General features: G+C 66.1%; 55 protein-coding genes (2 of these 55 cut by a window edge). 36 read left to right on the top strand and 19 right to left on the bottom strand.

The genetic code is table 11. The annotated features are described in order from the left end of the window. The 3 genes in view from KVT32_RS01830 to KVT32_RS01820 are tightly spaced (at most 57 nt apart) and all read left to right on the top strand, a layout consistent with a single transcriptional unit that may run on beyond the window. A protein-coding gene (locus KVT32_RS01830) for an SAM-dependent methyltransferase (RefSeq protein WP_128828897.1) crosses the window boundary here: on the top strand, positions 1-154 show its final stretch. 695 nt of this gene lie to the left of the window's left edge; only the last 154 of its 849 coding nucleotides appear in the window; its start codon lies beyond the left edge, outside the window; the stop codon is at positions 152-154. A 24-nt stretch (positions 155-178) separates the two neighbouring features. After that, positions 179-733 carry an SMI1/KNR4 family protein gene (locus KVT32_RS01825; RefSeq protein WP_217617583.1) on the top strand — a complete coding sequence of 185 codons (555 nt, stop codon included), beginning with the start codon at positions 179-181 and terminating at the stop codon, positions 731-733. A 57-nt stretch (positions 734-790) separates the two neighbouring features. Then, positions 791-1846 (top strand): RNA methyltransferase, encoded by a 1056-nt coding sequence (locus KVT32_RS01820; RefSeq protein WP_217617582.1) that lies wholly within the window; start codon positions 791-793, stop codon positions 1844-1846. A gap of 21 nt (positions 1847-1867) precedes the next feature. On the opposite strand, the gene KVT32_RS01815 is transcribed toward KVT32_RS01820, so the two are convergent. After that, entirely contained in the window at positions 1868-2659 is a 792-nt protein-coding gene (locus KVT32_RS01815) for an IclR family transcriptional regulator (protein ID WP_217617581.1), read from the bottom strand. After that, entirely contained in the window at positions 2656-3288 is a 633-nt protein-coding gene (locus KVT32_RS01810) for a flavin reductase family protein (protein WP_152384680.1), read from the bottom strand. The genes KVT32_RS01815 and KVT32_RS01810 overlap by 4 nt, the downstream gene beginning before the upstream one ends. A gap of 242 nt (positions 3289-3530) precedes the next feature. Between KVT32_RS01810 and KVT32_RS01805 the strand changes: the two genes are divergently transcribed. The 6 genes from KVT32_RS01805 (at position 3531) to KVT32_RS01780 (ending at position 8326) form a co-directional block, all read left to right on the top strand. Beyond that, the gene (locus KVT32_RS01805) at positions 3531-4499 is read left to right on the top strand and encodes a tripartite tricarboxylate transporter substrate binding protein (protein WP_062841059.1); all 969 of its coding nucleotides are present in this window, start codon (positions 3531-3533) and stop codon (positions 4497-4499) included. A 121-nt stretch (positions 4500-4620) separates the two neighbouring features. Next, the gene (locus tag KVT32_RS01800) at positions 4621-5001 is read left to right on the top strand and encodes a RidA family protein (RefSeq protein WP_217617580.1); all 381 of its coding nucleotides are present in this window, start codon (positions 4621-4623) and stop codon (positions 4999-5001) included. A gap of 12 nt (positions 5002-5013) precedes the next feature. After that, on the top strand, positions 5014-5886 hold the full coding sequence (locus KVT32_RS01795) for an amidohydrolase (protein ID WP_217617579.1): 873 nt from the start codon (positions 5014-5016) through the stop codon (positions 5884-5886). Beyond that, entirely contained in the window at positions 5883-6749 is an 867-nt protein-coding gene (locus tag KVT32_RS01790; protein ID WP_175155702.1) for a fumarylacetoacetate hydrolase family protein, read from the top strand. The genes KVT32_RS01795 and KVT32_RS01790 overlap by 4 nt, the downstream gene beginning before the upstream one ends. Before the next feature lie 9 nt (positions 6750-6758). After that, the gene (gene hpaH, locus KVT32_RS01785; RefSeq protein WP_056319129.1) at positions 6759-7541 is read left to right on the top strand and encodes a 2-oxo-hept-4-ene-1,7-dioate hydratase; all 783 of its coding nucleotides are present in this window, start codon (positions 6759-6761) and stop codon (positions 7539-7541) included. Positions 7542-7549: 8 nt separating this feature from the next. Next, on the top strand, positions 7550-8326 hold the full coding sequence (locus KVT32_RS01780) for an aldolase/citrate lyase family protein (protein ID WP_217617578.1): 777 nt from the start codon (positions 7550-7552) through the stop codon (positions 8324-8326). Positions 8327-8426: 100 nt separating this feature from the next. On the opposite strand, the gene KVT32_RS01775 is transcribed toward KVT32_RS01780, so the two are convergent. The 3 genes from KVT32_RS01775 to KVT32_RS01765 form a co-directional block, all read right to left on the bottom strand. Then, complete coding sequence (locus KVT32_RS01775) at positions 8427-8642, bottom strand: hypothetical protein (RefSeq protein ID WP_056319125.1); 216 nt, start codon at positions 8640-8642, stop codon at positions 8427-8429. A 160-nt stretch (positions 8643-8802) separates the two neighbouring features. Further along, entirely contained in the window at positions 8803-9408 is a 606-nt protein-coding gene (locus tag KVT32_RS01770; RefSeq protein WP_217617577.1) for a hypothetical protein, read from the bottom strand. 116 nt (positions 9409-9524) lie between these two features. Continuing rightward, on the bottom strand, positions 9525-10274 hold the full coding sequence (locus tag KVT32_RS01765; protein ID WP_217617576.1) for an SDR family oxidoreductase: 750 nt from the start codon (positions 10272-10274) through the stop codon (positions 9525-9527). A 217-nt stretch (positions 10275-10491) separates the two neighbouring features. Between KVT32_RS01765 and KVT32_RS01760 the strand changes: the two genes are divergently transcribed. Both KVT32_RS01760 and KVT32_RS01755 read left to right on the top strand, forming a co-directional pair. Further along, positions 10492-12249: a DUF4157 domain-containing protein gene (locus KVT32_RS01760; RefSeq protein ID WP_254636716.1), complete on the top strand. Its 1758-nt coding sequence runs from the start codon at positions 10492-10494 to the stop codon at positions 12247-12249. A gap of 45 nt (positions 12250-12294) precedes the next feature. Then, positions 12295-12717 carry a hypothetical protein gene (locus KVT32_RS01755; RefSeq protein ID WP_062841107.1) on the top strand — a complete coding sequence of 141 codons (423 nt, stop codon included), beginning with the start codon at positions 12295-12297 and terminating at the stop codon, positions 12715-12717. A 34-nt stretch (positions 12718-12751) separates the two neighbouring features. On the opposite strand, the gene KVT32_RS01750 is transcribed toward KVT32_RS01755, so the two are convergent. Next, the gene (locus tag KVT32_RS01750) at positions 12752-13780 is read right to left on the bottom strand and encodes an NADP-dependent oxidoreductase (RefSeq protein ID WP_217617575.1); all 1029 of its coding nucleotides are present in this window, start codon (positions 13778-13780) and stop codon (positions 12752-12754) included. Between the two features lie 109 nt (positions 13781-13889). On the opposite strand from KVT32_RS01750, the gene KVT32_RS01745 reads away from it, so the two are divergent. The 3 genes from KVT32_RS01745 to KVT32_RS01735 all read left to right on the top strand — a co-directional run bounded on the left by KVT32_RS01745 (position 13890) and on the right by KVT32_RS01735 (position 16392). Beyond that, positions 13890-14789, top strand: coding sequence for a LysR family transcriptional regulator (locus KVT32_RS01745; RefSeq protein WP_217617574.1), 900 nt, complete (start codon positions 13890-13892; stop codon positions 14787-14789). Between the two features lie 165 nt (positions 14790-14954). Continuing rightward, positions 14955-15698, top strand: coding sequence for a DUF899 domain-containing protein (locus tag KVT32_RS01740; RefSeq protein WP_217617671.1), 744 nt, complete (start codon positions 14955-14957; stop codon positions 15696-15698). A 115-nt stretch (positions 15699-15813) separates the two neighbouring features. Further along, complete coding sequence (locus tag KVT32_RS01735) at positions 15814-16392, top strand: hypothetical protein (RefSeq protein WP_217617573.1); 579 nt, start codon at positions 15814-15816, stop codon at positions 16390-16392. A gap of 3 nt (positions 16393-16395) precedes the next feature. On the opposite strand, the gene KVT32_RS01730 is transcribed toward KVT32_RS01735, so the two are convergent. Then, entirely contained in the window at positions 16396-17442 is a 1047-nt protein-coding gene (locus KVT32_RS01730) for a hypothetical protein (protein WP_254636715.1), read from the bottom strand. A gap of 253 nt (positions 17443-17695) precedes the next feature. Between KVT32_RS01730 and KVT32_RS01725 the strand changes: the two genes are divergently transcribed. The 6 genes from KVT32_RS01725 to KVT32_RS01700 all read left to right on the top strand — a co-directional run bounded on the left by KVT32_RS01725 (position 17696) and on the right by KVT32_RS01700 (position 22121). Next, on the top strand, positions 17696-18088 hold the full coding sequence (locus KVT32_RS01725) for a hypothetical protein (protein WP_217617572.1): 393 nt from the start codon (positions 17696-17698) through the stop codon (positions 18086-18088). Positions 18089-18238: 150 nt separating this feature from the next. Further along, complete coding sequence (locus KVT32_RS01720; protein WP_217617571.1) at positions 18239-18832, top strand: YSC84-related protein; 594 nt, start codon at positions 18239-18241, stop codon at positions 18830-18832. A 58-nt stretch (positions 18833-18890) separates the two neighbouring features. Next, positions 18891-19373: a nucleoside deaminase gene (locus KVT32_RS01715; protein WP_217617570.1), complete on the top strand. Its 483-nt coding sequence runs from the start codon at positions 18891-18893 to the stop codon at positions 19371-19373. Positions 19374-19543: 170 nt separating this feature from the next. After that, entirely contained in the window at positions 19544-20179 is a 636-nt protein-coding gene (locus KVT32_RS01710) for a hypothetical protein (RefSeq protein WP_056319098.1), read from the top strand. Positions 20180-20205: 26 nt separating this feature from the next. Further along, positions 20206-20685: a hypothetical protein gene (locus KVT32_RS01705; protein WP_217617569.1), complete on the top strand. Its 480-nt coding sequence runs from the start codon at positions 20206-20208 to the stop codon at positions 20683-20685. Positions 20686-20819: 134 nt separating this feature from the next. After that, the gene (locus KVT32_RS01700) at positions 20820-22121 is read left to right on the top strand and encodes a UDP-N-acetylglucosamine 1-carboxyvinyltransferase (protein ID WP_217617568.1); all 1302 of its coding nucleotides are present in this window, start codon (positions 20820-20822) and stop codon (positions 22119-22121) included. A gap of 13 nt (positions 22122-22134) precedes the next feature. On the opposite strand, the gene KVT32_RS01695 is transcribed toward KVT32_RS01700, so the two are convergent. Continuing rightward, on the bottom strand, positions 22135-22605 hold the full coding sequence (locus KVT32_RS01695) for a cupin domain-containing protein (RefSeq protein WP_217617567.1): 471 nt from the start codon (positions 22603-22605) through the stop codon (positions 22135-22137). Positions 22606-22658: 53 nt separating this feature from the next. Here KVT32_RS01695 and KVT32_RS01690 point away from each other — a divergent pair, with 53 nt between their 5' ends. Beyond that, the gene (locus KVT32_RS01690) at positions 22659-23123 is read left to right on the top strand and encodes a MarR family winged helix-turn-helix transcriptional regulator (RefSeq protein WP_217617566.1); all 465 of its coding nucleotides are present in this window, start codon (positions 22659-22661) and stop codon (positions 23121-23123) included. Between the two features lie 147 nt (positions 23124-23270). Further along, positions 23271-23855 carry a YceI family protein gene (locus tag KVT32_RS01685; RefSeq protein ID WP_152384699.1) on the top strand — a complete coding sequence of 195 codons (585 nt, stop codon included), beginning with the start codon at positions 23271-23273 and terminating at the stop codon, positions 23853-23855. 12 nt (positions 23856-23867) lie between these two features. On the opposite strand, the gene KVT32_RS01680 is transcribed toward KVT32_RS01685, so the two are convergent. From KVT32_RS01680 to KVT32_RS01660, 5 genes are all read right to left on the bottom strand, one after another. Next, a complete protein-coding gene (locus tag KVT32_RS01680; RefSeq protein ID WP_217617565.1) occupies positions 23868-25163 on the bottom strand; it encodes an acyl-CoA thioesterase/bile acid-CoA:amino acid N-acyltransferase family protein in 1296 nt (431 codons plus the stop codon). Positions 25164-25188: 25 nt separating this feature from the next. Next, positions 25189-26178 carry a tripartite tricarboxylate transporter substrate binding protein gene (locus KVT32_RS01675; protein ID WP_175155721.1) on the bottom strand — a complete coding sequence of 330 codons (990 nt, stop codon included), beginning with the start codon at positions 26176-26178 and terminating at the stop codon, positions 25189-25191. 189 nt (positions 26179-26367) lie between these two features. Beyond that, a complete protein-coding gene (locus KVT32_RS01670) occupies positions 26368-26925 on the bottom strand; it encodes a DUF1415 domain-containing protein (protein ID WP_152384701.1) in 558 nt (185 codons plus the stop codon). A gap of 69 nt (positions 26926-26994) precedes the next feature. Continuing rightward, the gene (locus tag KVT32_RS01665; RefSeq protein WP_062841085.1) at positions 26995-28467 is read right to left on the bottom strand and encodes a M20 family metallopeptidase; all 1473 of its coding nucleotides are present in this window, start codon (positions 28465-28467) and stop codon (positions 26995-26997) included. 82 nt (positions 28468-28549) lie between these two features. Beyond that, positions 28550-29467: a LysR family transcriptional regulator gene (locus tag KVT32_RS01660; protein WP_152384702.1), complete on the bottom strand. Its 918-nt coding sequence runs from the start codon at positions 29465-29467 to the stop codon at positions 28550-28552. Positions 29468-29629: 162 nt separating this feature from the next. On the opposite strand from KVT32_RS01660, the gene KVT32_RS01655 reads away from it, so the two are divergent. Both KVT32_RS01655 and KVT32_RS01650 read left to right on the top strand, forming a co-directional pair. After that, on the top strand, positions 29630-30586 hold the full coding sequence (locus tag KVT32_RS01655) for an alpha/beta fold hydrolase (RefSeq protein WP_142054820.1): 957 nt from the start codon (positions 29630-29632) through the stop codon (positions 30584-30586). 19 nt (positions 30587-30605) lie between these two features. After that, positions 30606-31589, top strand: coding sequence for a tripartite tricarboxylate transporter substrate binding protein (locus tag KVT32_RS01650; RefSeq protein WP_056319064.1), 984 nt, complete (start codon positions 30606-30608; stop codon positions 31587-31589). Positions 31590-31698: 109 nt separating this feature from the next. Here the strand turns inward: KVT32_RS01650 and KVT32_RS01645 are convergent, their stop codons facing one another. Then, a complete protein-coding gene (locus KVT32_RS01645) occupies positions 31699-33330 on the bottom strand; it encodes a methyl-accepting chemotaxis protein (protein WP_056319062.1) in 1632 nt (543 codons plus the stop codon). Positions 33331-33522: 192 nt separating this feature from the next. Further along, the gene (gene purL, locus KVT32_RS01640; RefSeq protein ID WP_217617564.1) at positions 33523-37572 is read right to left on the bottom strand and encodes a phosphoribosylformylglycinamidine synthase; all 4050 of its coding nucleotides are present in this window, start codon (positions 37570-37572) and stop codon (positions 33523-33525) included. A gap of 361 nt (positions 37573-37933) precedes the next feature. On the opposite strand from purL, the gene KVT32_RS01635 reads away from it, so the two are divergent. From KVT32_RS01635 to KVT32_RS01625, 3 genes are all read left to right on the top strand, one after another. Next, positions 37934-38476 (top strand): TRAP transporter small permease, encoded by a 543-nt coding sequence (locus KVT32_RS01635; RefSeq protein WP_175155725.1) that lies wholly within the window; start codon positions 37934-37936, stop codon positions 38474-38476. Next, a complete protein-coding gene (locus tag KVT32_RS01630; protein ID WP_056319056.1) occupies positions 38473-39771 on the top strand; it encodes a TRAP transporter large permease in 1299 nt (432 codons plus the stop codon). The genes KVT32_RS01635 and KVT32_RS01630 overlap by 4 nt, the downstream gene beginning before the upstream one ends. Positions 39772-39855: 84 nt before the next feature. Continuing rightward, entirely contained in the window at positions 39856-40884 is a 1029-nt protein-coding gene (locus tag KVT32_RS01625; RefSeq protein ID WP_217617563.1) for a DctP family TRAP transporter solute-binding subunit, read from the top strand. 143 nt (positions 40885-41027) lie between these two features. On the opposite strand, the gene greB is transcribed toward KVT32_RS01625, so the two are convergent. The 3 genes from greB to KVT32_RS01610 all read right to left on the bottom strand — a co-directional run bounded on the left by greB (position 41028) and on the right by KVT32_RS01610 (position 43429). Then, positions 41028-41579: a transcription elongation factor GreB gene (gene greB / locus KVT32_RS01620; RefSeq protein WP_056319052.1), complete on the bottom strand. Its 552-nt coding sequence runs from the start codon at positions 41577-41579 to the stop codon at positions 41028-41030. Positions 41580-41647: 68 nt separating this feature from the next. Continuing rightward, the gene (locus KVT32_RS01615) at positions 41648-42493 is read right to left on the bottom strand and encodes a 3',5'-nucleoside bisphosphate phosphatase (RefSeq protein WP_062841093.1); all 846 of its coding nucleotides are present in this window, start codon (positions 42491-42493) and stop codon (positions 41648-41650) included. 69 nt (positions 42494-42562) lie between these two features. Next, positions 42563-43429, bottom strand: coding sequence for an alpha/beta fold hydrolase (locus KVT32_RS01610; protein ID WP_254636738.1), 867 nt, complete (start codon positions 43427-43429; stop codon positions 42563-42565). 353 nt (positions 43430-43782) lie between these two features. On the opposite strand from KVT32_RS01610, the gene cfa reads away from it, so the two are divergent. Next, positions 43783-44976, top strand: coding sequence for a cyclopropane fatty acyl phospholipid synthase (cfa, locus tag KVT32_RS01605; protein ID WP_217617561.1), 1194 nt, complete (start codon positions 43783-43785; stop codon positions 44974-44976). A 69-nt stretch (positions 44977-45045) separates the two neighbouring features. On the opposite strand, the gene KVT32_RS01600 is transcribed toward cfa, so the two are convergent. After that, the gene (locus tag KVT32_RS01600; protein WP_217617560.1) at positions 45046-46662 is read right to left on the bottom strand and encodes a GMC family oxidoreductase; all 1617 of its coding nucleotides are present in this window, start codon (positions 46660-46662) and stop codon (positions 45046-45048) included. A gap of 221 nt (positions 46663-46883) precedes the next feature. Between KVT32_RS01600 and KVT32_RS01595 the strand changes: the two genes are divergently transcribed. From KVT32_RS01595 to KVT32_RS01565, 8 genes are all read left to right on the top strand, one after another. After that, on the top strand, positions 46884-47759 hold the full coding sequence (locus tag KVT32_RS01595; RefSeq protein WP_152384713.1) for a LysR family transcriptional regulator: 876 nt from the start codon (positions 46884-46886) through the stop codon (positions 47757-47759). 103 nt (positions 47760-47862) lie between these two features. Continuing rightward, on the top strand, positions 47863-47994 hold the full coding sequence (locus KVT32_RS32470; protein ID WP_256450061.1) for a hypothetical protein: 132 nt from the start codon (positions 47863-47865) through the stop codon (positions 47992-47994). Positions 47995-48119: 125 nt separating this feature from the next. Continuing rightward, a complete protein-coding gene (gene nirB / locus KVT32_RS01590; RefSeq protein ID WP_217617559.1) occupies positions 48120-50681 on the top strand; it encodes a nitrite reductase large subunit NirB in 2562 nt (853 codons plus the stop codon). After that, complete coding sequence (gene nirD / locus KVT32_RS01585; protein WP_152384715.1) at positions 50681-51031, top strand: nitrite reductase small subunit NirD; 351 nt, start codon at positions 50681-50683, stop codon at positions 51029-51031. The genes nirB and nirD overlap by 1 nt, the downstream gene beginning before the upstream one ends. 50 nt (positions 51032-51081) lie before the next feature. Continuing rightward, entirely contained in the window at positions 51082-51894 is an 813-nt protein-coding gene (locus tag KVT32_RS01580) for a formate/nitrite transporter family protein (protein WP_056319032.1), read from the top strand. Between the two features lie 12 nt (positions 51895-51906). Next, entirely contained in the window at positions 51907-53652 is a 1746-nt protein-coding gene (locus KVT32_RS01575; protein ID WP_152384716.1) for a bifunctional protein-serine/threonine kinase/phosphatase, read from the top strand. A gap of 12 nt (positions 53653-53664) precedes the next feature. Beyond that, positions 53665-54441 (top strand): uroporphyrinogen-III C-methyltransferase, encoded by a 777-nt coding sequence (gene cobA, locus KVT32_RS01570; RefSeq protein ID WP_152384717.1) that lies wholly within the window; start codon positions 53665-53667, stop codon positions 54439-54441. 44 nt (positions 54442-54485) lie between these two features. Continuing rightward, positions 54486-55596, top strand: the 5' portion of a protein-coding gene (locus KVT32_RS01565) for a nitrate- and nitrite sensing domain-containing protein (RefSeq protein WP_152384718.1). 152 nt of this gene lie beyond the right edge of the window; the window shows 1111 of its 1263 coding nt (coding positions 1-1111); it begins with the start codon at positions 54486-54488; its stop codon lies off the right edge, out of view.

The following is a 55596-nucleotide window of genomic DNA, read 5'->3' as shown; positions in this document are numbered from 1 at the left end:
GGTCGGCTGGGAGCATTCGATGAAGAATGAGCTGATCATCGCGCAATATAAAAACCTGCCGACGCGTAAGCCCGCGCAGCGCTTGACCGAGATGTTGGAGCGGATCGGATTGCAGGAATTGAAGGATCGGTTTTTCTTGCCGCAAGCTGCGTAATACTGAAAAGGACCGCCTGCGGCGATGGATTTTTCCCATTATCTTGATCGGGTTCGTGCGGTATGCGACGCACATGGCCACGCGCTACACCTCAACCCGGGTGCGGCGGCATCAGGGCTTGAAGCGGTCGAGGCGGAACTTGGTTTCCCCATCTCTGCGCACGCCAGGCAGGCTTGGCTTCTGGCCAATGGGGCCGAACGCGATGTGCCGGTATTCATGCGGCCAGGCTATCTGACGGCCTATGATTTTCTGCCGCTGGAAAAGGCGATTGCGGGACGAGCACGGATGGCGGACCGCGCGCCGCGATATGCCGGATATATGGAGCCAGAACCGCGCGATGCGCGCATCAGGGACGGCTGGTTTCACCCGGGCTGGCTCCCCTTCGCCAGCTTTGGCGGCGCAACGATGCTGCTGATGGTCGACCACTCCCCAAGCGAATCCGGCACACCGGGGCAGATCATCGCATTCACCCACGACCCGGATCAGATCACGTGGGTGGCGCCAAGCTTCACCGCGCTACTGACGGGATCAATCGCTGAGGTCGAAGCCGACCCTGAGGAATTTCTGGGGGATTTTTAAGGCTGGGGGTCAGACGCCCCCAGCCCATTCCCACGACCAAAGTAAAATCCGCTCCCCATGCGCTTCTCTGACTTCGACCAACGCCTCGCCGCCCTCGGCGCGCTGCCCGTTCACCGCGGGCGGGTCATGCGCGTCTGGCTGCAAGGACAAGCGCTCGACACCGGCACGCGGCGGCGTAGCGCGGAGCATTTTCTGCCCCTCGCGGTTCGCGACGCCGTGCCCGCCTTGACGGCGGAACTGGACGGCCTTGCCCGCATCCGCTCCGAACACGCCGGCAGCGACGGTTCGCGCTTGCTTGTCGAACTGGCCGACGGGCAGATGGTGGAAAGCGTGCTGTTGCCGCGCGACGGACTGTGCGTGTCCACCCAGGTCGGCTGTGCGGTCGGTTGCCGCTTCTGCATGACCGGCAAGACCGGCCTGATTCGTCAGGTCACCAGCATGGAAATCCTTGCCCAGGTCGTGCTGGCGCGGCGTCAACGTGCGGTGAAGAAGGTCGTTTTCATGGGCATGGGTGAACCGGCGCACAACCTCGACAACGTGCTCGAAGCCATCGACCTGCTCGGCACCGAAGGCAATATCGGGCACAAGAATCTCGTGTTCTCCACCGTGGGAGACCAGCGCGTGTTCGACGCGCTGCCGCGGCAACGCGTCAAGCCTGCACTGGCGCTGTCGCTACACACGACCAAAGCCGAGTTGCGAGAGCATCTGCTGCCACGCGCGCCCAAAATTTCGCCAGAAGCACTGATCGAACTTGGCGAGCGATATGCTCGCGACACCGACTATCCGATTCAGTATCAATGGACGCTGCTCAAGGGCGTCAACGACGGCGACGACGAACTCGATGCGGTCGCGGATTTGCTCAAGGGCAAGTACGGCGTGCTCAACGTTATTCCGTTCAATAGTCTTGAAGGCGATACTTACCAGCGCCCCGATGCCGAGCGCACCCGCGAAATCGTCCGCTATCTGCACAGCCGTGGCGTGCTGACCAAAGTCAGGAATAGCGCGGGGCAGGATGTGGACGGCGGCTGTGGCCAGCTGCGCGCGCGTGCCGTAGGCGGCGAGCAAGTGGTCGAGCTGCGCCGCACGCGCACAGCCAGACCGGCAGCCGCCTAGTCTGCCTTGCGTGCGGGCCCGTCACGCCCGAGCCGAGACCTGTCCCCACCTTGCCGCAATCCCGGCCACCGCCTGCCTCATCCGGTCCACGACCTCTCCGAACCTCCCAGCCCCCAACCGTTCCGCCATCGCCGTCACCGTAATCGCCCCGAGCGCTTCCCCTGTAGCCGACATGATCGGCACGGCCACCGCACTGGTCCCCGGCATCAGGCCCACGGGCGCATGTGCCAAACCCTCGCGGCGGGCTGCATCGACCCGCGCGATCACGTCCTCTACCCGCTCGCCCAACACCTCCAACCGCGCCGCATTACTGCGCACCAGCCGCGTGCTGTCGTCTGCGTCCAGGCTGGCCAACAACGCCACCCCGGAGACCCCGATCCCAAGCGGTCGTCGAACGCCCACCTCGATCGACAACACCTGTATCGGATGCCTTCCCGTGCGGCGCCCAATGCAGATCGAGTCATGCCCATGCCGGATGCTAAGAAACACGGTATCCCCGACTTGATCCGCAAGCTCCGTCATATAGGGATCGGCCAGCGTCAACAACGGGAACCGCCGCGTTCGCGCCAGCCCGAGCAAAGTGATTTCCTGGCCGATCAAATACCGGCGCGTCTCCGGGTCCTGTTCTACCGCCTCTTCCTGCACCAAGGTCTTGAGCAGCCGATGCACGGTCGGCCGGTTCAGGCCGGACATGCGCTCCAGGTCCACCAAGCGCACTCCCCGTTCCTGCCCGCACGCGATCAATCGCAGCAAAGCCAATGCGCGCCGGACGGTCTGGGCGCCGGCCGCGCTTTTATCCTCGGAGCCGCTCATGCGGCCTCCGGTTTCATGACGGACTTTGCCGTTTGGACGATGCCCCGCTTGGTGATGATTTCGCCCAGCGATGCATAGTTTGGCCCGCCGATGCGGCAGATGGGGCGCAGCATTGCGGTGTCGATCTTGCCGTCTTGCATCAGGCCCTCGCGGATGTGGAACATCACGACTTCACCCACAAAGAATTCGGCGCCGGTGTTGCCGAACGGCGTGACGCTGTGCAGCCGGCATTCCAGACTGATGGGCGCGGCGGCCAGGCGGGGGGTGGCGACCACCACGCCGGGGATGACGGGCAGGCCCAGCAAATCGGCTTCGCTGACTTCAGGCGGATGTTCCTGAGCGCTTTCGTGCAACGGGTCCAGCAGGGTTTCGTCGGCAATGTTTACGACGAAATGGCCGTTTTCCATGATGTTGCGGCCGGTGTCTTTGCGCTGGCCGGCCTTTCTGCCGATGTTCACGCCAATCATGGGCGGCTGGTTGGACACGAAGGTGTAGCAACTGAAGGGGGCCAGGTTGACGACACCGTGGGCGTTGACGCTGCTGATCCAGGCGATCGGCCGGGGCACGATGATGCCGCTCATCAGGCGGTAGGTCTGCTCGGGGTTCAGGTCACTGGCGGGAAAGTGCATGGTCGTCTCGCTCCGTAGTCCGGATATTGAACATCAGTTTAAGGGCGCGTCCATGCGGACTTCGTGCGCCGAGCGTCATTTTCCCGTGAAGCAGGGGCCGATCGAAAGGAGCGCCTAACCCAGCGTTCCAAAAGAGTCCAATATCCGGACCTTTTTGAAAAATTGCCGTTGTTCAGCGCGGCGCAAATTCCTAGAGTGTCAACAAACAAACAAAACGCGATGACACGCACAGGAGACTCACCATGAACCGCACCGCGCTCCGCGCCTGCGCCACAGTGGCGCTGACCGTCCTTACCTCGATGGCGCACGCCGCCTGGCCCGACAAACCCGTGAAGATCGTTGTGCCCTACCCGCCCGGCGGGAATGTGGACGTGGCGGCGCGGCTGATCGCGCCGGGGTTGCAGGCGGCGCTGGGACAGCCGTTCATCGTGGAGAACAAACCGGGCGCGGGCGGCATGATTGCCGGCGAGCAGGTGGCGCGGTCGGAACCGGATGGCTACACGCTGTTCATGGCGGCCAACGGTCCCCTGCTGTTTTCGCCGCTGATCTTCAAGCGCGACGCCTACAAATGGGACCGGGACTTTGCGCCGATCAGTTCGGTGTCCTATACGCCACTGGTGTTGCAGGTGCGGCCGGAGCTCAAGGCCAAGAATCTGGAAGAGCTGCTGGCGCTGGCCAAGAAGGAGCCGGGCAAGCTGAACATGGCATCGCCCGGCGCGGGGACGACGAATCACCTGGTGAGCGAACTGCTGCAGTCGCTGACCGGGGCGCGCTGGACGACGGCGCAATACAAGGGCAATGCACCCGCGACGACGGATCTGCTGGGCGGCCAGGTGGATTTCAATTTCGACCAGATTTCGGTGGCGTTGCCTTACGTCAAGGAAGGCCGGCTGCGCGCGCTGGCCGTAACCACGGCCAAGCGCGTGCCATCGATGCCGGACGTGCCAACGTTTGCGGAAGCCGGCGTGCCGGGCATGGAAGCGGCGACGTTCACTGGATTGTTGGCCCCGAAGGGCACGCCGCCCGAGGTGCTGAACAAGCTGAGCGAGGCGCTGACCAAGATCCTGGCGCAGCCGACGATCATCCAGCGCTTTGACGATCTGGGCGCACAAGCGCGCGGCAGCTCTCCGGAGGAATTCACGCGCTATCTGGCCGCGGAAGATGCGCGCTGGACGCCGATCATCAAGCGTGCCGGCATCACGGCGAACTGAGCGGCCGCCTGAGCCGACAACTGACCCGAAAACTGAGCAGCCAGCCCGGCAGCCCACTGAACCCCGGGGCGCGGCAACGCCGCCCCCCTTCCCCGACACTTCGACTGAGACGGAAAACGCCATGAGCAGACGCAGCATCTATGCCGAAGGCTTCAGCCACAAGAACCCCATTCCCGCCGCCTGCCGGATCGGGCCCATGCTGTATTCGGGCAGCATCCAGGGCACGGACCCCGCGACGGGCGCCTACGGCGACTCGCTGGAACGCCAATGCGAGCTGATGTTCGACCACGTGCGCCGCATCGTGCAGGCGGGCGGCGGCTCGCTGGATCACATCGCCAAGATGACGGTGTGGATGCGCGACCGCAGCCAGCGCGCGGCGCTCAATGCCGTGTGGTTGCAAGCCTTTCCGGATGCGCAGAATCGTCCGGCGCGTCACACCATTCAGGCGGACCTGGATGGCGACAAGCTCATCGAGTGCGACTTCGTGGCCGTGATCGAATAAAGGAGCCGGACGATGCCGCAATATCAAGCCTTCAATCCCAACCCGACCGCGCCGGCCTATCGCCTGCCGCCCGGATCGTGCGATAGCCAATTCCACGTGTTCGGCCCCGCCGACCGCTACCCGGTGCGTCCGGGCGCGGCCTATGAGATGCCTAGTGCGACCATCGAGACGGCGCAGGGCCTGCACCGGCTGCTGGGTATCCAGCGCGGCGTGATCGTGCAAGCCACCACGTACGGCGCCGATCATCAGGTGGTGCTGGACGGACTGGCCGCAGCTGGCCCGTCGTATCGCGGCTGCGCGAATGCCGTGGTGCTGGCCGAATGCGACGACGCCTATATCCAGAAGCTGCACGACGCCGGTGTGCGCGGCGCGCGCTTCACGCGCCAGGGGCTGGGCATCAGCATGGCGCCCGAGGTCTTCGACCGCGCCATCGCCCGCATCCACGAGCTGGGCTGGTACGCCAAGTTCCAGCCCGAACCCGACGGCATGATGGCGCAGGCAGCACAGTTCCAAAACCTGGAAATCCCCGTGCTGCTGGACCACATGGGCCGGGCGGACCCGGGCGCGGGCGCCGCCGACCCCACGCGACGCTTGCTGGAGTCGCTGCTCTCGCGCGGCAACTTCTGGGTGATGCTGTCGTTGACGGAGAAGATCTCGCGCACGGGCGAGCCCTGGGACGATGTGATCCCGCTGGCCCAGGCGCTGATCGCCGCGAACCCGGACCGCGTGGTGTGGGGCAGCGACTGGCCGCATCCGGTGTCGGTGAAAGCCACGCCCAACGAAGGCCGGCTGCTCGATCAGTTGGCGCGCTATGCCGGCGATCAGGCCACGCTCAAGAAGATCCTGGTCGACAACCCCGCGCACCTTTTTGGATTCGACGAATGAAACTGCTCAGTTTTACGCATGATGGCCAGGCGCGCTTTGGCGCGCTGCGTGGCCAGAACGAGATCGTAGCGCTGGACGGCCACGGCCACGACAGCTTGCAGGCCGCGCTGCAAGCCGGCGATCTGCCTGCGCTGGCGCGCCTGGCCGAGTCGCTGCCCGCGACGCACCGGCTGGATCAGGTGCGTCTGCTGCCTCCCATCCCCGCCCCCGAGAAGATCATCTGCGTGGGCGTGAACTACGGCAAGCGCAACGAGGAATACCAGGACGGCAGCGCGCCGCCTGCCTACCCCAGCGTGTTCCCACGTTTTCCGGGATCTTTCGTGGGGCATGGAGAACCCTTGCTGCGTCCGCCGGAGTCCGAACAACTGGACTACGAGGGCGAGATCGCCATCGTGATCGGCAAGGCCGGCCGCCGCATTGCCGCGGCAGACGCCTGGCGCCATGTCGCGGGTCTGACGTGCTTGAACGAAGGCACGGTGCGCGACTGGCTCAAGCACGGCAAGTTCAATGTGACCCAAGGCAAGAACTTCGACGCCAGCGGTTCGATGGGACCGTGGCTGGTAACCGCGGATGAATTCGATCCGGCCGCGCCGCTCACGGTCAGCACGCGCGTGAACGGCGAACTGCGACAGCAGGACACCACCGAGAACCTGATGTTCCCGTTCGCCGAGCTGATCCGCTACATCTCCATCTGGACCACGCTCAAGCCAGGGGACGTGATCTCAACCGGCACGCCGATTGGCGCGGGCGTGCGCTTCACGCCGCCGCGCTTCCTGAAACCCGGCGACGTGGTCGAGGTGGAAGTCGCCGGCATCGGCGTCCTGTCCAATCCCGTGGCCGATGAACCGGCCGTGTCCGCATAAGGAGCCGACATGCTGAATGAAAAAGACCGCGACCGCGCCGCGAGCCTGCTGCTGGAAGCAGAGCGCAGCGGCGTGCCCACCACGCAACTGGACCAGGTCTTTCCGGACATCGAGATCGCGGACGCCTACGCGATTCAGAAGCGGATCATCGACGACAAGCTGGCTGCGGGCGCCAAACTGCGCGGCCACAAAATCGGCCTCACGTCCAAGGCGATGCAGAGCACCGTCGGCATCGACGAGCCGGACTACGGCCATCTGCTGGACACGATGTTCTATCAGGACGGCGAGACGATTCCGACCGACAAGCTCATCGTGCCGCGCGTCGAGGTGGAACTGGCGTTCGTACTGGGCAAGCCGCTGCGCGGGCCGGACGTAAGCCTGTTTGACGTACTGGATGCCACGGATTACGTGGTGCCGGCGCTGGAGCTGATCGACGGACGGAGCAAGTATCCGCGCCGCATCGTCGACAACATTGCCGACAACGCCGCATGCGCCGGCATCGTGTTGGGCGGCCGGCCCGTGCGTCCGATGGACGTGGATCTGCGTTGGGTGGGCGCCCTGCTCTTGAAGAACGGCGTGATCGAGGAATCGGGCGTATCCGCCGCGGTCCTGGGGCATCCGGCGCTGGGGATTGCGTGGCTGGCCAACAAGCTGGCCCTGCACGACACCGGCCTGGCTGCAGGGCAAATCGTGCTGGCGGGGTCGTTCACCCGCACGGTCGCGGTCAAGCGGGGCGACACGCTGCATGCCGACTACGGCAAGCTCGGCAGCATTTCGGTGCACTTTTCCTAGGACAAGACGTGAAACTTCCGATCAATACGTTCAAGCGCGCGCTGCGCGAGCAGCGTCACCAGACGGGACTTTGGGTCACGCTTGCCCATCCGAACAGCACCGAGCTGGTGGCGGCCAGCGGCTTCGATTGGCTGCTGCTGGACACCGAGCACACGCCGGCGCTGTTGCCCACCGTCATGGCGCAGCTGCAGGCCGCGGCCGCCTATGGCAGCCATCCGGTCGTGCGCCCGTCGTGGAACGACAAGGTGCAGATCAAGCAATACCTGGACATTGGCGCGCAGACGCTCTTGCTGCCCTATGTGCAAAACGCAGCCGAGGCCGAAAGTGCCGTGGCCGGCATGCGCTATGCGCCACGCGGCGTGCGCGGCGTAAGCGGCACCATGCGCGCCACGCGCTACGGACGGGTGCCCGACTACATGCGCCGCTGCGAGGAAGAGCTTTGCCTCCTGGTTCAGGCCGAGACCGGCGAAGCGCTGGAGAATCTTGACGCCATCATTGCGGTGGACGGCGTGGACGGCGTGTTCATCGGGCCAGCCGACCTGGCGGCCAGCCTGGGATATCCCGGCGAGCCGCAGCATCCCAACTTGGTGGCGGCCGTCGAACAAGCCATTCGCCGGGTGCGCGCGGCGGGCAAGGCGCCGGGCGTGCTGACCACGGATGAAACGTTGGCACGGCGCTACATGGCTGCAGGAAGCCTGTATACGGCGGTGGGCGTGGACGCGGCGATCCTGGCGCGCCACTGCGATCAACTGGCGGCGCGGTTCGCGGCCACCGCGCCTGAATAGGGTCGTTTCAATTTCGCGGGCCTCTGGCGTGCCGCGCGCACGCCAGCCGCCTACCCATCAAGCGCCTGCCAATCAATCGCTTCCAATCAATCGCTTCCAATCAATCGCCCGAGCTTCGGCGCAGCCGGTCCGTCGACTCCTTGTTCAAGCGCTTCGCTTCGTCTTCCGCGTAGCCTTCCTCGCCTGACTCGTACTGACCTTCATACATGCAGCTGCTGCGCAGCATGCCGCACTCGCCGACGACCGAGGAGCAGCCTGCATTCAACGCCGCGAGAAACAACAAGACACTGCAACGGCCTAACGTTTGAATCGACATATCGCTCCTTGAGAATGGGTCTGTAGCGCCGGGGTCTGTAGTGCCGGTTGGTCCGGCACAGCAATGCCATTCAGCATGGACGAAGACGCCAGGGTCCGCAACACGTTGCGTATCGAATTGTCTCTGGCCGCAGGCCGGTGAACCACGCGCCGATTCGCCATCAAAGATGCCGGTGACTGCAGCCCATCACTTGCCCTGTCAGCTCGCCAATCAACCGCGCCAGGCCTTGCGCGCTTTCCCGGTCCAGCCCTTCACAGCGCACCATTCGAAACCCCATCGCCAGGCTGTAGTGCCAGTCCAGCTCAAGAATGCGGTAGCTGCGTTCGCTCTGTTCGCAGTGCCATTGCGCGGCCGGGTTCTCGTAGGCTTGGCCGATGAAGTCCACATGCGCGTCGGCCGGCATGGGAGAGGCGGGTTCGTTCGATCCCGGGGGGCTGGGTGCGCATAGATTCTCGCCGACCATGACGCGCGGGTTCGCGCCGTCAAACGCCAGCAGCAGGATCGGGAAGTTCCGGGGATCCGCGTCGTAATCGTCCCTGACCGCGGCGCTGAGGTAGGGCCGGGCCGCCGGACCCAGACAGTATTGGACGCTATGCCAAGCCGCGTCGGCTTCGTCAAAGCTGTCGCGGCTGGCGCTGTAGGGAATGTTGTCGCCTTGCGGGGGCAGGACGTAACCGCCTTCCAGCAGCCGCGCTTGCAGGGCGGGCCAGTCGGGCGGCGCCAGATGGAAATCGCGGGGGAAGATGAATTGATGGTGTTCAGACATGACCGGTCATCCAGGCGCTGGGAGGGATGGCGCGAAGCCGGATGAGGTCCGATTCACGCCAAAGCGACGAAGCCGCAGTATTACAGAAACTGCCCGGCGCCACGGCGTGTTCATCATCATTTCACCGCCGCGTTTCCTCCGTCGGCAAACAGCGCGGAGCCGGTGACGAAACTTGCCATCGGGCTGGCCAGGAACAAGGCGGCCGACGCAATTTCTTCTGGCCGCGCAATCCGCTTCATGGCGTGCAATCCTGCGGCCCACTCCTTCTGAGCAGCGTCTCCGGCCATCGCCGTGTCCACACCGCCCGGCATCAGCGCATTTGCCCGGATGCCTTGGCCGCCGTAGTCCGCGGCGATGCCCTTGACCAGCCCCATCAGCCCCGCCTTGGCCGCGCCGTAGGCCGCCATGCCGGGCAATCCGACGCTGGTGCCCACGAAGCTGGACGTGAAGATGATGGCGCCGCCGCCGCGCTCCAGCATGGCGGGTATCTGATGGGCGCTGCTTAGAAAGGCGGCGGTGAGATTCACGTCGATCGTGGCTTGCCAATCGGCAAAGCTGATGTCGGCCAGCGGGCCAAGCGGGCCCGTGGCGCCGGCGTTGTTGAAGGCGATGTCCAGGCCACCGAAGGCGTCATTCGCCTCGGCAATCAATCGCGCGTGCGTGTCGGGCTGGCTGGCGTCGCCCACGACGGTACGCACCCGCCCGCCCCGGTCGCGGATGCTGGCGGCCACGGCGTCCAGGGCCGCCTCGCCTCGGGCATTGAGCACGACGTCGGCGCCTTCGGCACTGAATAGCAATGCGGCGGCGCGTCCGATGCCGGACGATGCGCCGGTGATGAGGGCGACTTTGCCTTGCAAGAGGGGCATGATGTTTGTCCTGGGTGAATAGCGTGCCGCCATTGTCGGAACCGCGCGGCGCAGCGGCTATCCGGTTCTTGCGCTCTCCTCTATGCAGGTGGTGCGCGTGCCCTGGAAAAGGCGCACAATAATCGGCGTTGCCCGCCTGAGATCGCATCCCCTGCCGGGCCCAACACCGCATGTTGAATTCCCGGCTTTCAACAGGCCGAACGAAAGGAGCGACCTCATGCGCGCTTTCGTACAGAAGCCCAAAGCGGCTTTTCACCCCGCACCGCCCGAACGGCGCGCACGAACCGCAGCGGTGCATCCCGCCGATGCCCGCCTGGCCATGTCACGGTCAGGCGATGCATCGGAGCAGGAAGCGCAGCGGGCGTCCGAACAGGTGATGCGCAGCCCACGGCTTGACCCCGCGCAGGGCTTTTCGCCGATCCCCCTGCACCCGGCCGACGCGCGCAATGCGGCATCGGTGACCGACACGTTGCCGCTTGCCAACGTGCTGGCGGCCGACGGCCATCCCCTTGACGCCGATACCCGCGCGTTCATGGAGCCGCGATTCCAGAAAGATTTCAGCCACGTCCGGCTGCATTCGGACGCGCGGGCTGGCGCATCAGCCCGCGCCGTCCAAGCCCGCGCCTTCACAATCGGCCATCACATCGTCCTGGGCTCAGGCCAATACGCACCCGGCACCGCCGCGGGCCAAGCGCTGCTGGCACACGAACTCGCCCATGTGGTCCAGCAGTCATCGATCAGCGCGCAGGGCCCTCGCCTGTTGCAGCGCGAGCCCAGCGGGCCGACGTACGGCAATCTGCCGCGGGACGCGCCCGCGTTCGGGTCGTCGCGCAACGTCATCAAGCTGCAGAACGTGAACGGCACGTGGCGGGAGGTCGGCGGGAAATATGGCAGGACCGCGCGCGGTAACTATGACTTTGTCGTCAAAGACGGAGAAATCTACGCGGTCAAGGCCAAAAACACGATGAACCCGCTGGGCCACACCGAAGCGGCCCGCGGCGGGCGCGTCAACTGGGCAGGACAGGTGGAATTCGAGGCGGGCAAGGTCAAATCCTGGAACGACGGCTCGGGTCACTACCGGTCGTTGTCCAGCATGCGCCAGCCCGCCGTGCAGGCCGGATTGCCCGACGAAAAGTTCATCCAGCATCCCGAAACCGCGGTGCGGCCTCGCCCCAAATCGTCCTTGCCGCAACTGCCTGTCGAACAGCCCGCCACCAAGCCTCGCGTGCCCGGCGAGGCGCCGAAGGTCGGCTCGGGACCGCCCCGCATGGCGGAATTGGAAGCGCGGTATGGAAAGGCGTCCACCGCGGTGCCCGCCACCGCCGCCAGCACGGTCGTGGCCGAGGAAGCCGGTTCACTCTTGAAGGTGTCGGGACGTACCGCTTCGGCGCTCGGCAAGATCGGCAGCGCCGCGGGCTGGGTCGCGGACTTTCTGATGCCCGGGCCGCAGGACGCGATCATGCTGATGGTGCAGTTCGCCATGACGTATGCCGAGGCGCAGGAAGCGGCGCGTGCGGAAGGGATGCGCACGGGCTTTGGCCATGGTCTGGCAGCCGGGTTGCTGCGGTTGAGCCGCAGCTGGATACGCGAGAACCTGGCGCCGAAAGTCATCAGCCGCAGCGTCGCGAGCGAGGTGGCGGCCACCACCGGGTATCGCGAGAAAGGGGTGGTGCAAGGGCTGGTCGCGGGCATTTCGTTCGCCGAGCGGCTCAATGCGGATCAGCGCAAGGCGCTACTGAAGGAAGGCACGCGCGCCATGCGCGCCAAAGGTGACGACGTGACCTTGCGTGCGCGCTGGGAGCGCGGCTATACCGCTTACGACATCATCGACCTGTCCGTGGCGCTGGCGCCGCGCATCGATGAAATCCTGGAGGAAGCGCGCAAGAACGAGGAGCTGCGTCAAGCGGCCGAGAACTGGGAAAAACTGAAGAAATATGGCCCGCTGATGCCGTTGGCGCCCTTGTTCGAGCCATAGCGGCTGTGGCATATTGCCGGTGCCCTGCCCGCCCGGTTTCCCTTCATGCGCAACCCACCCGATCCCTTCGCCCCGCCCCGCAAGCAGCGCGCCGCGAAAACCAATTCACTGCTCTGGATCCTGGAGCCCTTGGCGCGCGACGCCGGCTACATGCATCGCAAGATGTTTGGGGCCGACGCGGCCTACCTGGACGGCTTGCTGTACCTGATCGTCGCCGACCGCGACGATCCCTGGAATGGGGTGATGGTCAGCACGTCACAGGACCGCCATGCGGCACTGCTGGCGGACATTCCCGAACTGCTGCCGCATCCGGTGCTGGGCAAGTGGTTGTACCTGCCGCAGTCGAGCGAATCCTTCGAATCGACCGCGGCCACGCTGGCGGCGTTGGCGCTGGCGCGGGATCCGCGGATGGGGGTGGCGCCCAAACCCAGGGCGCGGCGCAGCAAGGCGCGCACCATCGGCCAGTAAAACGTCCCCCGGCACCCGCGCCACGCGCCACGGGTCAGTCACCCACGCGCACCACCAGCTTCCCGAAGTTCTTTCCTTCAAGCAGACCGATCAGCGCGTCGGGCGCCTGTTCCAGTCCGTCGACGACATCTTCGCGCCAGCGCAGCTTGCCTTCGCGGATCCACTGCCCTGCCACGCGCAGGAATTCGTCTTCCTGTTCCTTCGGAAAGTCGAACACGATAAACCCTTGCATAGTGATGCGGCGCGACAGGATCTCGCGCATGGTGGCGGGCAGTCGGTCCGGGCCGCGGCGGTCGGCGGGGCTGTCGTTGTAGTTGGCGATCAGGCCGCACACCGGCACCCGGGCAAAGTCGTTCAGCAGCGGAAGCACGGCGTCCCACACATGGCCGCTGACGTTTTCGAAGTAGACGTCGATGCCGTCGGGGCAGGCCTCGGCCAGCTTCTGCGCAAAGTCAGGCGCGTGGTGATCCACGACCACGTCAAAGCCCAGTTCCTCTTTGACGAAGGCGCACTTTTCGGGGCCGCCCGCGATGCCCACGACGCGCGCGCCCTTGATCCGCGCGATCTGGCCGACCACCGAGCCAACGGCGCCGCTAGCAGCCGCAACGACCACGGATTCGCCCGGTTTGGGCTGGCCGATGTTGAGCAGTCCGGCGTAGGCCGTGAGGCCGGGCATGCCCAGCACGCCCAGCGCGGTCGACGGCGGCGCCATTTCCGGATCCAGTCGGCGCAGACCGCTGCCGTCGGACAGCGCGTAGCGTTGCCAGCCGGCAGACGACAGCACGATGTCGCCCTCACGCCAGTCGGGATGGCGGGTCGTCTTTACCCGGGCAACGGTGCCGCCGACCATGACGTCCCCGATTTGCATAGGCTCGGCATAGGATTTTTCGTCGCTGACCCGCCAGCGCATGTACGGGTCCAGCGACAGGGTCTGGACTTCCAGCAGCACCTGGCCGTCGGCCGGTTCGGGAATGGGCGCGCGCTCGACGCGGAAATCAGTGGCCTTGGGGCGGCCAACCGGCCGGGATGCGAGAACGACGCGCAGATTCTGGGGGTGTGTCATGGATGGCTCCTTGAGTTGAGTCGGACATTTCGCGACAAGGGTCATCCTAGGGATGCCGCAGAGTTACAGATAGACTGATAGCTCGTAAACCAGATTTCATGGATTGATAATGTCAACCGACTTCGACCCCGCCCTGCTCCGCACCTTTGTGGCGGTCTGCCGATACGGCAGCCTGAGCCGCGCCGCCGAAATGTCGGGCCGCGCGCAGTCGGCGCTTAGCACGCAGATCCGCCGGCTGGAGGAAATGGTGGGCAAGCGGCTGCTGCATCGCACCGGCCGCGGCATGGCCCCCACCACCGAGGGCGAGTTGCTGCTGAGCTACGCCAACCGGATCCTTGCGCTGGGCGAGGCGGCCGCGGCGCGGCTGCGCGAACGGGCGGTGGCGGGCAGCGTGCGCATCGGGCTGTCCGAGGACGTGGCGGTGGCCGCGTTGCCAGCGGCGCTGGGGCGGCTGCGGCGCGCGTGCCCCAACCTGCATCTGGAGGTCGTCATCGACGACGGCGAGCGGCTGGCCGCGCGCTGGCAGGACGGCACGCTGGACGTGGCCGTGGGCGCCTGCGTGGGATTCACCGAAGAACCCATCGAGACGTGGACGGTCGATCTGCACTGGGCCTGCGGGATCGACGAAACCCTGGACCCGGACCAGCCGCTTGACGTGATCGTGTACGCCGAGCCGTGCTCATGGCGCCGGCTGGCGTTCGACGCGCTGACGGCGTCGGGGCGCGATTTCCGGGTGTCGCTGACCAGCCACAACGTGGGCGCCACGATCGCCGCCGTCGAGAACGGCCTGGGCGTGGCCTTGCTGACGACAGAGTGCCTGCGGCCCGACACCATGCGCGTGATTTCCATCGGGGACGAAGGCGCGCTGCCGCTGACCGCGCAATTCGGCCTGTACGCGGCGCACCGTCTGAACGAAAGCGGTCAGGCCGCCGTAACGCTGTTGCGTGAAAGCCTGCGGGGGTGGACTGCACAGGCCATGCCGCGAGAGGCCGTGCTGCTTACCGCCTGAGCCGCCAGACACGCGCCAGATTTGTTACTCCTGGCCGCCGCCTCCCGGTGCCACACTATTCCCGTACCCGCGCCGCTCACTTGGCGCCTTTGGCACCGAACCCCTCAGGAGGATCCAGTCATGACCACGCCCCCCGCATCCCCCGGCAATGGCGCCCGCCCCGCCATGCAGATGCCCCCGGTCGTTTCCGGCAAAGACTGGGAAGCCGCCCGCCAGCAACTGCTCATCAAGGAAAAGGCCCACACCCGCGCCCGCGACGCCCTCGCCGCGGAACGCCGCCGCATGCCCTGGACGGCGGTAGACAACGAATATGTTTTTGAAGGCCCGGCCGGCAAGGTGACGCTGCGCGACCTGTTCGACGGCCGCCGGCAGCTCATCGTCTATCGCGCGTTTCACGAGCCTGGCGTCTTTGGCTGGCCGGATCATGCGTGCCGCGGCTGCTCGATGGTGGCCGATCAGGTGGCCCACCTTTCGCACCTGAATGCCCGCGACACGACGCTGGTCTTCGTGTCGCGCGCGCCGCAGGCGGACATCGAACGGCTGAAGGCGCGCATGGGCTGGACGATGCCGTGGTTCACGCTGACCGACAGTTTCGACGCGGATTTCGGCGTGGACGAATGGCACGGCACCAACGTGTTCTTTCGCGACGGCGACCGCATCTATCGCACGTACTTCCTGAACAACCGGGGCGACGAGCAGATGGGCGGCACGTGGAACTACCTGGACATCACGCCGCTCGGACGGCAGGAGACCTGGGAGGATTCTCCGGCCGGCTATCCGCAGACGCCGCCCTACAAATGGTGGAACTGGCACGACAGCTACGCGCCCGACGCGCCGCCGGACCAGAAATGGGTCGAGGTATCCGACGCGGGAGAAAAGGCGTTTCGCAATCACTGCGACCCGAAGTAGCCTGCGTCGCGGCAAGCGGCTGTTTTAAGATACGCGCTGGCAAATTCCGCAGCGCGCCCCATGAACATCGATACTGGTTCCCGCAATCGTCGCCATCGTTTTCGAGTCAGCCTGCATGCCGGGTGAACTGGCTGACTGGAAACGCGCCTTCCAGCCTTGCCGCATTCCCGCGATTGTCGCACTTGTGCTCCTGGGCATTGCCATCTACTGCTTCAATGCGGCAAAAGACATCCGCCTGCCTTACGACCCCGCCAAGCTGAACACGATCCAGCTTCGTGTCGACAAGGTGGCCAGCTGCGATGCCCAGGCGCGGATACGCGGACGGTTGGAGCGTTACACCGTGCCTTGCGTCTATTCGGGCAACTATCCCTACATGGTGTTCAAGTTCTTCGAGGCGACCTACAAGGCCCGGTATACCGAGGGCGAGCACGTTGAATTCATGGTGCTTGAAGACCAACAGCAGCTTACCGACGGCACGATTGCGCGCCAATACAACATGGCCATTCCCGTGCGGGTCTATGGCGTGCGCAAGAACGGCGAAACGCTGGTCGACGCCAAGCAGGTCCATGACCAAAGCCATTCGCGCAAAGTGCAATTCAACATGAACGGTTGGATCGCGTTGGTGCTGGCTGGCTGGGCGGCGGTGATTACCTTCAGGCGGGCCCGACAGATCCTGAACGAAGCAATGTGGTGACGCTCAGGCGCGCTGGCTGGCCCCGTCCAGAACGCGGGTCCAGGCCTGCGTCAACGTCAGCGCGTCTGCTTCGGTCACGTACTGCGGCGCCCCCCGCGCCATGGCGGCAAACAGCAACGCATCGCAAGCGGCCTGCCACAACGGGTTCAGCACCTGTTCGGTCTCGCCGTCTTCCTCGACCAGGATGAAGGCGCCGCCGCCATCCACTTGTTCGGCGCGCTTGCGCAACTGGTCATGGATCAGCAGAAAGCCCGCATGGACCGGCGAACGCGCCTTGTCGTCTCGCCGCGCGGCAGCCAGCGTGCCGCGCCAGTCGTCCTCGCCGTTCGAGGTTGGCTCGCCACCCTGTTGCGACCAACGCATCCAGGCCCGGCTGTACGCCCGCCAGGCGTCTTCAGGCAGGTTGTCCGCCAACGCCTGCGCCTGGCTGCGCGACAACGTACCGATCTGCTCAACGATCTCCAGCACGCCCTCGCCATTCGGCCCGAACAGGGCAGAGAGCGGCAATTCTTCCAGCAAAGCGATTGCACTGGCGCGCCAATAGCCGGGTTGGGCGACCAGATCGGACATGTCGTCCTGCTTCTCAACCCGCACGCGCCACAGCCGGCCCGGCCAGCGGCTTCCGATGACGATGGAGTCAAGCGCCTGGTCCACCACGATCCATGGCGGAACGGGCTTGACGAGCGACACGCGGTCCGCGGACCGAATCAGCTTGAAGGCGGGATCGGGAAGATCGAACCAGTACCCGACAGGCATTGCCTGACGCACCGGCGCAAGCCCGCTTTCCGTGACGTCGCCACCGCAATGCCGGCACACGCGCGCCTCGCGCAGGATGGGCTTGCCGCAGTGCAGGCAATCGACATGCGATGACAGAATCGGCTGGCCGGCCAGCGGCGAACGATTGGCGATGTTTGCCAGAAAAACGGCCGCCACCGGCGGACTGATCAGACAAGCCAACACCGTCCACCCCACCCCATTGCGGCCACGGTTACGCGCCATGAAGCCAACCACGATGGCCAGCGCGATCCAGAGAAAGATGATGAATAGCATGGCGCGATGTTAACCGTGGAGAGCTTCGGTCTTGAGCCACCGGGATTCAGCTGGCCACAGGCATCGGGGACCCGCAAATAAAAGCCCCGGCTCAAGGCCGGGGTGGGATCAGGTCTTAAATGATGGGTCGTAGGCTTGCGCCCATTGGAAGCCATCACCAACCTTGAGGGGATTCTATGCTTTCCCGTCGGGCACGGTCAAACCACGGCGGCAGTTCTTCCGCAGCCCGTGGCCAGGGCATCGCGCCGCAGCGATGCTGGCCCATGCGCATGATCTGGTCGCGACCTTGCGTGACTTCCGCAACCGCCTTTTCCACCATGAACCGGCATGGAAGCGATACGGCGTGTTGAGCGAACCGGATGCCCTACAGCACCTTCGAGAAAAAATCGGCAAGGTGGAAAGCCTGCTGGCGTTGATCCACCCGGAAAACCTGCGGCTGTTGCAAGCCAATGGCCTGCTGCGGGACGCGCATCGCGCCTGCTCGTCAGCGGAGATTCGGCGCTTTCAGCACCTTGCCCGAACCCATCAGGTCAATTCGATGGATGACTTGACCGCTCTGGCCGCTTGTTGCGCGCGGGAGAACACCATCCTGGCCGCACAAACAGCGCAGCGGCCACAGCAACGATTTTTGATTCGCTCGCCTTGAGCGCGCGGGCAGCCGAGGCAGCTTTCCTATCGAACGGACATTTTTGTGCTCGCAAGATCGCCCCCATCGCCTGCGCGCGCAAGCCGGAGTAATCTCCAGCCAGGAGATGATTCGAAGTGCACCGTGGTCCCCTACAACAAGGAAGCGCAAATGCTTGATATCAATTCAAAATTCCGCAGAACCGCCGTGGCGGCCGTCACATTCGGCATGGCCGGCCTGCTCTTTGCGGGCTGCACCACGACAGACTCGCGCGCCACGGCAACCGCCGCTGAAAAGCGACAGGAGTTGGATACCGCTGCTGCGGCGACGCTGTCCAAGCTGTATGAGTCGGCGCCGCAGTCCAAGCAGTTGGTGGAACGCGCCCGCGGCGTGCTGGTGTTTCCGGCTGTGCTGAGCGCCAGCTTCATCGTGGGCGCCCAGCATGGCTCGGGCGTGCTGCAGGTCGGCGGGCAGGACAAGGGCTACTACAGCATCACGGGCGGCTCCATCGGCTTTCAGGCGGGCGCGCAGTCCAAGGCGATGGTGCTGCTGTTCATGACGGACGAGGCGCTGGCGAAGTTCCGCGCCAGCAGCGGCTGGACCATCGGCGCGGACGCCACCGTCGCCGTGGCCAACGTGGGCGTGAACGGCAGCATCGATTCCTATACCGCGCAGCAGCCCATCGTGGGGTTCGTGATGAACAACGGCGGCCTGATGGCGGGCGTCTCGGTGGACGGCAGCAAGATTTCGCCGCTGCTGCTGTAGGACAAAACGGCCGGCGCGCACATTGCGCGCCGGCTCAATCTTTACAAGGAGATCACGCGTGATTACCGCAGACGACAAGAAGCACCTTTCACGCTGCGTCGAGCTGGCCCGGCAGGCGCTCGATGCGGGAGACCAGCCGTTTGGGTCGGTGCTGGTGTCGGGCGACGGACGGGTGCTGTTTGAAGACCATAACCATGTCTCCAGCGGCGACCGCACGCGGCATCCGGAATTCGAGATCGCGCGCTGGGCGGCGAACAACGTGCCGCCCGCGGACCGCGCGGCCTGCACGGTGTACACGTCCGGCGAGCATTGCGCCATGTGTTCGGCGGCACACGGCTGGGTGGGACTCGGCCGGATCGTGTACGCCGTGTCGTCCGCCCAGTATGCAGAATGGATGCGCGAATGGGGCGTGCCGCCCTCGCCCGTGCGGTCCCTGCCCATCGCCGAGGTGGTCAGCGGGATCGAGGCGGAGGGACCGGTCCCGGAATTCGTGGAACCCGTGCGATTGCTCCACGAAGAGAACGTGCGGCGGCGCGCCTGAGGGGATCGCACGGCCGAGACGGTGAAGCATTCTGTTTTCCGCCTAACGAATGGATACAGCTACGCTAAACACCGCAATTATTTGCGCGCAAGGGCGTGATAAGTTGGCGCCCGTGCCGTAATCGGGGTCAGGTTTGTACGGCACATCCCTTTCCTCTCTTGATACAGACCATGCACACTCACGTTGCCCGCGCCTCGGGAATCAAACGCAAGTCCGGTAATCTGCTTCTTGCTCTGGGACTGGCCTTCGCAGCCGCCGCTCCCGCCTTCGCGCAGAAGGATCCCGGCGCGGCCATCCTGCCTCCGCGCGCCAATTCGGGCAGCCAGGCGCCGGCGCCGCAGCAGGCCCCTGCTGCGCAACCCCAGGTTCAACAGGCGCCCGCCCGTCAAGCGCCCGCGCAACAGGCCCCCGCCGGCGGCGCCCTTGCGCCGGTGCAAAAAACGCAGATCAACGACCAGGCCGCTTACGAGCGGCTGCTGAACAACAGCGGCGTGACGCTGCAATGGCTCTGGTCCGCCAAGCGCGGCAAGATGAACGCGATCGACGACAACGACGTGGTGCGTCTTGACGGCACGCAGGCCAACCATGAAGGCACCTTGAAGGTCAAAGGCGAGGTCGTCTCCATTGGCCGCGACAGCTTCGTGCTGCGCGGCACGATCCTGATCCTGGACGCGCCCGACAAGGGCCGCCGCTGCGAGCGTACCGGCGACTACGAATTCAAGGCGACCGGCAAGCGCAAGTACTGGCGTCTGCAGCAGATGGAAGCGTGCGGCGGCCTGACCGATTACGTCGACATCTACTACTGATCCACAAGAAGCGACCCGCCGCCCCCATGCCCCCGACCGCGATCAAATGGCTGGCCAGCATTGTCCTGGGTCTGCTGATCGGCAGCGCCAGTTTTGGCGTCACCAATCCGCTGCTGCAAGCCCTGTTCGGCCTGAACCAGCCCGCCGGCGGCACCTACGTGCCGCTGGACGACACCGCGCTGCAGCGGATGCAGATCGCCAGCGCCGTGCTTTACGCGGTGATCGCGGTGATTGCCGCCGTATTGCTGGCGCGCATCGGGAATTTGCGCCGGCTGATCGGCTGGGGGTGCCTTGCGCTGGGCGTGACGCTGCTGCTGACCGTGCCGATTGCGCTGCTGCAGATGGACCCGGCCATGCACACCGGCGGCAGCGCGGACGCGCGGGATGCAAATACCGCGCTGTTCTTCTTCCTGCTCATCTTTGGCCTGCCGTATCTGGGCGGCGGCTTGCTGCTGACGATTGGCGGCGCGGTGCTGATTCGCAAGAATCGGGATAGACCGGCATGAGATAGGCCGCGCGGGGCCGCATGGCGCTTTGCAGTCTGAAACGTTTAGCCGCCTTTGGTCAAAATGACCCCTTGAAGGACCCCGGTACAATCCCCGCGCTCTCCCCTATTTCTTTCCCCGGCTGTCCCATCCCCATGTCCAATCTCATCGTCCACGGCGGCACGCCTTTGCGCGGCCGCGTCGTCCCCTCGGCCAACAAGAACGCGGTGCTGCCGATCCTGTGCGCCTCGCTGCTGACCGACCAGCCGTTGCGGCTGCACGGGGTGCCGGACATCACCGACGTGCGCAAGATCCTGGACATCTTCCGCACGTTGGGCAGCGACGTGCGGTTGGACGATGCGACGCGCACGCTGGAACTGCATCACAAGAACACCGTGTTCGACGCGGCGGCGCACCGGCTGCCGGAGGAGATGCGTTCGTCGATCATGCTGGTGCCGCCGCTCCTGGCCCGCTTTGGCGTGGCGCGGCTGGAAGACAACGTCAAGGGATGCACGCTGGGGGTGCGCGAGATCGATCCGCACGTGGACATCTTCCGCTCGTTCGGCGGCGAGGTGGAGCGCGCCAGCGGATCGCTGCTGGTGCGCGCGGGCGGTCCGCTCAAGCCCACGCATCACTGGCTGGACTACGCGTCGGTGACCACGACCGAGAATTTCGTGTTGTGCGCCGCCGCCGCAGAAGGCGAGTCGTCGCTGACGAATGCCGCGTCCGAGCCGCACGTGCAGGAGTTCTGCCGCTTCATGGCGATGATGGGGGTCGACATCGACGGCATCGGCACCTCGCGGCTGGTGGTGCGCGGGGGCAAGCGCCTGGGCGGCGGCGAGTTCACGTTCGAAGAGGACTTCCACGAAATCACCACGTTCCTCGCGCTGGGCGCGATCACCGGCGGCGACGTGGTGGTTCGCAACCGCACGCCGGGCAACTTCCCGCTGATCGACCGCACGTTCGCCAAGTTCGGCGTGCGGATCGAGCACAAGGACGGCTGGTCGCGCGCGCTGCGAGAGGGTCCGCTGAAGGTGCAGACGCCGTTCACCAGCAACGTACTGACCAAGGTCGAAGCGGCGCCCTGGCCGTACTTTCCGGTGGACCTGCTGCCGATCTTCATTGCGCTGGGCGTATGCGCCGAGGGCAATGCGATGTTCTGGAACAAGGTCTACGACGGCGCGCTGGGCTGGACGGGCGAACTGTCCAAGTTCGGCGCGCATGTGTTCTCGTCGGACCCGCACCGCGTGGTGACCTTCGGCGGCAATCCGCTGACGCCGGGCGTGGTCGAAAGCCCCTACATCATCCGCGTGGCGATCGCGCTGTTCATGGTGGCCAGCAGCATCAAGGGCCGTTCCGAGATCCGCAACGCCACGCCGATCCGCCGGGCGCACCCGCGCTTTGTCGAAAACCTGCGCAGCCTGGGCGTGCAGGTCGAGTGGGCAAACGACGAGTAAACAGACAGCCCGGTCAACTTGCCGGCGGCGCCGCCACCGCCGGCGCCGGCGCGATCGGGGTCAGGCCGAATCGCTTCATCGTTTCCATCATCCGGGCTTTGTCCGGCGGACCGCCGCCATTGATCAGCGCCGCCATCTCGCGGAAATAGTCCGCGCTGATTTCAGGCGTGTTCATGACCAGCGCCCGGGCCATGACGCTGTGCGGATTGCTGAACGCGTGGGCCACGCCCGTAGGCGTGGTCATCGAGTCGCCCGGCCCCAAGTCCCGCGTTTGCCCGCCGACCGTAAAGCGCAGCGTCCCCTCCAGCACGTAGATCAGCTCTTCATTGTCGTGACTGTGGGGCGGCGGCACGTTCGAGCCCGGCGGCACCCGCAATTCAAACGCCCCTATGTGGTTGCCTTGCCCGCTTGGCTGAAGATAGCGAATCTCCAGTTGGCCTATCCGGATCACTTCGTCTGCATCGAATACGGCGTCTTCGTTCATGGCATACTCCGCGTAAAGTTCCTTTACTTCGCAGTGTACAAATTTTTTACACCATGTCCAGCAAAAAAAATAGCGCCGCATCCGAACCGCAAGCTGGCCTGCCGATGATCGGTTCCTTGCTGCGGCTGCCGCGCGAGCATGTCGTCGCGCGCATGCTGACCACCGTCAACGCGCAGGGCTTCGACGTGTCATTGACCGAACTCGGCGTCTTCATGTACCCCGGCCCGCACGGCCGCCGGCCGATCGAGCTGGCGCGCCAATGCAATATGTCGCGCCAGGCGATGAACTACGTCCTGGCTGAACTGGAGCGGCGGGGCTATCTGCTGCGACGGCCTGGCCCGTCCTCCAATTCGACCGAGCTGCAGCTTACGGCGCGCGGCCAGGAGATGTATGCGCTGATGCGCACCTGCGTGGCCGACGTCGAACAGGAATGGAAGGAACACCTGGGCGAACAGCGCTTCAACGCGCTGCGAGAGACCTTGCAGGACCTGTCGGCGTGGCTGGGCAACGTGGATTGATGCCATCGGACGGTGCGCAATGCAGGACCGCGAGTTTTTGATTTAAGCCACGCTGCTGACACAGAACTGAATGTTATTGTCTTGCCTTCCCTGCACGCTTGCGGCCTGCCGCAGCCGTGACGTGAACGCCATATTCAAGGAGCCGCAATGAAGTTGATCCCGACCCTGCTGCTGGGCGCAAGCGCGCTATCGCTGACCATTGGCGCCACCGCCGCGCCGGTCACCTATGATCTTGATCCCTCGCATACGTATCCCAGCTTCGAGGCCGATCATTTCGGCGGCCTGTCGACCTGGCGCGGCAAGTTCAACCAGTCCAGCGGCGTGGTCGTGCTGGACCGCCAGGCGCGCACCGGCACGCTGGAAGTCACCGTGGACATCAAATCGGTGGACTTCGGCCACGACGAGATGAACCAGCACGCGATCGCGCCCGACATCTTCGATGCGGCCAAGTACCCCACCGCCACGTTCAAGGGCAAGTTCACCAAATTCGACGGCGACAAGCCGGAAGAAGCGACCGGCGACCTGACGCTGCGCGGGGTCACGCGCCAGGTCAAGCTAGAGATCGACGATTTCAAATGCATCGACCACCCGATGGTCAAGCGCGAGGTCTGCGGCGCCGATGCCTCCACGGAATTCAGCCGCAAGGATTTCGGCATGAACTTCGGGCTGGACATGGGCTTCAAGCCGGAAGTGAAACTGAAGATCCAGGTCGAGGCGATCCGCCGGCAGTGACGCCCAGCCTTCCTACCCTTGTCCGGCCCGCGCCTGCGCCAGAAAGTCCAGCACCGCCCGGTACGATCCTTCGTTGCCGGCCGCATTGGCGGATGGCGTGCCGCCCGCATCCAGCAGCAGCCCGGACATCGCGTGCGGCTTGTTAATGAGCGTGGCCGGCAGGCAGGGATAGTGAACGTGATGTCCTGCGCCCGCGCAGACGTAATGGCGCGTCGGCAGGTCGTGCGCCTGGCGCTTGCGCACCACCATTTCCGAATACGCGGTGCTGGGCCAGAAGCCATCGTCCGATGCGCTTACCAGCATGACCGGGCCGGGATAGTTTTCCACGGGAATGCGCGCGCGCTCGACGGCCGCCGCATCGCGCGTGGCGCTCAGGAACGCCAGGGTCTGGCGATACGGCGGATCCGAGGCATAGGCGGCGTCCCAGTCGGCCGTGGCGTTGTCCTGCCACAAGTGCGGCAAGGGCTCGCCATGCCGGGTCCAGACGTGGGCGTTGCGTCCCGTGCCCGGCGCGCCCGCGCTGACCACCCCGTGCGTCACGGGCGACGGCACATAAGCGACGACGGCGCTTACCAGGTCGGGGAAATGCGAGGCCACGAGCAATGAGGTCTCGCCGCCGCGGCTGATGCCGGACACCGCCACGAAGCCGTCGCGGGGCTGCAGCGATTTACGGACCCACTTCAGCGCCGCCTCGAAGTATTCCAGCGGCATGTCGTTCAGGTATTTCGGCCGACCATCGTAGTTGAAGATCGCCAGCGCCAGGCATTGGTAGCCGCGGGCGGCGAATAGCGCCGCCCGCGGCGAATTGACGCCGCCCGACGAACCGTTCATGTAGACCACGACCGGATGCGGACCGGGGCCGGCGGGCACGTAGAGTTCGCCGGACACCATCATGCCGTCCACCGTTTCTCGCACGGACCGGTGCGTGACGCCATCGGCCAGGAAGTCCTGGATCATCGTGGCGTCGGCGGTGAGCGTGCCGCTGGCGGCATGGATATGCACGGTCAGCGCCTGGGTGTTGTCGGGCGGGAACACCACGCGGTCCATGTCCTGGCACACCATGGACCAGACAAGTCCCATGGCCGAAGGCTCGGCATACGAGCCGGACACTGGGCAATCGCGCCGCAGGTCCAGCCGTCCGTCATGGCCGGCCACGAACACGGCTTCCGAGCGCCAAGTCGCGCCGCACATGCTCATGCTGGCGGTGACGGTGATGAAGGCATACGCCGGAAAACCTTCGATGTGGATGTCACGCTCGACGTCGATGAGCGCGCGTTCGGGCGTTACGGTGATACGGGGGTGCGTCACGGTCGTCTCCCTGACAGTCGCGGTCTCATGCCTTCAGATCGGTCTTGGGCACGCCGTTGGCCTTGATGACCTGCGCCCACATCGCCGATTCGTCGGCGATGACCTTGTCCAGGTCGGCGGATGACGTGAACTCCACGGCCACGCCCTGCTCGGCAAACTGCTGGATCAGGCTGGGGTCGCGCGTGCCTTCGCGCACGGCGTGTTCCAGCGTTTTCACCACGTCGGCAGGCATTGCGGCGGGGCCCGAGATCATCATGCGGGTGTAGAGCTCGAAGTCGTCGACGCCCGCTTCCTTCATGGTCGGCACATCGGGCAGACTGGACAGCCGCTTGTCCGCGGTGACGGCCAGGACCTTCAGCTTGCCGGATTTGATGTTGGGCAGCGCCGAGGTCGGAAAGTCGAACGTGCTCTGTACGGTGCCGGCCATCAGATCCAGCAGCGCCGGGCCGCTGCCCTTGTAGGGCACGTCCTGGAACTGCGTGCCGGTCTTGGACTGGAAATGCAGCAGCGCGAGGTGGTTGATGACACCGCGGCCCGCGTGCGCGCACGTGATGTCGTTGGGCTTTTTCTTGGCCAGAGCAATGAATTCCTGCACGGAGTTCACGCCAAGGTCGGGATGCACGATCAGCAGCATGGGCGATTTGCCCATGGATCCAAGCTGCTTGAAGTCCGACGGCTGGTACGGCAGGTTGTTGTACAGCAAGGGGTTCAGGATCATGCCGTTGGTGCCGGCAAAGCCCAGCGTGTAGCCGTCCGGCTCGGCGCGCGCCACCGCGACGGTGGCAATGATGGCCTGCCCGCCCGGGCGGTTCTCGACGACGACGTTCTGCTTGAGCGTCTTGCCCATGCGATCGGCCAGCGCGCGCGCGGCGATGTCGGTCAACCCGCCGGGCGCAAAGCCCACCAAGAGGCGCACGGGCCGCGTCGGAAACGCGTTCTGCTGGGCCCAGGCCGGGCGCGAGATCAACGGCAAGGCGGCAAGCGCGCCCAGGGCATGACGGCGGGTGAATCGCATACGGCTCTCCAGACAAAGGCAAAGGCCAACGCGCGGCCGACAAGGGCCGCGAGGCAAGACAATGAAAAAGGGGAAGGACGTACAGGCCGCCGCCGAACGGCGGCGGTCACAATGATCGTATGTTGTATGCAATACACCCGACGGGCTATCTAGGGATATCCCGCAAGCGTTGGCGCCAAGGCCCGCCGGTCAGGGCTTGGTCATCAGCTTCTTCCAGCCTTCCAGACCCAGCTTGTTCATCGTCTCGATGTTCTTTTCGTAGATCTCGGCGGCGTCCGGGAACGATTCGACGGCGCGGTCGATGCTGTCTTCGCGCAGCAGGTGCAGGATGGGATACGGCGAGCGGTTGGTGTAGTTCTCGATATCGTCCGGCTGCGTGTCGGCGAACTGGAACTGCGGGTGGAAAGTGGCAACCTGCAGCTCTCCCACCAGACGCATGCGCTTGAGCAGACGGTCCGACAGGTCTTCGAATTCGTTGAACTCCAGGAAGTCGTCCAGCGCATCGGGAAGGATCAGCAGCGTCGTGTCGATCTTGTCGGGATCGGTGTCGGCCAGCAGCGCCAGTTCGTCCTGCAGATCGGTCAGCACGCCCTCGGCGTCGGTGGCGTCGCTGACGGCAAAGCGGATCTGGTCCTTGACCTGCACCGCCTTGGCGAAGGGACAGAGGTTCAGGCCGATCACGGCCTGGTTCAGCCAATGGCGGGTTTCTGCGACCACATTGGCGTAGGCGTCGGAAGTGGAAATCATGGAATCAGTCCTGGAAAAAGAAAGAGCGCAAGGCCCCGGGCCCCGCGCTCTGCATGGCACGCGTGTGTATCAGGCGGCCGGCATGGCGGCCATGGTCTGGGCCACGGCGGCGGTCAGCTTCTTGCCGTACGGCACGTGCAGGAATTCGTTGGGACCGTGCGCGTTGGACTTCGGACCCAGCACGCCGCAGACCATGAATTGCGCCTGCGGGAACCCCTTTTGCAGGATGCTCATCAGCGGAATGGTGCCGCCCTGCCCGATATAGCCGCAAGGTGCGCCGTAGTACTGCTGCGAGGCCGCGTCCAGCGCCTGCGTCAGCCAGGGCACCGTGGCGGGCGCGTTCCAGCCGGTGGCGGCGCCTTCGTTGGCCTTGAAGATCACCTTGGCGTTGTAGGGCGCATCGGCTTCGAGCAGCTCCTTGATTTCCTGCGAAGCAGCCACAGCGTCGACCAGCGGCGGCAGGCGCAGCGACAGCTTGAACGCGGTGCGCGGACGCAGCACGTTGCCGGCGCTGGACAGGGGCGGCAAGCCTTCCGCGCCCGTGACCGACAGCGTGGGACGCCAGGTGCGGTTCAGCAGCGCCTGCTCGGGTTCGGTGGTCATGGGCAGCACGAAGCCGCCGTCAGCGCCGCAGCTCCAGGGGAAACGGCGCCACACTTCGTCGCCCAGGATGCGGGCGGTGGCGGAAACCTGTTCGATGCGTTCGGCGGGGATTTCGCAGTGCAGGCTTTGCGGCAGCAGGCGGCCGGTGCCGCTGTCTTCGAGGCGGTCCAGCAGATGGCGCAGGATGCGGAACGAGGACGGCACGACGCCGCTGGAGTCGCCCGAATGGACGCCTTCGTCCAGGACCTGGACTTCCAGCGTGCCGGACACCATGCCGCGCAGCGACGTGGTCATCCAGAGCTGATCGTAGTTGCCCGCGCCCGAGTCCAGGCACACCACCAGCGCCACGTTGCCCAGGCGGTCGCGCAGCGCGTCCACGTACGGCAAGAGGTCATAGCTGCCCGATTCTTCACAGGTTTCGACGATGCCCACGCAGCGCGGACGCGGAATGCCTTGCTTGTCCAGCGCCATGATGGCGGTGAGCGACGCGTACACCGCGTAGCCGTCGTCGGCGCCGCCGCGGCCGTAGAGCTTGCCGTCTTCGTATTTGGGCGTCCACGGGCCGAGGCCAGCGCGCCAGCCCGAGAATTCGGGTTGCTTGTCCAGGTGGCCGTACAGCAGCACGGTGTCGCCGTTGTCGCTGCGGGTGGCGGGCGCGTCAAAGAAGATGACGGGCGTGCGGCCCGGCAGGCGCACCACTTCCAGTTTCAGGCCGGAAACCTTCTGCGCTTCGACCCACTGCGCCGCGTCGCGCACCACACGCTCGATGAACGCGTTCTTTTCCCAGTCGGCATCGAAGGCCGGGCTCTTGGCGGGAATGGCGATGTAATCGGTCAGCGCGGGGATGATCTCGTTGTCCCACTTGTCGTCCACAAAGTCCTGAAGGGCTTTGGGATCGAGGGTGGGCGGCAATGCGTCTTCGGGGATGCGTGCGTTCATGGCGCTGGCTTCCTGTGTGCGGAAAAGGGGCAAACCCCTATTTTATGCCTGTGCGAGAGCGCCGGGATATTTTCATGGGGCGCTACTTGGCTGCGTAGGCCTCGATCCGGCTCCAGACCTCGCGGGCCAGGGGTTTGGCGTTGCCGACCGACTGGTACAGGCGGATTTCCATGTGGATGTCGTTGCGGGCGCCGTCGGCCCGCACGAGGCTGCCGTTACGCAGGTCGGGTTCGACCAGCGTGTGCGGTAGCCAGGCCAGGCCGAAGCCCTGGCGCGCCATCGCGTGCAGCGCGTCGGCCAGGTCGGACTCGTACGTGGTCTGCAAGAGCGCCACCTCGCACAGGCCGCGCAGCTTGTCGTGCAGGATGCGCCCCAGCGACATGCTGTCGGCGTAAGCCAGAAACGGCACGGGCGGGTCCGAGGCCAGCTTGGGCACGGCGTGGCGGGGATGGCGCCCGCCCGGCGCGACCGGCACGCTGACCGCCACCAGCTTGTCCGCGCCCACGCGGCGGCAGCGGTAATTGGGATTGTCGATCTTGGCGTACAGCGGTTCGTGGGCATGGCACAGCAGGAAATCGACCTCGCCGTCCTCCAGCATGTCCACGCCGTAATTCAGCGTGGTCGTGATCACCTTCAATTGAAAGGCCGGCAGGCTGCGCTGCACGCCCGCCATCAGCCCGGGCAGGACGGAATGCGCCAGCGTCTTGCCGGACGCAATCGTGATCTTGCGGGCGCGTTCCTGCTCCGGCTTTTGCAGCGCCTCGCGCGTCTCTTGCAGGATGTCCAGCACGTCGATGGCGGCGGCCAGCACGCTGCGGCCGGCGGCGTTCAGCGTGGACACCTGGTGGCCGCGCTCGATGAGCGGCACGCCCGCCCATTCCTCCAGCGCCTTGATGCGGCGCCCGAAGGCCGGGTGCGTCACGTTGCGCGACTCGGCGGCCTGAAACAGGTTGCGTGACTTCGACAACGCGACGAAGTCCTCGAGCCATTTGATGTCCATGTGTCCTCCTCCATCCCCGGCCCGCCCCATGTCTGCCCGGGGCTGAGCGTGTGTTTTACAGCGGCTCAGCAGCTGTGCCGATCCGGCACAACGCTTGCGCATTTTGCACAAGACAGAAACACCTTGCAACTAACATCCCTTCGACCACCCCTGGAAAACCCTATGCCCGACTCCCCCGTCCTGCTCAAGTCCATCCGCAGCCATTACGTTGGCGGCGCCGAAGTGGTGGCCGGCGGACTGCCGATGCAGCAGCAAAAAGTGGTCGGCAACGCGTCGCCCCGGCTGATCGACATGAATGGCGGCTACAGCGCCGGCCAACTGTATGTGCAGGAGTACCGGCTGGCCCAGCCGACCCGCCCCTACCCCGTGCTGCTGTGGCACGGCGGCGGCATGACGGGCGCGCAGTGGGAAAGCACGCCGGACGGGCGCGATGGCTGGCTGTGGCGGCTGCTGCAGGCCGGTTACGACGTCTTCGTGTCCGACGCGCCGGAACGCGGCCGCGCTTCCTGGGCGATGTTTCCCGAAATCTACGACTCGGCCCCGATCTTCCGCTCGAAGGAAGAAGCATGGCGGCTGTTTCGCATTGGCCCGGCCTCGGGCTATGCACGCGCCGGCGAGCCGCGGCAGGCCTATCCCGAACAGCAATTTCCCGTCGACGCGTTCGACACCTTTTCCAAGCAGTTCGTGCCGCGGTGGCTGACCCACGGCGACATGGCGCTGGACGCGTACCGCGCGCTGCTGGACCTGGCGGGCCCGTGCATCGTGATCGGCCACAGCCAGGGCGGCGGCTTTGCCACGCAACTGGCCCAGGAATACGCGGCGACCGTGCGCGCCGTCGTGGCGGTCGAGCCAACCGGCACCCCGGCCCAGGCCAGCTGCCAATTGCCCCCGCAGCTGTTGATCTGGGGCGATCACTTCAACGCGGACGACACCTGGCAGCGCTACCGCGCCCAGACGGACGCCTACTGGAACGCCCTGCGCGCGGCCGGCCAACGCGCCGACGTGCTGGACCTGCCCGCTGCCGGCATTGCCGGCAACTCGCACTTCTGCATGCTGGATCGCAACAGCGACCACATTGCCGGATTGATCGTCGATTGGCTCGACCGCAGCCTCGACTAACCTTATCGTGGAGACACCGATGACCTTGAAGAAAACCACCATTGCCCTGGCGCTCCTGACCGGCGCCACGCTGGCAGCCGGCGCGTCGGCCCAGCAGTCCGACTACCCGAGCAAGCCCATCCGCATGATCGTGCCGTTCGCCCCGGGCGGCACCGCCGACATCATCGGCCGCGTCTTCGCCGCGCAACTGGGCACCGAGCTGGGCGTGACGGTGGTGGTCGAGAACAAGGCCGGCGCGGGCGGCTCGATCGGCACGCGGTACGTCGCCGACGCCGCGCCCGACGGCTACACGATCCTCCTGGCCTCCTCCAGCACCCACGGCACCAACCCGGCCGTCTACAAGAATCTGACCTACGATGCGTCGCAGGATTTCACGGCCATCACGCAGCTGGTCACCGTGCCCGGCGTGCTCAGCGTCACCAAGGACTTCCCGGCGGCCGACCTGAACGCGCTGATCGCGCAATCGAAGGCCAATCCGGACAAGTACACCTACGCCTCGTCCGGCGCGGGCGGCCTGGGCAACCTGGCGATGGAACTGATGAAGTCGATGACGGGTGCGCATCTGATGCACATCGCCTACCGTGGAGCGGGTCCCGCCTTCACCGACGTCATCAGCGGCCAGGTGTCGATGATCTGGGAACCCGTGCCCGCCTCGCTGCCCTACATCAAGAGCGGCCAGATCCGTCCGATCGCCATCGCCGCCGACGCGCGTTCGCCGGAACTGCCCGATACGCCGACATTCAAGGAAGCCGGCCTGGCGCGCTACGAAGCGAATGCGTGGAACGGCCTGCTGGCCCCGAAGAACCTGCCGGAAGCCGTGAAGACGAAGCTGCACGACGCCTCGGTCAAGGCGCTGAACACGCCCGAAGTGAAGGCCAAGATGGCCAGCCTGGGCGGGACCGTGGTAGCCGGTTCGTCGGACGCCTTCCAGCAAGTGATCGCCAGCGACGTGAAGAAGTGGAAGAACGTCGCCAACGACGCCAAGATCCAGCTCGACCAGTAAGCGCCAAACAAAAGACCCCGGCGCGTTGCGCGGCGGGGTCTTTGCAGGGAGCTTGCAAGCCGGCCTTCAGGGCCGGCTCTTTGTTGGCGCGTAACCTTGCAAGGCGGGATCAGGCGCCGATGAGCGCCGGCTCGCCGCCGCGGCTGTCCAGCGCCGGCGCATCGGCCTCGATCACCCGGCCGGATTGCAGCTTGAACACCGCCACGGCTTCGCGCAGGCGCTGGGCCTGCGTTTCCAGCGATGCCGCCGAAGCCGCCGCCTCTTCGACCAGCGCGGCGTTCTGCTGCGTCACGCTGTCCATCTGCGACACGGCCTGGTTCACCTGCTCGATGCCCTGCGACTGTTCCTCGGAAGCGCTGGAGATCTCGTTGATGATGTCCGCCACGCGGCGCACCGACGTGACGATCTCCTGCATGGTGGCGCCGGCGGCCTCCACCTGATCCGAGCCCACCGACACCTTCTGCACGGAATCGTCGATCAGGCCCTTGATCTCCTTGGCGGCCGCCGCGCTGCGCTGCGCCAGCGCGCGCACTTCGCTTGCGACCACGGCAAAACCCTTGCCCTGCTCACCCGCGCGGGCGGCTTCCACCGCGGCGTTCAGCGCCAGGATGTTGGTCTGGAAGGCAATGCCGTCGATCACGCCCACGATATCGGAGATGCGGTGCGAGCTGTCGGCGATGCCGCGCATCGTGCCCACCACGTCGCCCACGGCCTGGCCGCCGCGCGTGGCCACTTCGGACGCGGCCATCGCCAGTTGTGCCGCGCTGCGCGAGCTGTCGGCGTTGTTCTTCACGGTGGAGGACAGCTCGTCCATGCTAGCGGCCGTTTCCTCCAGCGAAGCGGCCTGCTGCTCGGTGCGCGAGGACAGGTCGATGTTGCCTGCGGCAATCTCGCGCGAGCCGGTGTGGATCTCTTCAACCCCCAGGCGCACGGCCGACACGGTGCGCGCCAGGCTGTCCTGCATGCGCTTGACGGCGGCGTACAGCACGCCGATTTCGTTGTTGCCGCGCTGCTCGATGCGGTTGGTCAGGTCGCCGCTGGCGATGCGGTCGAACAGGCGTCCGGCTTCATGCAGCGGACGGAAGACCGCCCGGCCGAAGACCACGTACAGCCCCACGACCAGCGCCGCCACGACGACCAGCAGACAGATCAGAAACACGATGGCGGTATTGATGCGCGCGGCCGAATCGTGGGCCACGCGCTGGCCGATTTCGTCGGCAAAGTCCACGTACTGCTGGTTGGCCTGGGTGAACTTGGTGCCCAGCGGGCTCACCTTCTCCTGGTTGATGCGGCCGGCCTCCTTGGCGTCGCCGGCGCGGATCGCGGCGATCAGGGGAAAGATGGCTTCGCGCACGTAGACGTCGTAGGCGGCCAGCGCAGCCTCGAACAGGGGTTTGCCCTGCGGCGAAGTTTCGGGCAGCTTGCGCGCGGTCTCGATCTGGCTGGTGGCCTTGGCGACATAGCTGTCCATGCGCTGCATGTTGCTGGCGGCGGTGTCCAGGCTTTTGCCTTCCAGCAGCGCGCTATGCGCGGCCAGCAGCACCACGCGGGCGCGCAGCAGGTCAGATGCCGCGTCGTCCAGCGAATTGGCGCGGACCAGGTTGGTGTCCAGCATCACCTCGATCGAGGTGCGGTTGGACGTCAGTTGCTGATAGACCGCGATGCCGGTCACCAGAAAAAGGGCAAAGAAGACGGCCAGGGCGGTCGTCAGGATTGCGCGGATACTTAAATTCTTGAACATTGAAAGCCACTCCGGGGGTTGCGTAACGCTCTCCCCTTAACGGCACAATGCAATGAAAAGTTAAATATCTCATTGGGTTACATGCGGGCGACGCGCGGACCCGGGCCTCACGCAAGCGCGCAACGCAAAACCGCCGCGGACATGCCGCGGCGGTTTCTGTGGCTACGGTTCGGGGGGTTCACCCCCGGACGCTCACTTCAGCCAGGCGCGGGCGTTGCGGAAGATGCGCATCCACGGGCTGAACGCGCCGCCCGAATCCGCGGTGCCCCACTTTTCGGGCGCCCACGACATCATGACGTTGCGGGTCACGCGTTCCGGGTGCGGCATCATGACCGTGAATCGGCCGTCTGCCGTGGTCACCGAGGTCAGGCCGCCGGGGCTGCCGTTCGGGTTGAACGGATAGGCTTCGGTGGCTTGGCCGTAGTTGTCGATGAAGCGCGCGGCGGCCAGCACGCGGTCGGCGTCGCCCTGCTGCGAGAAGTCGGCAAAGCCTTCGCCGTGAGCCACGGCGACCGGCACGCGGGCCCCTTCCATGCCGGCAAAGAAGATGGACGGCGACTTGGCCACTTCCACCATCGACAGGCGGGCTTCGTACTTTTCGGACTGGTTGCGCGTGAAGCGCGGCCAGTGCTCGGCGCCCGGGATCATCGGCGCCAGCGCAGCCATCATCTGGCAGCCGTTGCACACGCCCAGCGCAAAGGTGTCGGGACGCGCAAAGTACGCGGCGAACTGGTCCGACAGCTTGCTGTTGAAGCGGATGGTGCGCGCCCAGCCTTCGCCGGCGCCCAGCACGTCGCCGTAGCTGAAGCCGCCCACCGCGACCAGACCTTGCATTTCCGCCAGGTCCAGACGGCCGGACAGGAGGTCGGTCATGTGGACGTCGATGGCCTCGAAGCCCGAGGTGTCGAAGGCCCAGGCCATTTCGACCTGGCTGTTGCAGCCTTGCTCGCGCAGGATGGCCACGCGCGGACGCTTGCCGGTGTTGATGAACGGCGCGGCCACGTTCTCTTGCGGGTCGAAGGCCACGTTCGGGCTCATGCCCGGATCCTTGGTGTCGTTCCAGACGTCCAGTTCCGCCTGGGCGCACGCGGGGTTGTCGCGGCGCGCCATGATGCGGTGCGAGACTTCGGACCAGGCGCGGCCGAGGTCGGCCCGCGGCTGGCCCCAGACCTTGCGGCCGTCGCGGTAGAACTCGACTTCGTCGGCGGCATTCAGACCGCCGATGACGTGCGAGTGCGCCGACAGGCCCGCGCCGCGCAGCACCTGCATGACGGCGTCGCGCTGCGAGGCCGGCACCTGGATGACGGCGCCCGCTTCTTCCGAGAACAGGGCCTTGAGGGTCAGTTCGTCGCGCTGCACGGCGACCTGTTCCGGACGGATCTTGTAATCGCCCCAATCCGCCGATTGCGGATCGAAGGTCAGCATGTCCAGGTTCACCGAGATGCCGGTGCGGCCGGCGAAGGCCATTTCGACCAGCGTGGCGAACAGGCCGCCATCGGAGCGGTCGTGGTAGGACAAGATGGTGCCGGCTTCGGCCAACGTGCGGATGGTGACAAAGAACGCGCGCAGGTCTTGCGGCGAATCGATGTCCGGCACGGTCTGGCCGACCTGGTTATACGTCTGCGCCAGGATCGAGCCGCCCATGCGATGGCGGCCGCGGCCCAGGTCGATCAGGATCAGGACGCTGTCGCCCGCGTCGGTGCGCAGCTGCGGCGTCAGGCTGGCGCGCACATCGGCGACCGGCGCAAACGCGGTAATGATCAAGGACACGGGCGCGACGACCTGGCGTTGCTCGCCGTCCTGTTCCCAGGAGGTCTTCATGGACAGGGAGTCCTTGCCGACCGGAATGGACAGGCCGGTGGCCTGGCACAGCTCGCTGACGGCGGACACGGTGTCGTACAGCGCGGCGTCTTGCCCGGCCACGCCGCAGGCGGCCATCCAGTTGGCCGACAGCTTGATGTCTTCCAGGCGCGCCACGTCGGCGGCGGCCAGGTTGGTCAGGGCTTCGGCAACGGCCATGCGGCCCGAGGCCGGGGCGTCCAGCATGGCGATGGGGGTGCGCTCGCCCATCGACATGGCTTCGCCGCGGAAACCTTCGTAGTCGGCCAGCGTGACGGCGCAGTCGGCCACCGGCACCTGCCACGGACCGACCATCTGGTCGCGGCTGGAGAGGCCGCCGACGGTGCGGTCGCCAATGGTGATGAGGAAGGACTTGTTGGCCACCGTGGGGTGGCGCAGCACGCGGTAGGCCGCTTCGGTCAGGTCGATGCCGGCCAGGTCCAGCGGCTCGGACACGCCGGGCAGGCGGGTGACGTCGCGCGTCATGCGCGGCGGCTTGCCCAGGATGACGTCGATGGGCACGTCCACGGGGCGCACTTCGGCCTCATTTTGCGGACGGATCGTGTCCAGGCCGGGCAGGCCCTCGCCGTCCACCACGCGCAGCTGGCGCTCTTCGGTGGCCACGCCCACCACCGCGTACGGGCAGCGTTCGCGGCGGGCGATGGCGTCAAAACGTTCCAGGTCCTGGGGCAGGATCGACAGGACGTAGCGTTCCTGCGATTCGTTGCTCCAGATTTCGGCGGGCGACAGGCCCGATTCTTCGAGGGGCACGCGCTTCAGATCGAAGATCGCGCCGCGGCCGGCGTCGTTGACCAGCTCGGGGAATGCGTTGGACAGGCCGCCCGCACCCACGTCGTGGATCGCGATGATGGGGTTGTTTTCGGCCTGCTGCCAGCAGCGGTCGATGACCTCTTGCGCGCGGCGTTCGATTTCGGGGTTGCCGCGCTGGACGGAGTCGAAGTCCAGTTCGGCCGAGTTGCTGCCCATGCTGATGCTGGAGGCAGCGCCGCCGCCCATGCCGATGCGGAAACCGGGGCCGCCCAGTTGAATCAGCAGCGCGCCGGGGGGAATGACGTCCTTGTGCGTGAGGCCGGCGTCGATGCTGCCCAGGCCGCCCGCGATCATGATGGGCTTGTGGTAGCCCCAGCGCGTGCCGCCGGCGGTCTGCTCGAACGAACGGAAGTAGCCCAGCAGGTTGGGACGGCCGAATTCGTTGTTGAACGCCGCGCCCCCGATGGGGCCGTCGATCATGATGGACAGCGGCGAGGCGATGCGATCGGGCAGGCCGTGGTGGTCGGCTTCCCAGGGTTGCAGCGCGTCGTCAAAGCGCAGGTGCGACACGGTGAAGCCCGTGAGGCCCGCCTTGGGCTTGGAGCCGCGGCCGGTGGCGCCTTCGTCGCGGATTTCACCGCCGTTGCCGGTGGAGGCGCCGGGGAACGGCGCGATCGCGGTCGGGTGATTGTGCGTTTCCACCTTCATGAGCGTGTGCACGGTGGTGTCGCGGCGGATGTACTTGGCGCTGGCGGCGCCCTCGCCCGCCAGCCCCGGCACGCCAGCCTGGAAGCGCTGCGCGGGGCCGCCTTCCATGATGGCGGCGTTGTCCGAGTAAGCAACCACGGTGCCTTGGGGCTGCGCCTTGTGCGTGGCGCGGATCATGCCGAACAACGTGTTGGGCTGCGACTGGCCGTCGATGACCCATTCGGCGTTGAAGATCTTGTGGCGGCAGTGTTCGCTGTTGGCCTGCGCGAACATCATCAGTTCGACGTCGGTGGGATCGCGGCCCAGGTCGGTGAAGGACTTGGCCAGGTATTCGATCTCGTCGTCGGACAGGGCCAGGCCCAGCGTGGTGTTGGCTTCGACCAGGGCATCGGCGCCGCGCGTCTGGACGTCGACCGTGCGCATGGGCTTGCCCGCCAGCGGCTGGAACAGCGCCTGGCCGTCGAAGCTGGCGTCCACCACGGTTTCGGTCATGCGGTCGTGCAGGCAGTCGGCCGCGCGCGCCAGCATGGCTTCGTCGAGCGACTTGGCGCCGAGCAGGCCGCGTTCGGGCGTGATGACGTAGCGCACGCCGCGTTCGATGCGATGCACCGACGACAGGCCGCAGTTGTGGGCGATGTCGGTGGCCTTGCTGGCCCAGGGGGAAATCGTGCCCAGGCGCGGGATCACCAGCAGGGACACGCTCTTGGGGGGCGCGTCGGCGGTGCTGGGCGTGCCGTAGTCCAGCAGCTGGGTAAGCTGCTGCTGCTGTTCGGCCGTCAGGGCGGCGTCGGTGCTGACGAAGTGCTCGTAGCGGGCGGATATGTCGGCCACCGGCAGGCCGGCTTCCTTCAATTGCGCCAGAAGGCGATCACGTCGAAAGGAGGACAGGACGGAGGAACCAGGCAGATGCTGAACTAGGGACACGATGCGGGCGCCGTATAAAGAGGGGTGCAAAGCGGGGATTTTACCCGTTTAAGGGGTTTTCCCGGAGCCGAAGTTCAATGGGGGTTCAGCCGCCCTCGTCCGGCCATTGTTACAAAAGAATTCCGCGCGCTGTCCGGCGTGGATGGTGCACAGCAATATCGGTCCGCCACCGCTTGGTGGAAAGGCGGTTTTCCCCTCGCGGGCCCTGCCCGCCGGCAGACGCTTTGCGCAATGCAGCATGTTGCAGCCGCCCCGCATTGCGGGAAAACACGAACACCCTCGCTCGCGGTGCGACGGTAGGATGCAGCGACCCTATCCAACAAGAAAAGCGGCGCCCCACGCCCGCTGGCCGTTGCCTCACATGTCCCGCCCCGACGCCCCCGCCGAGCCCGTAGAACCGATCATCCCCGTAGAAGCAGATCCCGCCGTGAAGGTGCCGCTGGCCGTCGAGGACTGGTTGGCCGTGATCCTGCTGGCGACCCTGGCCATCATCACCTTCCTGAATGTGCTGGTGCGCTATTTCACCGATCAGTCGTTTGCGTGGACGGAAGAAATTTCCGTGTTCCTGCTGATCGTGCTGACGATGGCGGGCGGCAGTGTGGCCTTCGTGCGCAACCATCACATCCGGATCGAGATCCTGGCGGACTCGGGCTCGCCGCGCCGCCAGCGCATCATGGCGCTGATTGCGAACAGCTGCGTGCTGGCGTTCTTCGTCTTGCTGACCGTGCTGTCGGTGAAGCTGGTGTACGACGAATTCATCTACGAGGAAACCTCGCCGGCCATCGGCGTGCCGACGTGGTGGTATTCGATCTGGCTGCCGGTCATGGCCGCGGCCATTTCGCTGCGCACGCTGGGCACCCTGCGCCGTCTGTCGCGCGCTCCGGTCCAGGATGCCCCGCGATGATCGCCGTCATCCTCTTTACCGTCTTCATCGTCCTGATGGTGATCGGCGTGCCGGTCGGCGTGGCGCTGGGCATCGGCGGCACGGTCGCGATCGTGCTGACCAACCTGGACACGCCGTGGTACGGCCTTCTGACCGTTCCGCAGAATTTCTACGCCGGCCTGGCCAAGTACCCGCTGCTGGCGATTCCCATGTTCGTGCTCGTCGGATCGATCTTCGACCGGTCCGGCGTGGCCAAGCGGCTGGTGGACTTTGCGATCGCCATCGTGGGGCGCGGTCCCGGCATGCTGCCGCTGGTGTCGATCGCGGTGGCGATGTTCCTGGGCGGCATTTCGGGTTCGGGGCCGGCCTGCGCGGCGGCCGTGGGCGCGGTGATGATCACCGCGATGTCGCGCGCGGGCTATCCGGGGTCGTTCTCGGCATCCGTGGTGGCCGCCGGCGCGGCCACCGACATCCTGATCCCGCCCTCCGTGGCTTTCATCATCTACTCCGTGCTGGTGCCGGGCGCCTCGGTGCCCGCGCTGTTTGCCGCCGGCATGATCCCGGGCATCCTGGCCGGTTTCGCGCTGATCATTCCGGCCGTGTGGCTGTCGCGTAAATACAAGATGGGCGCGCTGGAAGCGCACTTGCCCCGCCCGCCCTTCTGGAAGAGCCTGCGCGAGGCGTCCTGGGGCCTGGCCGCGCCGGTGCTGATCCTGGGCGGCATGCGGTTGGGGTGGTTCACGCCCACCGAGGCGGCGGTCGTTGCCGTGTTCTATGGCCTCTTCGTGGGCGGCTTCATCCATCGCACCATCAAGTTCCGGGACCTGTACACGATCCTGCGCGAAGCCGCCGAGCTGTCCGCCGTGATCATGCTGGTGGTGACGCTGGCCGGGATCTTTGCGTGGGCGCTGTCCACGCTCAGCGTGATCGACCCGATCACCCACGCCATCGTCAATTCGGGCCTGGGCGAATGGGGCGTGCTGGCGCTGCTGATCCTGCTGCTGATGACCGTGGGCATGTTCCTGGACGGCATCTCGATCTTCCTGATCTTCGTGCCGCTGCTCATGCCGATCGCCAATGCCTACGGCTGGGATCCGGTGTGGTTCGGCGTGATCCTGACCTTGAAGGTGGCGCTGGGCCAGTTCACCCCGCCGCTGGCCGTGAACCTGATGGTGTCGTGCCGCATCGCGCGCGTGCCGATGGAGTCGACCGTGCGCTGGGTGGTGTGGCTGCTGGGCGCGATGTTCCTGGTGCTGGTCGCGGTGCTGGTGTTTCCCGAACTGGCGCTGTGGCTGCCGCGCAAGCTGGGTTATTGAGAGAGGCTGGACGGGGCCGGCCCGACTGGGTGCCCGGCCGTGGATGACAACAACAGAAAGACTCGCATAGAGAGGAGACGCAACATGAAATTCCGCAACCTGATCGGCGCGGCGCTGTGCGCGGCGGCCGTGGTGGGCATGGCGCCCGCGCATGCGCAGAACTACAAGCCCGAGTACAAGCTCTCCATCGTCGTGGGCACCACCTTCCCGTGGGGCCAGGGCGCCGAGATCTGGTCGAACCTGGTGCGCGAGCGCACCGACGGCCGCATCAACATCAAGGTCTACCCCGGCACCTCGCTGGTCCAGGGCGACCAGACCCGCGAGTTCACCGCCATCCGCCAGGGCGTGATCGACATGGCCGTCGGGTCGACCATCAACTGGTCGCCGCAGGTCAAGCAGCTGAACCTGTTCTCGCTGCCCTTCCTGATGCCCGACTACGCCGCCATCGACGCGCTGGTGCAAGGCGACGTGGGCAAGGACATGTTCAAGCTCATCGAAAAGGCGGGCGTGGTGCCGCTTGCCTGGGGCGAGAACGGCTACCGCCAGGTCAGCAACTCCAAGCGCGAGATCAAGCGGCCCGAGGACATGAAGGGCATGAAGCTGCGCGTGGTGGGGTCGCCGCTCTACATCGACACCTTCACCGCACTGGGCGCAAACCCCACGCAGATGAGCTGGGCCGATGCGCAACCCGCGCTGGCCAGCGGCGCGGTCGACGGGCAGGAGAACCCGCTGTCGATCTACACCGGCTCCAAGCTCTACACCGTGGGCCAGAAGTACCTGACGCTCTGGAACTACGTGGCCGATCCGCTGATCTTCGTGGTCAACCGCGAAGTCTGGAATTCCTGGTCGGAAAAGGACCGCGACATCGTGCGCCAGGCCGCGCTGGACGCCGGCAAGCAGCAGATCGTGATCGCGCGCAAGGGTGTGACGCCTGAAGACCCGTCGCTACTCAAGGAAATCGCCGGTCACGGCGTCACCGTGACCACCCTGTCGCAAGCCGACCACGACGCCTTCGTGAAGGCCACCAAGCCCGTCTACGAAAAGTGGAAGAAGCAGATCGGCGAGGATCTGGTCAACAAGGCCGAAAAGTCGATCGCTGAGCGCAAGAAGTAACCCGCGAAAGTTTCGCAGCAAGCCCCAGGGGAACCGGCGGCGCAAGCCGCCAACCGAGGCAGGGACGCTAGAATCCCGCCCACCAGACGGGCGCCGGCCACAAACCGGCGCCCGTTATTTTTTTGGAGTGTCTGACACCCGCCCTATTCCGGGTAGCTGACTTCCAGGATATCCAGCTCATCGATGCCGGCCGGTGTGCGCAGCACGACCGTGTCGCCTTCCCGCGCCTTGATCAAAGCGCGGGCCACCGGCGAGATCCAGCTGATCTTGCCGGCCAGGGGTTCGGCTTCGTCCACGCCGACGATGGTGACAGTGTGTTCCTCGCCGGCCTTATCCACGTAGACGACCGTTGCGCCGAAGAAAGCCTGATCGCGATTGGGTTGGGCCTTGGGGTCCACGACCTCGGCAATGTCCAGACGCTTGGTCAGAAAGCGCATGCGCCGGTCGATCTCGCGCAGGCGCTTCTTGCCGTAAAGGTAGTCGCCGTTTTCCGAGCGGTCGCCGTTGGACGCGGCCCACGACACGACCTGCACGACGGCCGGTCGTTCCACGTTCATGAGCTGCGTCAGCTCGCCGCGCAGGCGTTCGTAGCCCTCGGGCGTCATGTAGTTCTTGGTGCCGGCCGGCAGCGCCTGGGCCTGCGGCAGGTCGTCGTCGTCCTCGTGGTCGGACTCTTTAACAAAGGCTTTGTTCATGGCGGTTGCATCGCGATGGCGCGATCACTGTCGAAGCTTGTGAAAATGGGCGGCGCGGGCCGCCCGCGTCAGAACCAGTCGTGCCAGACCGGCTTCAAGTCGGGAGGCAGCGGCGGCAGTTGGCCCAGATCCATCCGGCTTTCCTTGGGACTGTGAAAGTCCGAGCCGCGCGAGGCCAGGAAGCCGTAGCGGCGCGCCACCTCGGCGTACTGGCGCGCTTCTTCCACGGTATGGCTGCCCGTGTTGACCTCGATGCCCACGCCGCCCAGTTGCAGGAATTCGTCGAACAGCGCGGCGAACTGCAGCGGGGTGTACTTGTAGCGGCCCGGATGCGCAATGACGGCCTGACCACCCGCACCGCGGATCCAGCCCACCGCGTCGGCCAGCGTCGCCCACTGCATGGGCACGTGACCGGGGCAGTCGTCGCCCAGGTGCTTGTTGAACACGGTCTGCACATCCGGACAATAGCCGGCCTGCACCAGATAACGCGCAAAGTGCGTGCGGCTGATCAGTTCGGGATTGCCGGCAAACGGCAGCGCGCCTTCATACGCGCCGGGCATGCCCATGTCCGCCAGGCGGTCGCCGATGCGCTTGGCGCGGGCGGCGCGTCCCGAGCGGGTCTTACGCAGGCCTTCGATCAAATCCGCGTTGTTGGGATCGAACCGCAGGCCGACGATGTGCACCGTAAGGCCGGCCCAGGTGACCGAGATCTCGACGCCGGTGGCAAACCGCATGCCCAGCTCCTGGGCCGCCGCCGAGGCTTCGGCGATGCCGCCCACTTCGTCGTGGTCGGTCAGCGCCCAGACGTCGACGCCGTTGGCGAACGCGCGCTGCGCCACGTCGCGGGGCGCGAGCGCGCCGTCCGAGACGGTGGAATGGCAATGCAGGTCGATGTTCAGCGTGGGCGATTTCATGGGGCTATTGTAGAGAAGGCCCGGCGGCGCGCCTAGCGCCAGCCTGTCCCCACAATGCAGCCCGCCCGTTCAAGCCAAGAGGAAGTCCGCCACCGGATCGACCTGGTCGTCCACGATAAGCGTGGGGGCATGGCCCACACCGGGCACTTCGAGCGCCCGGGCACGCGGATTGCGCTTGCACATCTCTTCGACCGTGGCGGGGGTCAGCAGGTCGGACAACTCGCCACGCACGATCAGGACCGGGCAATCGATCGCGTCGTACGATCGCCACAGGATCTGTTCGCCCGCCGCCAGTTCCTCGGGCGTCTGGGCCCCCAAAGCCTGGGCAATCGCCAGGTCGTAGTGCTTGACCCACTTGCCGCCCTGTTCCGGATACAGGTATTTGGCCAGCTCCGCCCACTGCGCGTCGGTGTGCGGACCGAAGGTTTCCGAATTGGCGCGCATCGTCGCCACGGCCTCTTCGAACGTGGCGAATTCGCCGGGCGCGCCCACGTACTGGCCGATGCGCGACAGGGCGCCGTTCTCCAGACGCGGCCCCACATCGTTGAGCACCATTTTGTCCAGACGCAGTCCCTGGGCAGGCGGCAACATCCCGGCATGCGGGCGCATCGCGGCTATGGCCTTGGCGAACGCGGCGGCGCCCGACAGCGCCATGCCGATCAACCCGCCCATGGACGTGCCGACCCACGACAGGCTGGCCGGGCGCAAGCGCGCGATCAGCGTCACCATGTCGGACACGTACTGCGGCACCGTGTAGAACGCCGGATTGACCAGCCAATCCGAGCGGCCGCGCCCCACGACGTCCGGGCAGACCACCCGGTAGTGGCCGGCCAGCCGGCGCGCCAGCACATCGAAGTCGCGCCCGCTGCGGGTCAGGCCGTGCACGCAGAGCAGCACCCGGTCATTGGCGGGATCGCCCCACTCCCAATAGGCCATGCGGTGCAGGCCCGCCGGGCTTGCGCAGGTGACGAATTCCAAACGGGGTTCCAGGCTGGCTTGCACTTTCGGTACGCTCCACGGGTTGCGCGCGGCCGGCACGGCGGCGCCGCTTTGGCCGCTATCTTATCGGTTATGAAAGGCCGGTGCGGCCGGCTCTGGACTATCGCGAACTTCGTGGCTACGATCCCTGCATCTCCGAGCCACCGCTGCCGCCCGGCGCCCGTCCGACATTGCCGATGGCTATCGGCGCGATGCATTCATTAAATTGGAGTTGCGCACCTTTCAAGGCGCACAGTAAAAAGATTCAGGCATTGCCAGATCAGTCTTCCCAAAATTGATATGGAGTCCGTATGCAGCAAAGCAGTCCCGTCCCCCCGCTGACCGAACAGCCCGCCGTTCAAACCGGCGTCGTCGTCACCCCTCCCCCCGCCCCCCCGAAGATCCTGCAGGACCTGATGGCCCGCGCCGACGTGCAGATCAATGGGTCGCGCCCCTGGGACATGCAGGTGCATGACAAGCACATGTACGAGCGGGTGTTCGCCAGCTGGTCGTTGGGGCTGGGCGAGTCGTACATGGACGGCGAATGGGACTGCGAGCAACTGGACGAACTCTTCACCCGCCTGCTGCGCGCCGACATGGGATCCGCGGCGCTGGGCGTGGCCCGCATCAAGCTGATCGCCGAGCACCTGCGCCACAAGCTGTTCAACCTGCAATCCAAGCACCGCGCATTCGAGGTCGGCGAGCAGCACTACGATGCGGGCAACGACGTGTTCGAAGCCATGCTCGACAGCCGGATGATCTACTCCTGCGCCTATTGGGAACACGCCCAGACGCTGGAGGAGGCGCAGGTCGCCAAGCTGGACATGATCTGCCGAAAGCTGCAACTGAAGGAAGGCGAGACCTTGCTGGACATCGGCTGCGGCTGGGGCGGACTGGCCAAGTTCGCGGCCGAACGCTATGGCGTCAAGGTCACGGGCGTGACGGTGTCCAAGGAGCAACTTGCGCTGGCGCAGGAACGGGTAAAGGGCCTGCCGGTCGAGCTGCTGCTGCAGGACTACCGCGACTTGCAGGGCCGCTTCGACAAGGTTGTCTCGGTCGGCATGTTCGAGCACGTCGGCCCCAAGAACTACGACACCTACTTCACCAACGTGCAGCGGCTGATGGCGCCGGAAGGCATTTTCCTGCTGCACACGATCGGCATCGCCGCGACCAGCCAGAGCACCGATCCGTGGATCGACCGCTACGTGTTCCCCAACGGCAAGCTGCCGTCGGCGCGCGAGATCGCCACCGCCGTCGAGGGCCGCTTCATCATCGAAGACTGGCACAACTTCGGCGCCGACTATGACCGCACGCTGATGGCCTGGTGGGAGCGCTTCGAGCGCGCCTGGCCGACGCTGGAATCGCGCTACGGCACCCGGTTCTACCGGATGTGGAAGTACTACCTGATGTGTTGCGCGGGCTTTTTCCGGTCGCGCGAGGGCCAGCTTTGGCAGGTGATCCTGACGCATCCGCAGCGGCAGGACACCTACCGGTCGCTGCGCTGAAGTTGGCGCCGCCCCGCTTGCATCGGCAAGCCGCCCCATACCGGGCGGCTTGTTGTCATTGGCGCGCTGCTATGCGCCCGCATCTTCGCGAATCATGTCCGCCGCGCGCTCCGCGATCATGATCGTCGGCGAATTGGTGTTGCCCGACGTGATGCGCGGCATGATGGATGCATCCGCGATGCGCAGCCCTTGCAGCCCATGCACGCGCAGTCGCGCGTCGACCACCGCGCCTTGGTCGGCGTGGCGGCCCATCGCGCAAGTGCCCACCGGATGGAAGATCGTGGTGCCGATCTTGCCAGCGGCCTGGCGCAGTTCGTCCTCGGTCTGGAAGGCCGGACCCGGCAACCATTCCTCCGGCTGGTAACGCTGCAGGGCGGGCGCGGCGGCGATGCGGCGCACGAGGCGGATCGAATCGGCGGCGACTTGCAGGTCTTCTTCGGTGCTGAGGTAGTTGGGGCGGATGACAGGGGCCTCGCTGCCCTTCTGCCCCGCCGGGCCTTGCGCATGCACGCTGCCGCGCGACGTCGGGCGAAGATTGCAGACGCTGGCGGTGAAGGCGTCGAACCCATGCAGGGGCTCGCCAAAGGCGCCCAGCGACAGCGGCTGCACGTGAAATTCGACGTTGGCGCGGTCCTGGCCGGGATCGGATTTTGCAAACGCCCCCAACTGCGAGGGCGCCATGCTCATCGGGCCGCTGCGGCTCATCAGGTATTCCAGCCCGATGCCCGCGCGGCCCAGCCACGTGGAGGCGATCCGGTTCAATGTCTTGACGCCGTTCACCTTGATGATGACCCGCAGTTGCAGATGGTCCTGCAGGTTCTCGCCCACGCCCGGCAAGGCATGACGCAGCGTGATGCCGCTTTCGCGCAGGCGCGCGGGCTCGCCGATGCCCGAGACTTCCAGCAGGTGCGGCGAGTTCACGGCGCCCGCGGCCAGCACGACCTCGCGCCGCGCCCGCAGCGACATCGCGCGCCCGGCGCGGTTCACGCGCACGCCCACGCAACGCTTGGCGTCGAATTCAAGCTGCTCGGCCAGCGCACCCGTCATCACATGCAGGTTCGGGCGTTTCTGCACGGGGCGCAGGAATGCCTTGGACGTGTTCCAGCGCCAGCCGCTGCGCTGGTTGACCTCGAAATAGCCGCTGCCGAAGTTGTCGCCGCGGTTGAAGTCCTGCACGCGCGGAATGCCTTCCTGTTCGGCTGCGGTGGCAAAGGCCTCCAGGATGTCCCAGCGCAGCCGCTGCTGCTCGACGCGCCATTCGCCGCCCGCGCCATGAAATTCGTCGGCGCCCCGGTGGTAGTCCTCGCTGCGCTTGAAGACCGGCAGCACCTGATCCCAGCTCCAGGCCGCGTCGCCGGACAAGGCGGCCCAGTCCTCATAGTCCTGTCTCTGGCCGCGCATGTAGATCATGCCGTTGATCGACGAGCATCCGCCCAGCACGCGGCCGCGGGGATAGATGAGCGAACGCCCGCCCAACCCGGGTTCCTCGGCCGTGCGGTACATCCAGTCGGTGCGCGGGTTGCCGATGCAGTGCAGGTAACCGACCGGGATGTGAATCCAGTGATAGTTGTCGCGCCCGCCCGCCTCCAGCAGCAGGACCTGCACGGCAGGATCGCGGCTCAGGCGGTTGGCCAGCACGCAGCCCGCCGAACCCGCGCCCACGATGATGTAGTCGTATGTCTCCATAAGCTCTTCTTATCAAGTCCGGGCCCGATAAGGACGCCGGCACGGTGAGCCGCCCCGGCTGCGACGCGGTGCGCGCGCCGGGAATCAGCCGAGACTCTGGCGCACGGCGAGGCGGCTGTCCAATCAAATGTTGAAAAGGGCTTTATTAGTGTCTCTAATAATGCTCGGCAGTTCCACGGCGCCTCAGGTGTCAGACGTCCCCACATCTTCTGGAAGCATTCATGGATCTGAAGCACATCCGCACTTTCGCCGCCGTCGCGCGGGAGGGCAATCTGACCCGGGCGGCCGAGCATCTGCACCTGACGCAGCCCGCGCTGAGCCTGCAGCTCAAGAACTTCCAGGAATCGCTGGACCTGACGCTTTTCACCCGCACCGCGCAAGGGCTCGCGCCGAATGCGGACGGCCGGGCGCTGCTGGCGCCGGCGCAGCGCGTGCTGGATGCGCTGGACGACTTCCAGCGCGCCATCGGCGCGTTGCGCGACACCGTCCAGGGCGAACTGCGGATCGGCACGATCCTGGATCCGGAGTTCCTGCGCCTGGGCGCCACGCTGCAATACCTGGTCGAGCATTACCCGAAGATCCGCCCCACCCTGCGGCACGGCATGTCGGGATCGGTCGGCCGCCAGGTGCGCGCAGGCGACCTGGACGTGGGCTTCTACCTGGGCCCCCCGCACCCAGCCGGCCTGCATGCCCAACCGCTCGCTTCGTTTTCCTATTACGTCGTCGCACCCAAGGGCTGGAGCGCGCAGGTCGCCGGCCGGGGCTGGGCCGAGATCGCAGCGCTGCCCTGGATCTGGACCCCGCCGGATTCCGTCCATCACCGGCTGCTGTCCGACAAGTTCGACGCGTTGGGCATCGCGCCCCACGCGGTGGCCGAGGTGGACCAGGAGGCCTCGATGCTGGATCTGGTTCGCTCGGGCGTGGGGCTGTCGCTCGCCCGCGATTCGATCGCCCTGCGCGAATCGCAGTCCAGCGGCCTGCAACTGGTCAAAGGCTTGTCGATCCAGGCCGAGCTGTCATTCATCACACAGACGGCGCGGCGCGACGATCCCTTGGTCGCGGCTGCCTTTGCCGCGGTGCAGGCGGCGTTCGCCTGACATCGGCCGCGCCGCAGCCTTAATCCCGATCAAGCGGCGGTACGTCATGTTGCGCTGCGCCAAACAAGTGCAGGCCGCACACGGATATGCACCGATCCGAGGCATGCCCGCCCACGACCGCAACAGCCGCGACTGCCGCCGCGAGGCCGCCGGCGCGCCCGCTTTCCCTATGAACCGCAAGGAAATTCCCGCCGCCCCCACGGCATTCAACATACCTGGCATGGACTTTGCTTGATAGCGCTTGTGCGGGTGCAAACCCGGCAAGACAACGTGAGCATTACCGGCAATGGCGCCCCGACCGAAAGGTCCAGGGCGCCGTTTGTCTTTTGAAATCCGAAAATCCAAGCCTGGGGAAATCCCATGAATGCAGCGGCCACATCCGATTCCTTGCAGACGCTGGTTGTCATCGGCAACGGCATGGTGGGCCATCATTGCGTCGAGCAATTGATCGCCCGCGGCGCCCTTGAGCGTTATCGCATCACCATCTTCGGCGAGGAAACCCGCCGTGCCTACGACCGCGTCCATCTGTCCGAATACCTGAACGGCCGCGACGCCGAGTCCATGGCGCTGGGCGACGCCGCGCTTTATGCGCAGGAAGGCGTGACCCTGCGCCTGGGCGAGCCCGTGGTGGATATCGACCGCCGCGCCCGGGAAGTCGTCACCGCCAATGGCCGCTTCGCCTACGACAAGCTGGTGCTGGCAACCGGCTCCTATCCCTTCGTGCCGCCCATCGCGGGCGCCGAAGGCCATTCGCGGCTGGTGTACCGAAGCATCGACGACCTGGACCTGATCCGCGAGGCGGCCAGCGGCGCGCGGCGCGGCGTCGTGGTGGGCGGCGGCCTGCTGGGCCTGGAAGCGGCCAATGCGCTCAAGTCGCTGAATCTGGAAGCCCACGTCGTCGAGTTCGCCCCGCGCCTGATGCCGGTGCAGCTGGACGAGGCCGGCGGCGCCGCGCTCAAGGCGCGCATCGAGGCGCTGGGCGTGGGCGTGCACTTGTCACGCGCCACGCAGGACATCAAGCCCGGCACGCAGTACCGCTACCGCATGCGCTTTGCCGAAGGCGCGCCGCTGGAAACCGACCTGATCGTGTTTTCGGCCGGCATCCGTCCGCAGGTGTTCCTGGCGCGCAAGGCCGGACTGGCGCTGGCCGAGCGCGGCGGCGTCGCCATCGACGACCACTGCCGCAGCAGCGACGAACACATCTACGCGATCGGCGAATGCGCGTCCTGGAACGGCACGGTCTTCGGCCTGGTGGCACCCGGCTACCAGATGGCGCGCATCGTTGCCGCCGAACTGTGCGGCGCGCCCGAAGCCGCCTTTTCGGGCGCCGACATGTCCACCAAGCTCAAGCTCCTGGGCGTGGACGTGGGCTCGATCGGCGATGCCCACGGCGCCACGCCGGGTTCGCGCAGCTACCGGTACATCGACGAAGCGGGCGCCAGCTACCGGCGCCTGGTCGTGTCCGCCGACGGCAAGCGCGTGCTGGGCGCCGTCCTGGTGGGCGACAACAGCTACTACGACACCCTGCTGCAATACGCGCAGAACGGCATCGCGCCGCCCGCGGATCCGTCCAGCCTGATCCTGCCGCAAGGCCAGGCCGCCCCCCTGCTGGGTGTGGACGCCCTGCCCGCCACCGCCACGATCTGCTCGTGCCACAACGTCAACAAGGGCGCGATTTGCGACGCCATCGACGGCGGCTGTACGGACCTGGCCGGCGTCAAGGCCTGCACCAAGGCGGCCTCGGGCTGCGGCGGCTGCGCGGGCCTGCTCAAGCAGGTGGTCGAGCACGAACTGGCCAGCCGCGGCGTTGTGGTCGACAAGAGCCTGTGCGAGCACTTTGCCTACACCCGCCAGGAGCTGTACGCGATCGTGCGAGTGAACGGCATCGAGACCTTCGACGAACTGCTGGCCAGCCACGGCCGCGGCCACGTGGGTTGCGAGATCTGCAAGCCCGCGGTGGGCTCGATCCTGGCGTCCTGCTGGAACCGCCCCATCCAGGACCCGCACCTGGTGCCGCTGCAGGACACCAACGACACCTTCATGGCGAACATGCAGAAAAACGGCACCTACTCCGTGGTGCCGCGCATGCCCGCCGGCGAAGTCACGCCCGACGGCCTGATCGCCGTCGGCGCCGTCGCCAAGAAATACAACCTGTACGTCAAGGTGACGGGCGGCCAGCGCATCGATCTGTTCGGCGCGCAACTGCACGAGCTGCCCGGCATCTGGTCGGAACTGATCGCCGCCGGCTTCGAGACGGGGCACGCCTACGGCAAGTCCACGCGCACGGTGAAGTCCTGCGTGGGCAGCACCTGGTGCCGTTTCGGCGTGCAGGACAGCGTGAAGATGGCGCTGGACATCGAGCACCGCTACAAGGGCCTGCGCGCCCCGCACAAGCTGAAGTTCGCCGTGTCCGGATGCACTCGCGAATGCGCCGAGGCGCAGAGCAAGGACATCGGCGTGATCGCCACCGAGAACGGCTGGAACCTGTATGTGTGCGGCAACGGCGGCATGCGTCCGCGCCACGCGGAACTGTTTGCTACCGACCTGGACGACGCCACCCTTATCCGCTACATCGACCGCCTGCTCATGTTCTACATCCGCACGGCCGACAAGCTGCAGCGCACGTCCGTGTGGCGCGAATCGCTGGAAGGCGGGCTGGACTATCTGAAGCAGGTCGTCATCGAGGACAGCCTGGGCCTCGCCGCCGAGCTGGAAGCGCAGATGCAGCTGGTGGTGGACCGTTATGAATGCGAATGGGCCAACGCGCTCGGCGACCCCGAGAAACTCAAGCGCTTTCGCACCTTCGTCAACGACAGCCAGGGCGATCCGGACATCAAGTTCGTGCAGGAACGCGGCCAGCCTCGGCCCGCGCCGGTGCCCGCCGTGCAACGCGTCATTCCCATTGCCGAGGAGATCGTCTGATGGCCGCCCAACCTGCTCAATACCTCGTCTGGCGCCACGCCTGCGACCGCCGCGACCTCGTGGCCAATTCCGGCGTCGTGGCGCTGGTGGACGGCGCGCAAGTGGCGCTTTTCTATCTGCCGGACACCGAGGGCCAGACGCTGTACGCCGTGTCGAACCGCGATCCGAAATCGGGCGCCAACGTGATCGGCCGCGGCATCGTCGGTCAGCTGGCCGGCGACCTGGTGGTGGCCTCCCCGCTCTACAAGCAGCATTTCCGGCTGGCGGACGGCAGCTGCGTGCAATTCCCGGAACAACGCCTGCAGACCTGGCAGGCGCGCTTTAACGGCGACGCGGTGGAAATCGCCTGACGGGCGCCGCCGGATTCATTCATACCTTCAGCAAAGCAACAGGAAACATCATGTCCTACCTAGCTCCTTCCGAGTTCGTCACCAAGATGGTGGACGCGGGCGAATCCAAGCTCTACATGGCGACGCGCGACGTCCTCATCCGCGCCTTCATGGCCGGCGCCATCCTGGCGATTGCCGCGGTCTTTGCCGTCACCGTCACGGTGCAGACCGACTCGCCCATCCTGGGCGCCGCGCTCTTTCCGGTGGGATTCTGCATCCTGTACCTGATGGGCTTCGACCTCCTGACAGGCGTGTTCGTGCTGACGCCGCTGGCGCTATTTGACAAACGGCCGGGCGTCACGATGGGCGGCATTCTCAAGCACTGGGGCCTGGTATTCATCGGCAACTTCCTCGGTGCGCTGACGGTGGCCGTGCTGATGGCCATCGTCTTCACGTACGGCTTTTCGGTGCCGCCCAACAAGGTGGGCCAGGTCATCTCGCACATCGGCGAGAACCGTACGCTGGGCTACAAGGAATACGGCGCGGGCGGCATGCTGACCATCTTCATCCGCGGCGTGCTGTGCAACTGGATGGTGTCGCTGGGCGTCGTGGGCGCCATGATCTCGACCACCGTCAGCGGCAAGGTCATCGCCATGTGGATGCCCGTCATGCTGTTCTTTGCAATGGGCTTTGAGCACTCCATCGTCAACATGTTCCTGTTCCCGTCGGCGATGATCATGGGCGGCAATTTCTCGATCATGGACTACATGATCTGGAACGAAATCCCCGTGGTCCTCGGCAATCTGATCGGCGGCATCTCGCTGACGGGCCTGACCCTCTACACCACCCACATGAAGACCGCGCCCAAGCGCCGCTTCAGCTGATTGCCGCCAAGCATGGACAGCTACACGCCCGGCGCGCCCGCCGCCTCGCTCAAGGTGGCGGTGGGCCAGCACACCGATCCCGGCGTCAAGTCCGTCAACCAGGACTTTCACGGGCTGTGCGTGCCGGACGAACCGCTGCTGGGCGCCAAGGGCATCGCCATCGCGCTGGCCGACGGCATCAGCAGCAGCAACGTCAGCCACATTGCCAGCGAAACGGCCGTGGCCAGCTTCCTGGAAGACTATTACTGCACGTCCGAAACCTGGTCGGTGAAAAAGTCCGCGCACAAGGTGCTGAGCGCGGCCAATGCGTGGCTGCACGCGCAAAGCCGCCAGCGCCACGGGCAGGACCAGGACAGCGGCTATGTCTGCACGCTGACCGTGATGGTGCTAAAAGGTGCCACCGCGCACATCCTGCATATCGGCGACGCGCGCATCTATCGCCTGCGGGACGGCGCGGTGGAGCAGCTGACCGAAGACCATCGCGTCTGGGTCGCGCACGACAAAAGCTATCTGGGTCGCGCCCTGGGCCTGGCGCCCCACCTTGAGATCGACTATCACACCCAAGCCGTCGAGCCGGGCGACGTGTTCGTGCTGGCCACCGATGGCGTCTACGAACACGTGACCGACGACGACCTGCTGCACGCCGTCGCCGCGCACGCGGACAATCTGGAGGACGCCGCCCGAGGGCTGGTCGGCCAGGCGCTTGGGCGCGGCAGCGACGACAACCTGACCGTGCAGATCGTGCGTGTGGACGCCCTGCCCGCGCGGCAGGCGGGCGAGATCGCCCAGTACTCGGGCAGCCTGCCCTGCCCCCCGCTTCTGGAGGTCGGCCAGACCTTCGAAGGCTTTCGCATCACGGACGAACTGCGCGCCAGCAGCCGCAGCCACGTCTACCTGGCCGAAGACCTGGACAGCGGCGACACGGTGGTCATCAAGATCCCATCGCTGGACATGCGCCACGACCCGGCCTACCTGGAGCGCCTGCTGACCGAAGAATGGCTGGCGCGCCGGATCGACAGCCGCCATGTGGTGCGAGCCTGGCCGCGCACGCGCCAGCGCCGATCGCTCTACACCGTCAGCGAATACCTCGAAGGCCGCACGCTGACACAGTGGATGGCGGCCAACCCGCGCCCCGAACTGGAACCGGCAATCGCCATCATCGAGCAGGTCGCGCGCGGCCTGCAGGCCTTTCACCGGCTGGAGATCGTGCATCAGGACCTGCGGCCGGACAACATCATCATCACGCCGGACGGCACGGCAAAGATCATCGACCTGGGCTCGGCGCGCACGGCCGGCATTCAGGAGCTCGGCGCCGAGGGCGACGACGCCATGCCCGTGCTGGGCACCGCCCAGTACGCCGCGCCCGAATATTTTTTGGGCGAAACCGGCACCGCGCGGTCCGACATCTATTCGCTGGCCGCGATCCTGTACCAGATGCTCTCGGGACGGCTACCCTACGGCGCCGAGGTCGCGCGCTCGCGCAGCCGCGCCGCGCAATTGCGCCTGACGTACGTGTCCGTGCTGGACCGCGAGCGCGAGATTCCCGCATGGGTCGACGGGGTGCTCAGCCGCGCCCTGCACCCCGATCCGCAACACCGCACGCCCGAGCTGTCCGAATTCACGCACGCGCTGCGCCACCCGGGCGACATGCGCGGAGCCGAGCGTCTGCCCCTGCTGGAACGCAATCCGGTCGCCTTCTGGAAGGGCCTCTGCCTGATCCTGGCCATCGTGATCGTGATACTTGCCTTCAACCGTTGAACCGAGGCCGCCATGTCCGCCCATCTCCCCACCGTATCCCTGATCGGCGCCGGCCCTGGCGATCCCGAGCTGCTGACACTCAAGGCCGTCAAGGCCCTGGGCCGCGCGCACGTGGTCCTGGTCGATGACCTGGTCAATCCCGAAATCCTGCAGCACTGCCCGCACGCCCGCATCGTGCACGTGGGCAAGCGCGGGGGCTGCCGCTCGACGCCGCAGGAATTCATCCAGCGCCTGATGCTGCGCTACGCCCGCCAGGGCCTGCGCGTGGCGCGCCTGAAAGGCGGCGACCCCTGCATCTTCGGCCGCGGCGGCGAAGAAGCGCAGTGGCTCAGCGACCACGGCGTCGCCTGTGACATCGTGAACGGCATCACGGCCGGGCTGGCCGCGGCCACGTCCGCCGGCATTCCGCTCACGCAGCGCGGCATGGCCCAGGGCGTTACACTCATCACCGCGCATTCGCAGGACGGCGCGACGCCCGATTGGTCCGGCTTGGCGCGCAGCGGCACGACGCTGGTCGTCTACATGGGCGTGGCCAAGGTGCACGACATGCGCAGCCAGTTGCTGGCTGCCGGCATGGCCCCGGACACGCCCGTCGCGATGATCGAGCGCGCTTCGCTGCCCGGCCAGCGGGTCTGCGCCTCGACGCTGACCGCCATGGCGGCCGACGCCCAGGCCTTCCGGTTGCGCAGCCCGGCCGTGCTTGTCATTGGCGACGTTGCGGCTTGCCGGATGTTCGGTGTGCTGGACGACGCGGCCGGCGCAACGATCCCGCAACGCCGCATGGCCTGAGGTTTGCGCGGTGCCCCGCGCATTGATAACGCATAGAGATTCCGATGGCCGAACGCCACATGCCGCCGCCGCTGCGCTTTCTGCTCGCCGCCCGCCGCAGCGAGCTCCAGGGCCTGGAAGCCCTGGCCGCCACCTGCGATCTGGTGCTGCGCATCAGCGCGCTGGTGCACGCGCTGCAAAAAGAACGCGGCTATTCCAACCTGACCCTGTGCAGCCCCGCCGACCGGCTTGAGCCGGCGCTGGCGGGCCTGTCCAGCGATGCGCAGGCGGTTGAGACCGACGTGCGCGCCTTTCTGGACGGCCTGGAAGCCGACCCGGCAGGCGCCAGCGGCCGGGCGCGCCTGCTCAACTGCATCGCGTATGCCCTATTCCGGCTGGACGAACTGCCCGCCTTGCGCCGCGCGGTCCGCGACCGGCGCGTGCCGGTCGAAGACGCCGACGCCCGTTTTACACAGGTGATCGGCAGCCTGCTGGCGGTGGTCTTCGAGGCCGCCGACGCATCGCTCGATCCCGGTGTGACGCGCCTGCTGGTGGCGCTGTTGAATTTCATGCAGGGCAAGGAACTGAGCGGCCAGGAGCGCGCCTGCGGCGTCATGGGCTTTACCGCCGGCTGGTTCGACGACGCGCGCAAGGCGCGGATGCTGGGTCTGGCGGCGAACCAGGCGCGCAGCTTCGGCGTCTACACACAGTACGCGCAAGGCGCGCCGCTACAGGCGTGGGATCAGGTTCAGCAACAGGCGCAGCCGGTGCAACGCATGCGCGACATGGCGCAACACACCAGCGACGCGCAGCGCGTGGACACCGGTCTGGCCGAACTGTGGTTCGACCTGTGCACCGCACGCATCGACGCCATGCGCACGGTCGAGACGCAACTGGCGCAGGAACTGGCGCAACAGTGCGCGCGCCGCATTGCCGACACCCGCCAGGAACTGGACGACCGCCGCCTGCTGCTCAGCCGGTACACGGATCACGCCAGCGGCCGCGCGCCCAGCATGGTGTTCAGCGTGCAAAGCCGCATCCTGGACGTGCCCCCCGAAGACGGCGTGGGCAACGAAATGGAACGCTCGATCCTGGACATGATGCGCGAGCAGACCCTGCGCATGCAGCGCGCCGACGACGCGCTTAGCAGCGTGCGCGGCGCGCTGGACGAAAGAA

Origin of the sequence: Achromobacter sp. GbtcB20, from assembly GCF_019091095.1 — a bacterium.
Taxonomy (GTDB): domain Bacteria; phylum Pseudomonadota; class Gammaproteobacteria; order Burkholderiales; family Burkholderiaceae_B; genus Achromobacter; species Achromobacter mucicolens.
This window is presented reverse-complemented; position numbering and strand designations above follow the sequence as displayed.

What these genes read in the sequence shown, in the direction of transcription:
- KVT32_RS01825 (WP_217617583.1), top strand. Translation starts at nt 179, where the DNA reads ATGGATTTTTCCCATTATCTTGATCGGGTTCGTGCGGTATGCGACGCA.
- KVT32_RS01820 (WP_217617582.1), top strand. Translation starts at nt 791, where the DNA reads ATGCGCTTCTCTGACTTCGACCAACGCCTCGCCGCCCTCGGCGCGCTG.
- KVT32_RS01815 (WP_217617581.1), bottom strand. Translation starts at nt 2,659, where the DNA reads ATGAGCGGCTCCGAGGATAAAAGCGCGGCCGGCGCCCAGACCGTCCGG.
- KVT32_RS01810 (WP_152384680.1), bottom strand. Translation starts at nt 3,288, where the DNA reads ATGCACTTTCCCGCCAGTGACCTGAACCCCGAGCAGACCTACCGCCTG.
- KVT32_RS01805 (WP_062841059.1), top strand. Translation starts at nt 3,531, where the DNA reads ATGAACCGCACCGCGCTCCGCGCCTGCGCCACAGTGGCGCTGACCGTC.
- KVT32_RS01800 (WP_217617580.1), top strand. Translation starts at nt 4,621, where the DNA reads ATGAGCAGACGCAGCATCTATGCCGAAGGCTTCAGCCACAAGAACCCC.
- KVT32_RS01795 (WP_217617579.1), top strand. Translation starts at nt 5,014, where the DNA reads ATGCCGCAATATCAAGCCTTCAATCCCAACCCGACCGCGCCGGCCTAT.
- KVT32_RS01790 (WP_175155702.1), top strand. Translation starts at nt 5,883, where the DNA reads ATGAAACTGCTCAGTTTTACGCATGATGGCCAGGCGCGCTTTGGCGCG.
- hpaH (WP_056319129.1), top strand. Translation starts at nt 6,759, where the DNA reads ATGCTGAATGAAAAAGACCGCGACCGCGCCGCGAGCCTGCTGCTGGAA.
- KVT32_RS01775 (WP_056319125.1), bottom strand. Translation starts at nt 8,642, where the DNA reads ATGTCGATTCAAACGTTAGGCCGTTGCAGTGTCTTGTTGTTTCTCGCG.
- KVT32_RS01770 (WP_217617577.1), bottom strand. Translation starts at nt 9,408, where the DNA reads ATGTCTGAACACCATCAATTCATCTTCCCCCGCGATTTCCATCTGGCG.
- KVT32_RS01765 (WP_217617576.1), bottom strand. Translation starts at nt 10,274, where the DNA reads ATGCCCCTCTTGCAAGGCAAAGTCGCCCTCATCACCGGCGCATCGTCC.
- KVT32_RS01760 (WP_254636716.1), top strand. Translation starts at nt 10,492, where the DNA reads ATGCGCGCTTTCGTACAGAAGCCCAAAGCGGCTTTTCACCCCGCACCG.
- KVT32_RS01755 (WP_062841107.1), top strand. Translation starts at nt 12,295, where the DNA reads ATGCGCAACCCACCCGATCCCTTCGCCCCGCCCCGCAAGCAGCGCGCC.
- KVT32_RS01750 (WP_217617575.1), bottom strand. Translation starts at nt 13,780, where the DNA reads ATGACACACCCCCAGAATCTGCGCGTCGTTCTCGCATCCCGGCCGGTT.
- KVT32_RS01745 (WP_217617574.1), top strand. Translation starts at nt 13,890, where the DNA reads ATGTCAACCGACTTCGACCCCGCCCTGCTCCGCACCTTTGTGGCGGTC.
- KVT32_RS01740 (WP_217617671.1), top strand. Translation starts at nt 14,955, where the DNA reads ATGCAGATGCCCCCGGTCGTTTCCGGCAAAGACTGGGAAGCCGCCCGC.
- KVT32_RS01735 (WP_217617573.1), top strand. Translation starts at nt 15,814, where the DNA reads ATGCCGGGTGAACTGGCTGACTGGAAACGCGCCTTCCAGCCTTGCCGC.
- KVT32_RS01730 (WP_254636715.1), bottom strand. Translation starts at nt 17,442, where the DNA reads ATGCTATTCATCATCTTTCTCTGGATCGCGCTGGCCATCGTGGTTGGC.
- KVT32_RS01725 (WP_217617572.1), top strand. Translation starts at nt 17,696, where the DNA reads ATGCTGGCCCATGCGCATGATCTGGTCGCGACCTTGCGTGACTTCCGC.
- KVT32_RS01720 (WP_217617571.1), top strand. Translation starts at nt 18,239, where the DNA reads ATGCTTGATATCAATTCAAAATTCCGCAGAACCGCCGTGGCGGCCGTC.
- KVT32_RS01710 (WP_056319098.1), top strand. Translation starts at nt 19,544, where the DNA reads ATGCACACTCACGTTGCCCGCGCCTCGGGAATCAAACGCAAGTCCGGT.
- KVT32_RS01705 (WP_217617569.1), top strand. Translation starts at nt 20,206, where the DNA reads ATGCCCCCGACCGCGATCAAATGGCTGGCCAGCATTGTCCTGGGTCTG.
- KVT32_RS01700 (WP_217617568.1), top strand. Translation starts at nt 20,820, where the DNA reads ATGTCCAATCTCATCGTCCACGGCGGCACGCCTTTGCGCGGCCGCGTC.
- KVT32_RS01695 (WP_217617567.1), bottom strand. Translation starts at nt 22,605, where the DNA reads ATGAACGAAGACGCCGTATTCGATGCAGACGAAGTGATCCGGATAGGC.
- KVT32_RS01690 (WP_217617566.1), top strand. Translation starts at nt 22,659, where the DNA reads ATGTCCAGCAAAAAAAATAGCGCCGCATCCGAACCGCAAGCTGGCCTG.
- KVT32_RS01685 (WP_152384699.1), top strand. Translation starts at nt 23,271, where the DNA reads ATGAAGTTGATCCCGACCCTGCTGCTGGGCGCAAGCGCGCTATCGCTG.
- KVT32_RS01675 (WP_175155721.1), bottom strand. Translation starts at nt 26,178, where the DNA reads ATGCGATTCACCCGCCGTCATGCCCTGGGCGCGCTTGCCGCCTTGCCG.
- KVT32_RS01670 (WP_152384701.1), bottom strand. Translation starts at nt 26,925, where the DNA reads ATGATTTCCACTTCCGACGCCTACGCCAATGTGGTCGCAGAAACCCGC.
- KVT32_RS01665 (WP_062841085.1), bottom strand. Translation starts at nt 28,467, where the DNA reads ATGAACGCACGCATCCCCGAAGACGCATTGCCGCCCACCCTCGATCCC.
- KVT32_RS01660 (WP_152384702.1), bottom strand. Translation starts at nt 29,467, where the DNA reads ATGGACATCAAATGGCTCGAGGACTTCGTCGCGTTGTCGAAGTCACGC.
- KVT32_RS01655 (WP_142054820.1), top strand. Translation starts at nt 29,630, where the DNA reads ATGCCCGACTCCCCCGTCCTGCTCAAGTCCATCCGCAGCCATTACGTT.
- KVT32_RS01650 (WP_056319064.1), top strand. Translation starts at nt 30,606, where the DNA reads ATGACCTTGAAGAAAACCACCATTGCCCTGGCGCTCCTGACCGGCGCC.
- KVT32_RS01645 (WP_056319062.1), bottom strand. Translation starts at nt 33,330, where the DNA reads ATGTTCAAGAATTTAAGTATCCGCGCAATCCTGACGACCGCCCTGGCC.
- KVT32_RS01635 (WP_175155725.1), top strand. Translation starts at nt 37,934, where the DNA reads ATGTCCCGCCCCGACGCCCCCGCCGAGCCCGTAGAACCGATCATCCCC.
- KVT32_RS01630 (WP_056319056.1), top strand. Translation starts at nt 38,473, where the DNA reads ATGATCGCCGTCATCCTCTTTACCGTCTTCATCGTCCTGATGGTGATC.
- KVT32_RS01625 (WP_217617563.1), top strand. Translation starts at nt 39,856, where the DNA reads ATGAAATTCCGCAACCTGATCGGCGCGGCGCTGTGCGCGGCGGCCGTG.
- greB (WP_056319052.1), bottom strand. Translation starts at nt 41,579, where the DNA reads ATGAACAAAGCCTTTGTTAAAGAGTCCGACCACGAGGACGACGACGAC.
- KVT32_RS01615 (WP_062841093.1), bottom strand. Translation starts at nt 42,493, where the DNA reads ATGAAATCGCCCACGCTGAACATCGACCTGCATTGCCATTCCACCGTC.
- KVT32_RS01610 (WP_254636738.1), bottom strand. Translation starts at nt 43,429, where the DNA reads ATGGCCTATTGGGAGTGGGGCGATCCCGCCAATGACCGGGTGCTGCTC.
- cfa (WP_217617561.1), top strand. Translation starts at nt 43,783, where the DNA reads ATGCAGCAAAGCAGTCCCGTCCCCCCGCTGACCGAACAGCCCGCCGTT.
- KVT32_RS01600 (WP_217617560.1), bottom strand. Translation starts at nt 46,662, where the DNA reads ATGGAGACATACGACTACATCATCGTGGGCGCGGGTTCGGCGGGCTGC.
- KVT32_RS01595 (WP_152384713.1), top strand. Translation starts at nt 46,884, where the DNA reads ATGGATCTGAAGCACATCCGCACTTTCGCCGCCGTCGCGCGGGAGGGC.
- KVT32_RS32470 (WP_256450061.1), top strand. Translation starts at nt 47,863, where the DNA reads ATGCCCGCCCACGACCGCAACAGCCGCGACTGCCGCCGCGAGGCCGCC.
- nirB (WP_217617559.1), top strand. Translation starts at nt 48,120, where the DNA reads ATGAATGCAGCGGCCACATCCGATTCCTTGCAGACGCTGGTTGTCATC.
- nirD (WP_152384715.1), top strand. Translation starts at nt 50,681, where the DNA reads ATGGCCGCCCAACCTGCTCAATACCTCGTCTGGCGCCACGCCTGCGAC.
- KVT32_RS01580 (WP_056319032.1), top strand. Translation starts at nt 51,082, where the DNA reads ATGTCCTACCTAGCTCCTTCCGAGTTCGTCACCAAGATGGTGGACGCG.
- KVT32_RS01575 (WP_152384716.1), top strand. Translation starts at nt 51,907, where the DNA reads ATGGACAGCTACACGCCCGGCGCGCCCGCCGCCTCGCTCAAGGTGGCG.
- cobA (WP_152384717.1), top strand. Translation starts at nt 53,665, where the DNA reads ATGTCCGCCCATCTCCCCACCGTATCCCTGATCGGCGCCGGCCCTGGC.